Annotated in this window: 51 protein-coding genes and 1 pseudogene (1 of these 52 running past the window's edge); 26 read left to right on the forward strand and 26 right to left on the reverse strand. The window is 71.8% G+C overall.

Annotated elements, in window-relative coordinates; translation table 11 throughout:
* Positions 1-138: 138 nt before the first annotated feature.
* The 5 genes from ACZ6AA_RS07635 to ACZ6AA_RS07655 form a co-directional block, all read right to left on the reverse strand.
* Positions 139-1,737: a glycoside hydrolase family 30 protein gene (locus ACZ6AA_RS07635; protein WP_471456791.1), complete on the reverse strand. Its 1,599-nt coding sequence runs from the start codon at positions 1,735-1,737 to the stop codon at positions 139-141.
* A gap of 45 nt (positions 1,738-1,782) precedes the next feature.
* On the reverse strand, positions 1,783-3,837 hold the full coding sequence (locus tag ACZ6AA_RS07640) for a beta-galactosidase (protein WP_468457817.1): 2,055 nt from the start codon (positions 3,835-3,837) through the stop codon (positions 1,783-1,785).
* Between the two features lie 97 nt (positions 3,838-3,934).
* Positions 3,935-5,278 carry an ABC transporter substrate-binding protein gene (locus ACZ6AA_RS07645; RefSeq protein ID WP_471456792.1) on the reverse strand — a complete coding sequence of 448 codons (1,344 nt, stop codon included), beginning with the start codon at positions 5,276-5,278 and terminating at the stop codon, positions 3,935-3,937.
* An 86-nt stretch (positions 5,279-5,364) separates the two neighbouring features.
* Positions 5,365-6,315 carry a carbohydrate ABC transporter permease gene (locus tag ACZ6AA_RS07650; protein WP_468457813.1) on the reverse strand — a complete coding sequence of 317 codons (951 nt, stop codon included), beginning with the start codon at positions 6,313-6,315 and terminating at the stop codon, positions 5,365-5,367.
* 3 nt (positions 6,316-6,318) lie between these two features.
* A complete protein-coding gene (locus ACZ6AA_RS07655) occupies positions 6,319-7,236 on the reverse strand; it encodes a carbohydrate ABC transporter permease (RefSeq protein WP_468457811.1) in 918 nt (305 codons plus the stop codon).
* Between the two features lie 278 nt (positions 7,237-7,514).
* Here ACZ6AA_RS07655 and ACZ6AA_RS07660 point away from each other — a divergent pair, with 278 nt between their 5' ends.
* Entirely contained in the window at positions 7,515-8,510 is a 996-nt protein-coding gene (locus tag ACZ6AA_RS07660) for a LacI family DNA-binding transcriptional regulator (RefSeq protein ID WP_471456794.1), read from the forward strand.
* 288 nt (positions 8,511-8,798) lie between these two features.
* A complete protein-coding gene (locus ACZ6AA_RS07665) occupies positions 8,799-9,455 on the forward strand; it encodes a CAP domain-containing protein (RefSeq protein WP_471456796.1) in 657 nt (218 codons plus the stop codon).
* 50 nt (positions 9,456-9,505) lie between these two features.
* Here the strand turns inward: ACZ6AA_RS07665 and ACZ6AA_RS07670 are convergent, their stop codons facing one another.
* Both ACZ6AA_RS07670 and ACZ6AA_RS07675 read right to left on the reverse strand, forming a co-directional pair.
* The gene (locus ACZ6AA_RS07670; protein ID WP_471456798.1) at positions 9,506-10,774 is read right to left on the reverse strand and encodes a tannase/feruloyl esterase family alpha/beta hydrolase; all 1,269 of its coding nucleotides are present in this window, start codon (positions 10,772-10,774) and stop codon (positions 9,506-9,508) included.
* A pseudogene (locus ACZ6AA_RS07675) lies at positions 10,774-11,826 on the reverse strand (extracellular catalytic domain type 1 short-chain-length polyhydroxyalkanoate depolymerase); the annotation flags it as partial. The pseudogene ACZ6AA_RS07675 and the gene ACZ6AA_RS07670, both read right to left, overlap by 1 nt.
* A 269-nt stretch (positions 11,827-12,095) precedes the next feature.
* On the opposite strand from ACZ6AA_RS07675, the gene ACZ6AA_RS07680 reads away from it, so the two are divergent.
* Positions 12,096-13,538 (forward strand): RICIN domain-containing protein, encoded by a 1,443-nt coding sequence (locus tag ACZ6AA_RS07680; RefSeq protein WP_471456800.1) that lies wholly within the window; start codon positions 12,096-12,098, stop codon positions 13,536-13,538.
* A 138-nt stretch (positions 13,539-13,676) separates the two neighbouring features.
* Here the strand turns inward: ACZ6AA_RS07680 and ACZ6AA_RS07685 are convergent, their stop codons facing one another.
* Entirely contained in the window at positions 13,677-14,615 is a 939-nt protein-coding gene (locus ACZ6AA_RS07685) for an NADP-dependent oxidoreductase (RefSeq protein ID WP_471456802.1), read from the reverse strand.
* 149 nt (positions 14,616-14,764) lie between these two features.
* On the opposite strand from ACZ6AA_RS07685, the gene ACZ6AA_RS07690 reads away from it, so the two are divergent.
* Both ACZ6AA_RS07690 and ACZ6AA_RS07695 read left to right on the forward strand, forming a co-directional pair.
* Entirely contained in the window at positions 14,765-15,145 is a 381-nt protein-coding gene (locus tag ACZ6AA_RS07690) for a winged helix-turn-helix transcriptional regulator (RefSeq protein ID WP_468457801.1), read from the forward strand.
* 201 nt (positions 15,146-15,346) lie between these two features.
* Positions 15,347-16,084: a hypothetical protein gene (locus tag ACZ6AA_RS07695; RefSeq protein ID WP_471456804.1), complete on the forward strand. Its 738-nt coding sequence runs from the start codon at positions 15,347-15,349 to the stop codon at positions 16,082-16,084.
* Positions 16,085-16,174: 90 nt separating this feature from the next.
* On the opposite strand, the gene ACZ6AA_RS07700 is transcribed toward ACZ6AA_RS07695, so the two are convergent.
* Positions 16,175-17,035 (reverse strand): winged helix-turn-helix transcriptional regulator, encoded by an 861-nt coding sequence (locus ACZ6AA_RS07700; protein ID WP_471456806.1) that lies wholly within the window; start codon positions 17,033-17,035, stop codon positions 16,175-16,177.
* A 93-nt stretch (positions 17,036-17,128) separates the two neighbouring features.
* Here ACZ6AA_RS07700 and eno point away from each other — a divergent pair, with 93 nt between their 5' ends.
* The gene (gene eno, locus ACZ6AA_RS07705) at positions 17,129-18,412 is read left to right on the forward strand and encodes a phosphopyruvate hydratase (RefSeq protein WP_471456808.1); all 1,284 of its coding nucleotides are present in this window, start codon (positions 17,129-17,131) and stop codon (positions 18,410-18,412) included.
* Between the two features lie 28 nt (positions 18,413-18,440).
* Here the strand turns inward: eno and ACZ6AA_RS07710 are convergent, their stop codons facing one another.
* The 5 genes from ACZ6AA_RS07710 to ACZ6AA_RS07730 all read right to left on the reverse strand — a co-directional run bounded on the left by ACZ6AA_RS07710 (position 18,441) and on the right by ACZ6AA_RS07730 (position 23,851).
* Complete coding sequence (locus tag ACZ6AA_RS07710; RefSeq protein ID WP_468482420.1) at positions 18,441-19,040, reverse strand: dihydrofolate reductase family protein; 600 nt, start codon at positions 19,038-19,040, stop codon at positions 18,441-18,443.
* 47 nt (positions 19,041-19,087) lie between these two features.
* Positions 19,088-19,912 carry a metalloregulator ArsR/SmtB family transcription factor gene (locus tag ACZ6AA_RS07715; protein ID WP_471456810.1) on the reverse strand — a complete coding sequence of 275 codons (825 nt, stop codon included), beginning with the start codon at positions 19,910-19,912 and terminating at the stop codon, positions 19,088-19,090.
* A 78-nt stretch (positions 19,913-19,990) separates the two neighbouring features.
* Complete coding sequence (locus ACZ6AA_RS07720) at positions 19,991-20,638, reverse strand: S1 RNA-binding domain-containing protein (RefSeq protein WP_471456812.1); 648 nt, start codon at positions 20,636-20,638, stop codon at positions 19,991-19,993.
* A gap of 61 nt (positions 20,639-20,699) precedes the next feature.
* Positions 20,700-22,553, reverse strand: coding sequence for a sigma-70 family RNA polymerase sigma factor (locus ACZ6AA_RS07725; protein ID WP_468482423.1), 1,854 nt, complete (start codon positions 22,551-22,553; stop codon positions 20,700-20,702).
* A 194-nt stretch (positions 22,554-22,747) separates the two neighbouring features.
* Positions 22,748-23,851 carry a sugar ABC transporter substrate-binding protein gene (locus ACZ6AA_RS07730; protein ID WP_468482424.1) on the reverse strand — a complete coding sequence of 368 codons (1,104 nt, stop codon included), beginning with the start codon at positions 23,849-23,851 and terminating at the stop codon, positions 22,748-22,750.
* Positions 23,852-24,002: 151 nt separating this feature from the next.
* Here ACZ6AA_RS07730 and ACZ6AA_RS07735 point away from each other — a divergent pair, with 151 nt between their 5' ends.
* The 4 genes from ACZ6AA_RS07735 (at position 24,003) to ACZ6AA_RS07750 (ending at position 28,483) form a co-directional block, all read left to right on the forward strand.
* A complete protein-coding gene (locus ACZ6AA_RS07735; protein WP_471457833.1) occupies positions 24,003-24,719 on the forward strand; it encodes a FadR/GntR family transcriptional regulator in 717 nt (238 codons plus the stop codon).
* 390 nt (positions 24,720-25,109) lie between these two features.
* Positions 25,110-26,270 carry an alkaline phosphatase PhoX gene (locus tag ACZ6AA_RS07740; RefSeq protein ID WP_471456814.1) on the forward strand — a complete coding sequence of 387 codons (1,161 nt, stop codon included), beginning with the start codon at positions 25,110-25,112 and terminating at the stop codon, positions 26,268-26,270.
* A 408-nt stretch (positions 26,271-26,678) separates the two neighbouring features.
* The gene (locus tag ACZ6AA_RS07745; RefSeq protein ID WP_468482426.1) at positions 26,679-27,023 is read left to right on the forward strand and encodes a hypothetical protein; all 345 of its coding nucleotides are present in this window, start codon (positions 26,679-26,681) and stop codon (positions 27,021-27,023) included.
* Positions 27,023-28,483, forward strand: coding sequence for a M14 family zinc carboxypeptidase (locus ACZ6AA_RS07750; protein ID WP_471456816.1), 1,461 nt, complete (start codon positions 27,023-27,025; stop codon positions 28,481-28,483). Before ACZ6AA_RS07745 ends, ACZ6AA_RS07750 begins: the two co-directional genes overlap by 1 nt.
* Before the next feature lie 61 nt (positions 28,484-28,544).
* Here the strand turns inward: ACZ6AA_RS07750 and ACZ6AA_RS07755 are convergent, their stop codons facing one another.
* On the reverse strand, positions 28,545-29,429 hold the full coding sequence (locus ACZ6AA_RS07755; protein WP_471456818.1) for an aldo/keto reductase: 885 nt from the start codon (positions 29,427-29,429) through the stop codon (positions 28,545-28,547).
* 14 nt (positions 29,430-29,443) lie between these two features.
* Entirely contained in the window at positions 29,444-30,385 is a 942-nt protein-coding gene (locus tag ACZ6AA_RS07760; protein ID WP_471456820.1) for an NAD-dependent epimerase/dehydratase family protein, read from the reverse strand.
* 70 nt (positions 30,386-30,455) lie between these two features.
* Here ACZ6AA_RS07760 and ACZ6AA_RS07765 point away from each other — a divergent pair, with 70 nt between their 5' ends.
* Both ACZ6AA_RS07765 and ACZ6AA_RS07770 read left to right on the forward strand, forming a co-directional pair.
* Positions 30,456-31,355 carry a LysR family transcriptional regulator gene (locus ACZ6AA_RS07765; RefSeq protein WP_471456822.1) on the forward strand — a complete coding sequence of 300 codons (900 nt, stop codon included), beginning with the start codon at positions 30,456-30,458 and terminating at the stop codon, positions 31,353-31,355.
* Between the two features lie 130 nt (positions 31,356-31,485).
* Positions 31,486-32,703, forward strand: coding sequence for a serine hydrolase domain-containing protein (locus ACZ6AA_RS07770; protein ID WP_471456824.1), 1,218 nt, complete (start codon positions 31,486-31,488; stop codon positions 32,701-32,703).
* A 22-nt stretch (positions 32,704-32,725) separates the two neighbouring features.
* Here the strand turns inward: ACZ6AA_RS07770 and ACZ6AA_RS07775 are convergent, their stop codons facing one another.
* Together ACZ6AA_RS07775 and ACZ6AA_RS07780 are read right to left on the reverse strand one after the other, a co-directional pair.
* Positions 32,726-33,487, reverse strand: coding sequence for a class I SAM-dependent methyltransferase (locus ACZ6AA_RS07775; protein ID WP_471456826.1), 762 nt, complete (start codon positions 33,485-33,487; stop codon positions 32,726-32,728).
* 217 nt (positions 33,488-33,704) lie between these two features.
* Complete coding sequence (locus ACZ6AA_RS07780) at positions 33,705-34,007, reverse strand: ArsR/SmtB family transcription factor (RefSeq protein ID WP_468457768.1); 303 nt, start codon at positions 34,005-34,007, stop codon at positions 33,705-33,707.
* A gap of 143 nt (positions 34,008-34,150) precedes the next feature.
* Between ACZ6AA_RS07780 and ACZ6AA_RS07785 the strand changes: the two genes are divergently transcribed.
* On the forward strand, positions 34,151-35,371 hold the full coding sequence (locus tag ACZ6AA_RS07785) for an MFS transporter (RefSeq protein ID WP_471456828.1): 1,221 nt from the start codon (positions 34,151-34,153) through the stop codon (positions 35,369-35,371).
* 40 nt (positions 35,372-35,411) lie between these two features.
* On the opposite strand, the gene ACZ6AA_RS07790 is transcribed toward ACZ6AA_RS07785, so the two are convergent.
* Complete coding sequence (locus ACZ6AA_RS07790) at positions 35,412-36,371, reverse strand: SMP-30/gluconolactonase/LRE family protein (protein ID WP_471456830.1); 960 nt, start codon at positions 36,369-36,371, stop codon at positions 35,412-35,414.
* Positions 36,372-36,482: 111 nt separating this feature from the next.
* Here ACZ6AA_RS07790 and ACZ6AA_RS07795 point away from each other — a divergent pair, with 111 nt between their 5' ends.
* Together ACZ6AA_RS07795 and ACZ6AA_RS07800 are read left to right on the forward strand one after the other, a co-directional pair.
* A complete protein-coding gene (locus tag ACZ6AA_RS07795; protein ID WP_468457762.1) occupies positions 36,483-36,941 on the forward strand; it encodes an Lrp/AsnC family transcriptional regulator in 459 nt (152 codons plus the stop codon).
* A gap of 196 nt (positions 36,942-37,137) precedes the next feature.
* Positions 37,138-37,545, forward strand: a complete 408-nt coding sequence (locus ACZ6AA_RS07800) for a rodlin (RefSeq protein ID WP_468457760.1) — start codon at positions 37,138-37,140, stop codon at positions 37,543-37,545.
* A gap of 84 nt (positions 37,546-37,629) precedes the next feature.
* On the opposite strand, the gene ACZ6AA_RS07805 is transcribed toward ACZ6AA_RS07800, so the two are convergent.
* From ACZ6AA_RS07805 to ACZ6AA_RS07815, 3 genes are all read right to left on the reverse strand, one after another.
* Entirely contained in the window at positions 37,630-38,691 is a 1,062-nt protein-coding gene (locus ACZ6AA_RS07805) for an aldo/keto reductase (protein WP_468457758.1), read from the reverse strand.
* Positions 38,692-38,834: 143 nt separating this feature from the next.
* Positions 38,835-40,070: a GNAT family N-acetyltransferase gene (locus tag ACZ6AA_RS07810; RefSeq protein WP_471456832.1), complete on the reverse strand. Its 1,236-nt coding sequence runs from the start codon at positions 40,068-40,070 to the stop codon at positions 38,835-38,837.
* Between the two features lie 162 nt (positions 40,071-40,232).
* Positions 40,233-40,709 (reverse strand): hypothetical protein, encoded by a 477-nt coding sequence (locus ACZ6AA_RS07815; protein ID WP_468457754.1) that lies wholly within the window; start codon positions 40,707-40,709, stop codon positions 40,233-40,235.
* A 190-nt stretch (positions 40,710-40,899) separates the two neighbouring features.
* On the opposite strand from ACZ6AA_RS07815, the gene ACZ6AA_RS07820 reads away from it, so the two are divergent.
* The 3 genes from ACZ6AA_RS07820 to ACZ6AA_RS07830 all read left to right on the forward strand — a co-directional run bounded on the left by ACZ6AA_RS07820 (position 40,900) and on the right by ACZ6AA_RS07830 (position 45,346).
* On the forward strand, positions 40,900-42,129 hold the full coding sequence (locus tag ACZ6AA_RS07820; protein WP_471456834.1) for a helix-turn-helix domain-containing protein: 1,230 nt from the start codon (positions 40,900-40,902) through the stop codon (positions 42,127-42,129).
* A 269-nt stretch (positions 42,130-42,398) separates the two neighbouring features.
* A complete protein-coding gene (locus ACZ6AA_RS07825) occupies positions 42,399-43,871 on the forward strand; it encodes an FG-GAP and VCBS repeat-containing protein (RefSeq protein ID WP_471456836.1) in 1,473 nt (490 codons plus the stop codon).
* Between the two features lie 341 nt (positions 43,872-44,212).
* On the forward strand, positions 44,213-45,346 hold the full coding sequence (locus tag ACZ6AA_RS07830) for a serine hydrolase domain-containing protein (protein ID WP_471456838.1): 1,134 nt from the start codon (positions 44,213-44,215) through the stop codon (positions 45,344-45,346).
* 56 nt (positions 45,347-45,402) lie between these two features.
* Here ACZ6AA_RS07830 and ACZ6AA_RS07835 read toward each other — a convergent pair whose 3' ends face one another.
* Positions 45,403-45,705: an NIPSNAP family protein gene (locus ACZ6AA_RS07835; protein WP_468457747.1), complete on the reverse strand. Its 303-nt coding sequence runs from the start codon at positions 45,703-45,705 to the stop codon at positions 45,403-45,405.
* A 400-nt stretch (positions 45,706-46,105) separates the two neighbouring features.
* Between ACZ6AA_RS07835 and ACZ6AA_RS07840 the strand changes: the two genes are divergently transcribed.
* On the forward strand, positions 46,106-46,369 hold the full coding sequence (locus ACZ6AA_RS07840; RefSeq protein ID WP_471456840.1) for a hypothetical protein: 264 nt from the start codon (positions 46,106-46,108) through the stop codon (positions 46,367-46,369).
* Positions 46,370-46,428: 59 nt separating this feature from the next.
* Here ACZ6AA_RS07840 and ACZ6AA_RS07845 read toward each other — a convergent pair whose 3' ends face one another.
* The gene (locus ACZ6AA_RS07845) at positions 46,429-46,857 is read right to left on the reverse strand and encodes a nuclear transport factor 2 family protein (protein ID WP_471456842.1); all 429 of its coding nucleotides are present in this window, start codon (positions 46,855-46,857) and stop codon (positions 46,429-46,431) included.
* Between the two features lie 113 nt (positions 46,858-46,970).
* Here ACZ6AA_RS07845 and ACZ6AA_RS07850 point away from each other — a divergent pair, with 113 nt between their 5' ends.
* The 3 genes from ACZ6AA_RS07850 (at position 46,971) to ACZ6AA_RS07860 (ending at position 50,119) form a co-directional block, all read left to right on the forward strand.
* A complete protein-coding gene (locus ACZ6AA_RS07850) occupies positions 46,971-47,561 on the forward strand; it encodes a TetR/AcrR family transcriptional regulator (protein WP_471456844.1) in 591 nt (196 codons plus the stop codon).
* A gap of 103 nt (positions 47,562-47,664) precedes the next feature.
* Positions 47,665-49,068: an NADP-dependent succinic semialdehyde dehydrogenase gene (locus ACZ6AA_RS07855; RefSeq protein ID WP_471456846.1), complete on the forward strand. Its 1,404-nt coding sequence runs from the start codon at positions 47,665-47,667 to the stop codon at positions 49,066-49,068.
* A 28-nt stretch (positions 49,069-49,096) separates the two neighbouring features.
* Positions 49,097-50,119, forward strand: coding sequence for a PHP domain-containing protein (locus tag ACZ6AA_RS07860; protein WP_468457738.1), 1,023 nt, complete (start codon positions 49,097-49,099; stop codon positions 50,117-50,119).
* Positions 50,120-50,185: 66 nt separating this feature from the next.
* Here the strand turns inward: ACZ6AA_RS07860 and ACZ6AA_RS07865 are convergent, their stop codons facing one another.
* Positions 50,186-50,935, reverse strand: a complete 750-nt coding sequence (locus ACZ6AA_RS07865; protein ID WP_468482443.1) for a dienelactone hydrolase family protein — start codon at positions 50,933-50,935, stop codon at positions 50,186-50,188.
* A 203-nt stretch (positions 50,936-51,138) separates the two neighbouring features.
* Complete coding sequence (locus tag ACZ6AA_RS07870) at positions 51,139-51,744, reverse strand: helix-turn-helix domain-containing protein (protein ID WP_471456848.1); 606 nt, start codon at positions 51,742-51,744, stop codon at positions 51,139-51,141.
* Between the two features lie 87 nt (positions 51,745-51,831).
* Between ACZ6AA_RS07870 and ACZ6AA_RS07875 the strand changes: the two genes are divergently transcribed.
* The 4 genes from ACZ6AA_RS07875 to ACZ6AA_RS07890 all read left to right on the forward strand — a co-directional run.
* Positions 51,832-52,458, forward strand: a complete 627-nt coding sequence (locus tag ACZ6AA_RS07875; protein WP_471456850.1) for a class I SAM-dependent methyltransferase — start codon at positions 51,832-51,834, stop codon at positions 52,456-52,458.
* Positions 52,459-52,694: 236 nt separating this feature from the next.
* Positions 52,695-53,195 (forward strand): DinB family protein, encoded by a 501-nt coding sequence (locus ACZ6AA_RS07880; RefSeq protein ID WP_471456852.1) that lies wholly within the window; start codon positions 52,695-52,697, stop codon positions 53,193-53,195.
* 174 nt (positions 53,196-53,369) lie between these two features.
* On the forward strand, positions 53,370-54,383 hold the full coding sequence (locus ACZ6AA_RS07885; protein ID WP_471456854.1) for a glycoside hydrolase family 43 protein: 1,014 nt from the start codon (positions 53,370-53,372) through the stop codon (positions 54,381-54,383).
* Between the two features lie 284 nt (positions 54,384-54,667).
* Positions 54,668-55,593: the 5' portion of a helix-turn-helix domain-containing protein gene (locus tag ACZ6AA_RS07890; RefSeq protein ID WP_471456856.1), read on the forward strand. 7 nt of this gene lie beyond the right edge of the window; only the first 926 of its 933 coding nucleotides appear in the window; its start codon is at positions 54,668-54,670; its stop codon lies beyond the right edge, outside the window.

Consider the following 55,593-nt stretch of genomic DNA (forward strand, 5'->3'; position numbering starts at 1 on the left):
CAACCCGGGCGGGGGAGAAGCACCACGCCCCGCCCCACCGCTCGCCCCCCCCTTCCCCCCTTGCGCTGGGGGGGGGGGGGGGGGGTGTTTCCCCCCCCCCCCCCCCCCCCCCCCCCCCCCCCCCCCCCCCACGGCCTGCTACGCGGTGCCGGACACCCCGTCCACGACGAAGCTGGTGACCGACTCGGCCGGGACGGTGACCGTGGCGCGCCGGTCCGTGACCCGTACGGGGTCGCGGCGTTCCAGTGCGCCGTCGGCGCTGGTCACCACCGGCGTCACGGTGGCGTCCGGGCTGACGGCGGCGAACCTCGACAGATCCACCGTCACCGTGCGCTCCGCTCCGGTGGAGTTGACGTGGACGATCGTGGCGCCCTTGCCGTCGGCGTCGAGCGCCGCCGCGCTGGAGCCTTCGTCCACGGTGATCAGGCGGTCGCCCGGACGGATGTGGTGGGTGAAGTTCCGGGCCGTGTCGAACTTGGTGTTGGTCGTGATGGGGCAGGTCTTCAGGGTGTCCTCGGCGGTGCAGTCGAAGGGGAGCTGGATGCTGCCCCAGTTGCCGCCCTTGGCGCTCTCACCGCCCGGCTTCATGTTGTTGTAGTCCTCGACGGGCTGCCAGAACACCCAGGCCGTGGGCTCCAGTTCCCGCAGGTCGTCGACCATGTGCTGGGCCAGGCCGAGACCCGACCTCATGTCCTCGAAGTCCTGCCCGTCCGGGTCCCACTCCCCCTCGACCTCGCTCATCCACAGCGGCTTGCCCGCCGCCCTGGCCAGGTCGCGCACCGTGGTCCGGCCCCCGGTGCCGTACGTGTGGACGTTGAGCTGGTCGACCAGGCGCCGCACCTCCTCCGGGTAGGAGTTCCAGTTCTCGGCGAACTTGGTGGGGTTGGTCTCGTCCATCGCCGAGATCTTCGTGCGGCTCTTGGACTTCCGCAGGGTCGGGGCCAAGGAGCGGATCACCTCCTGCTGCAGCCCCGGGCCCATGTGTGCGCCCTCCTGACGGCCGCCGACGGGCTGCCCGTCGGGGCCGAGTTTGGTGCTCCAGTAGTCGGTGTTGGGTTCGTTGAAGGGGTCGAGCGTCTTCACCCTGATGCCGTGCGCCTTCTCCAGGCGCCGGGTCGCGCCGGTGAGGTACGCGGTGAAGTCGTCGATGGACTCCGTCTTGAGCTGGTCCTCGTTGGCGTCGAAGCCCCCGGAGACGTAGCCGCTCTTCGTCATGAACCACGGGGGCGAGTTGCTGAACGTCTCCCAATGGTCGATCTTCGACTTGATCCGGTCGACCCACCAGCGCTGGGGCTTGTCCGCGTCGCCCTTCCAGTGGGCGGGGTTCGCGGGATCCCACCACTCGGTGTCCTCACGGGTGGTGCCATCGGGAGCCCGCCACCAGCCCTCGACGGCGCCACCGGCCCGGAGGTAGTCCTTGACGTCGGGGGCGTTGCCGCCGCCGATGTTGTAGCGGGCGATGTTGAGGTTGAGCCCGTCGGCGCCGAACAGCAGCTCGGCGAGTTGGTTGCGGATCTCGTCGGGATAGCCCCCGGTGGCGTTGGCGAACCAGACCAGGCTGGTGCCCCAGCCCTCGAACTTCTGCTGCGCGTGCACGGGATCGGGCCGGACGGTGACGGAGTCCGCGGCTCGTTCCGTCGCGGGTGACGGTGGGGCGGCGGCGAGTGCGGTGACCGCGGCCAGGGCGGTGACGCCGAGGACGGTCGGCAGCGGCCGCTTGCGGGTGCCGTGTGCCATCGTGATCCTTTCTGGAGTTGTCACTTCGGGTGGGGCGCCGTGCTGTCAGGGGGCGGACTCGCGCAGGACCGCGACGCCGCGTGGGGGCAGGGTGAGGTGGCTCTGCGGTACGTCTCCAGGGGCGCCGGCGAGTACGTCCCCGGTAAGGCCGGTCAGGGTCACCGCCTCGTCGGTGCGGTTGACCAGGAACAGGTAGCGGCGGTCCCCGGACCGGCGGACCGTGAGCTCGACCCGGCCGCGCGCGGCGGCGGGGAGTTCGCTCCTGACCTCGGCCACATCGAGCAGACGGGGCAGAAGCCCGGCCAGTCCCTCCGCACCCAGGCGGCTGCCGACATAGGCGGCCGACCCGCCCCCGGCGCGGCGGCGGGTGACCGCCGGGCGGCCGCTGTGCTCGCCCGAGCCGTAGCGGGCGAGCACCTCCACGGCGGGGTCGGTCACGTCGGCCCGGTCGGCCCACAGCGTGCCCGTGAAACCGCCGTCCAACGACACCGCGTCGCCGTCGAGAAGCGGCCCGAACTCCTCCACGCGAATGCCGAGCAGATCCCGCAGCGCGCCCGGGTAACCGCCCAGCCACACATGGTCGTTCTCGTCGACGACACCGGAGAAGTACGTGGTGACCAGGTGGCCGCCGCCCTCCGCGTACCGGGTGAGCCGAGCGGCCAGCTCGGCGGGCACCACGTGCAGGACGGGCGCGACGAGCAGCCGGTACGGGGCGAGGTCGGTGTCCGTCGTGATCACGTCGGCGCGGATCCCGAGGGCGAGCAGCGCGGAGTACCAGTCGAGCGCCTCCTGGCGGTAGTCGAGGCGGGACGTGGGGTGGGAGTCCTGTTCGCTGGCCCACCACGACTCCCAGTCGAAGAGGATCGCGACGGCGGCCGGTTCGCGCTCGGAACCGGCGACAGGCGCCAACTCGTCCAGCGTGCGGCCGAGTTCGGTCACGGCACGGAAGACCGCGCTGTCCTCCCCGGCGTGCGGGACCATCGCCGAGTGGTACTTCTCCGCGCCCGCCACCGACTGGCGCCACTGGAAGAAGCAGATGCCGTCGGCGCCGTGGGCGACGTGCAGCAGCGAGTCCCGGGCGAGGTCGCCGGGGCGCTTCGCGACGTTGACGGGCTGCCAGTTGACGGCGCTCGTGGAGTGCTCCATCACGTACCAGGGCCGGCCACCGGCGATGCCGCTGATGAGGTTCGCGGAGAACGACAGCTCGTCGCGGTCCTGGGGGCCGGGGTGGACGTAGTGGTCGTTGGAGACGAAGTCGACCTCGTGGGCCCAGTCGGCGTAGTTCATGCCCTTGGTGCCGCCCATCACCATGAAGTTGCTGGTGACGGGCGTTTCGGGGGTGAGGCGGCGCAGGATGTCCCGCTCGGCGCACAGATAGTCCTTGAGCGCGTCCGACGAGAAGCGCTTGAAGTCCAGCTGCTGGGTGGGGTTGGGGTGGGAGGCGGCGAGGCGGGGCGGCAGGATCTGGTCCCAGTCGCTGTAGCGCTGGGACCAGAAGGCCGTGCCCCAGGCGTGGTTGAGCCGGTCGAGGCCCTCGTACCGGTCGCGCAGCCAGCGCCGGAAGGCCCGGGCCGCGTCGTCGGAGTAGTCGTAGATGTTGTGGCAGCCCAGCTCGTTGTTGACGTGCCAGGCCGCCAGGGCCGGATGGCCCGCGTACTGCTTCGCCATGGCGGAGACCAGCCGGAGCGCGTACTCACGGAACACCGGCGACGTCGGCCGCCAGTGCTGCCGCGCGCCGGGCCAGACCGTCGCCCCCTCGGCCGTGACCGGCAGGATCTCCGGGTGCGCCGTGGTCAGCCAGGGCGGCGGTGACGCGGTGGCGGTGGCGAGGTCGACGGCGATGCCGTGGGCGTGCAGGAGGTCCATCAGCTCGTCGAGCCACGCGAAGTCCCAGACCCCGTCGTCGGGTTGGAGGCGCGCCCAGGAGAAGATCCCCAGGGAGATGATGTTGACCCCCGCCCGGCGCATCAGGCGGACGTCCTCCTGCCAGACCTCCCGGGGCCACTGCTCGGGGTTGTAGTCGGCGCCGTAGGCGAGCCGGGCGCGGCTGCCGCCGTCCGGTGCGGGCAGCAGGCGGGGCAAGGTGGTGCGACGGGTCATCGTCACTCTCGTCTTTCGAGCGTCGTGCGAGCGTGTGTCGAGGCATGGGCGCGTGCGGCGTCGCGCGCGGGCGTGCGGCGGGCGCACGGCGGGCGGATCACTCGTGGACGGTGAACCCCTGCTGCTTGCCGTACTCGGCCGACTTCCGCTGCCAGGACCTCAGCCCGTCGACCAGCGGGGTGTCCGACACGTACGCCTTGCCCGCGGTGTCGTTGAAGACGGAGTTGGAGTAGACCTGGAACGGCAGGTACGACCAGTCGTCCGGGACGCGCGCCGCCGATTCGGCGAAGACCTGGTTGGCCTTCTGCCCGCCGAAGTAGGGGAACTTCGTCTGCTGGAACTTGTCCGACGTCAGATCGGTGTTGGTCGCAGGGAAGGCACCGTTCTTGATCCGGGTCTGGACACCGGCTCCGTGATTCGCGTACTCGATGAAGGCGTACGCGAGTTCCTTGTTCTTCCCGGCCGAGGGCAGGGCCAGGGAGCTGCCGCCGTTCTCCGCGCTGACCTTGCCGCCCTTGGTCCACTGCGGCAGCGGGGCCACCCGCCAGTCCCCGGCGCCGGACTTCACGCCGGAGGCGAGGTTGGCGGGCATCCAGGCGCCGATGGCCAGGGTCGCGATGGTGCCCTTGGCCATGCCCTGGTACCACTCGTCGCTCCAGGACGTGATGGGCGCGAGGAGCTTGTCGTCGATCAGCTTCTGCCACGTGCCCGTGTAGGCGGTGGCTCCCTTGTCCTTGAAGCTGATGCCGACGTCGGTCTTGTCCTTCACGTCGAAGGGCCGTGCGCCCGCCTGCCACAGCAGGCTGGTGGTCAGGCCCGCGTCACCGGTGTCGTTGGTGATGTATACCTTCGGGTCGGCCTTGTGCAGGGCGCGGGCGGCGTCGACGTACTCGTCCCAGGTCGTGGGCACGGCGATGTCGTGCTTGTCGAAGAGCTTCTTGTTGTAGAAGAGCGCCATCGGCCCGGAGTCCATCGGCAGCGCGTAGGTCTTGTCGCCGCCCTGGCTGACGGCGCTCCAGGGACCGCGGGAGTAGCTGCTGGCGAGCTTGTCCGCGCCGAATCCTGACAGGTCGGTGATCGATTCCTTCAGGGCGAACTGGCCGAGGGCGTAGTACTCGATCTGCGCGACGTCGGGGACGCCCTTGCCCGCGGACATGGCGTTCTGCAGGGCGGTGTACTGCTTGTCGTTCGTGCCCGCGTTGACGAGGTCGACCTCGACGCCCGGGTGCTTCTCCTCGAAGTCCTCGGCGACCTTCTTCAGGGTGGGTTCCCAGGCCCACACGGTGATCTTTCCGCCCTTCTTCAGGGCCGCGTCGATGTCCTTTCCGGATACGTTCTTCGGGCTGTCCCCGTCGTCGGAGGAGCCGCAGGCGGCCGCTCCCAGGGTCAGTGCGCAGACGACGGCGAGACCGCGCAGGGCACGGCGGGTGTGCAACGGCATGGACGTGTTCCCCTTGGCTGGACGTGCGGATCGGTGTGCGGTGAGCGGGAGTGGGCGGGGGCCGGTTCGGGCGCGGGCGCGGAGTGCTACTCCTTGACGCTTCCGGCGGCGAGGCCCGACTGCCAGAACTTCTGGAGCAGCAGGAAGGCGGCGACGAGCGGCACGATGGTGAGGAGCGACCCGGTGATCACCAGGTGGAAGACGGGCTCGCCGCCCGCCGTGGAGGCCTGGGCGTTCCAGCTGTTGAGGCCCAGGGTCAGCGGATACCAGTCGGGATCCTTGATCATGATCAGCGGCAGGAAGTAGTTGTTCCAGGTCTGCACCATCGTGAACAGCAGGACGGTCACCATCCCGGGCGCGAGCAGCGGCAGACACACCTGGACGAAGGTGCGCAGCTCCCCGGCGCCGTCGACGCGCGCGGCCTCGAGCAGTTCGGCGGGGATCGCCTCGGTGGCGAAGACCCACATCAAGTAGAGGCCGAAGGGCGAGATGAGGGAGGGGATGATGACGGCCCAGGGGGTGTCGGTCAGGCCCATCTCGCCGAACATCAGGAAGGTGGGCACCGCGAGGGCGGTGCCGGGCACGGCGACCGCCCCGATGACGACGGCGAAGACGACGCGCTTGCCGGGGAAGTCGAACTTGGCGAGGGCGTAGCCGCCGAGGACGGCGAGGACGGTGGCGCCGCCGGCACCGAGGACGACGTACAGGAGGGTGTTCAGGAGCCAGCGGGTGAAGACACCGTCGTTGTAGGTGAAGGTCTCCCTGATGTTGTCCCAGAGGGCGAAGTCACCGCCGAACCACAGGCCGAACGAATCGGCCAGGCCTTCCTGGGACTTGGTGGCGCTGATGACGAGCCACAGCAGCGGCACGAGGGTGTAGAGGACGACCAGGCCCGTGAGCAGGGTCAGCGGCACGCTGCGGCGGGGGCGGGCGAGGCTGTGGCGCTGCCGTCGGGGGGTGCGCAGCCGGGGCGGCGGCGCGTGCCTCGGGCCGGTGGCGCGGGTGGTCCTGGCGGCGGTCCTGGTGGGGGTGGCCATGGGTCACGCTCCCTTGCGCATGCCGCGGAGCTGGACGACGTAGGCGATGACCATGGTGATGAGGCCCATGATGATCGCGACGGTCGCGGAGTAGTTCTGCTGCTGTCCGTTGAACGACAGGGAGTACGTGTAGAGGTTGGGGGTGTACGAGGTGGTGATGGCGTTGGGCGCGAGGTCCTGGAGGATGCTCGGCTCGTTGAAGAGCTGGAAGCTGCCGATGATCGAGAAGATGGTGGCGATGACCAGCGCACCGCGGATGGCGGGGAGCTTGATGGCGGTGATGACGCGCAGCTGCGACGCGCCGTCGATCTCCGCGGCCTCGTAGAGGGAGTGCGGGATCACGCGCAGCGCGGAGTAGAAGATCAGCATGTTGTAGCCGACGAACTCCCAGGTGACGATGTTGCCGATGGACGCGAGCACGAGATCAGGGGAGAGCGGGTCGGGCAGGTCGGCGCCGAAGGCGTCGTTCACGTCGCCGACGAGTCCGAACCGGGTGCCGTACATGAAGCCCCACATGAGGGTGGCGACCACGGCGGGCACGGCGTACGGCAGGAAGATCGAAATCCGGAAGAAGCTCTTGCCGTAGAGCCGGCCGCTGTCCAGGGCGAGCGCCACGAGCAGCGCGATCCCGAGCATGATCGGCACCTGGACGGCGAGGAACAGCGCCACCCGGCCGAGCCCCTCCCAGAACTCGGGGTCGTCCAGGGCTCGTTGGTAGTTGTCCAGGCCCACGAAGGTGGTGCCGCCGATCAGCCGGTCCTGGAAGAGGCTGAGGTAGATCGAGTAGGCGATGGGAGCCAGGAAGACCAGGGCGAAGACCAGGGCGAACGGGGCCACGAACCCCCAGCCCGTCCAGGACCGCCGCCGTCGCGGCGGGGGTGCGCCCGCACGTCCGACGGCCGCGGATTGCAGTGTTGCCATGACAAGTCCCCTCGTGCTCGCCTCGCGCCCGAAGGGGCGCGCCTTGCGATGTTTACGTAAACATCGATGGCCGGAAAGGGCCGCCGGTCGTGTTATGTTTACGTAAACATTGAGTGGGAGATGTCTACACTGCGCCGCAGCGGAGGGTCAAGAGGCTGCGCGAGAAGTCGATGTGAGTGCGGGGAAGGGTGCAAGTGACAACCAGCGGAACACCTGCGGGCGGGCGCCGGACGCCGGGCCGTCAGGGCGGGTCGCCCCGCCGCAAGCAGGGCGCGTCCATGATCGACGTCGCCCGCCTGGCCGGCGTCTCCGGCCAGACCGTCTCCCGGGTCTCCAACGGCTTCCCCGGCGTCACCGAGGAGACCCGCGCGCGGGTCCTGGAGGCGATGACGGAGCTGGGCTACCGCCCCAACAGCGCCGCGCGGGCCATGCGCCGCGGCGAGTTCCGCACCATCGGCGTCGTCACCTTCACGCTGTCGACCACGGGCAACGTCCACACGCTCGACGCCATCGCGCGCTCCGCGGCCCAGGAGGGGTACGCGGTCACGCTGCTCCCGGTCGCCGTGCCGACGCAGGACGAGGTGCGCGGCGCCTTCTCCCGCCTCGGCGAACTCGCCGTGGACGCGATCATCGCCATCATGGAGGTGCACCTCCTGGACGCGTCGTCCCTGGTCCCGCCGCCCAACGTGCGGGTCGTCGTGGCCGATTCGCACGCCGGCGACCGCTACAGCGTGGTGGACACCGACCAGGCGGGCGGCGCCCGGACGGCCGTGGACCACCTGCTCGGCCTCGGCCACCGGACGGTCTGGCACGTGGCCGGACCCGAGGAGTCGTTCGCCGCCCAGGGCCGGGAAGGCGCCTGGCGCGCCACGCTGGAGGCGGCGGGCCGCGAGGCGCCGACCGCCCTGCGCGGCGACTGGACCGCCGAATCGGGCTACCACGCCGGGCTCCTGCTCGCGGAACAGCCGGACTGCACCGCCGTGTTCGCCGCCAACGACCAGATGGCCCTCGGCGTGATGCGCGCCCTGCACGAGAAGGGCCGCTCCATCCCCGGCGACGTCAGCGTCATCGGCTTCGACGACATCCCCGACGCGTCCTCCTTCTTCCCGCCCCTGACCACCATCCACCAGGACTTCGACCAGGTGGGCCAGTTGCTCGTGGAGAGCGCGCTGCGGCAGATCCGTACCGGGTCCGGTGAGCAGGGGACGACGCTGGTGCCCACACATCTCGTGGTGCGGGAGAGCACGTCTGCTCCGGCTGCGGGGCGCCGCTGACGGAGGCCCTGGAAGGCACGCGCGCGTAGGCGTGGGGGAACACTGCGCGCGCGTGCCGGTCGAGGGTGTCGCCAACCGCGGGTCGCATCCTGCTCGTTGGGGGCGCGGCACGGGCGCCACGGCATCGGCCCTGCCCGTCAGGGTGGCGCGGGCGGGGCCGGGGCGGGATGGACTTTCGCGTACGGCCCCATGGACTCTCGTACGTCCGCGAAAAAGTGTTGTCTCCAGGCGCCGAGCCGCTCTCCTATACGTCGGACCGACCGGCGTACACCACAGAGCGGAGCAGACATGCACCTGGATCACGACGGCGAGCAGGACCGGGCCCTCACTCCGGGGGCCGGGACCGCCGACGCCGAGCGGCGCGGTCGTCACGGGCGGAGCACGCGCGGGCGCAAGGTTCGCATCCTGGCCGGCGGCGTCGTGGCGGCCGCCACCGTCGCCTCGGTGGGCACGTTCGCGCTGGCCAACCCCTCCGGCGGCGAGGACCAGGGCAAGGACGCGGCGACCGCCGCCGCCCCGCGCGCCAAGACCCAGCCGAAGCGCCCGGCGGTGAGCAAGTCCGCGAAGTACGCGAAGCGGCTGCTGGTCCTCGTCAACAAGGAGCGGGCGCGGGCGGGTTGCGGGCCCCTGCGCCTGGACCGCCGGGTGCAGACCGCCGCGATGGCGCACGCCAAGGACATGGCGGCGCGCGACTACTACGACCACACCAGCCCGGAGGGCGTGAGCGCCGGGGACCGGATGCGCAAGGCGGGCTACCGGGCCGGGGCCTGGGGCGAGAACATACACAAGGGTCCGAAGGGCCCCAAGACCGCGATGCGTGACTGGATGCGGAGCTCCGGACACCGCAAGAACATCCTCAACTGCGCGTACAAGGACTTCGGCGCCGGTGTCAGCCTGAAGGCCAACGGCCCGTGGTGGGTGCAGAACTTCGGCACCAAGCGCTGATCCCGTGGCCCGCCGCACCGCCCCGGGTCAGCCCTTCAGCGGGCAGCTGGTCAGCAGGGTGGCCGGGTCCGCCCCTGCGGGACGCGGGACGGTGCGGCCGGGCGGCCCGCGTCCCGGACCAGTCGGGCGTAGACGTCCGCAGCACGGCTGATGGGCAGCAGAACGTCGAGTGTCCCCTGCACCGTGATCAGCGGTTTCCCGATCGTCCCGGTCAGCTCGATCCGCTCCACCGCGCGATGGACCCGCGCCGGACGGCGCGCGTAGTCGTAGTCCGCGTCGCATCCGGGCGTGCCGGGTGCGCAGTACGGGGTGCCCGCCTCGGTCGGGCCGTCGAAGCCGGGGTCGAACTCCTCGCGGTAGACGCGCTGGGTCAGGTCCCAGTAGGCGCGGTGGTGGTAGGGCCACAGGAATTCCGAGCCCGCGGGGAAGCCCGCCGCGAGGAGCTTTCGGTGGGCGCGGGCGGCTCCGGCGCCGCCCGCCGCGTAGGCGGGGTACGCGCGCAGTGCGGTCGGCAGGGAGGTGAGCGGGTTCGGCCCGTCGGCGCGCCACAGGGTGCCCTCCCAGTCCACGCCGCCGTCGTACAGCTCGGGATGGTTCTCCAACTGCCAGCGCACGAGGTAGCCGCCGTTGGAGATGCCCGTGGTCAGGGTGCGGGCAGGAGGCCGACCGTAGCGCTGGGTGGTGACCGCCCGGGCGGCCCTGGTGAGCTGGGTGACGCGCCGGTTCCATTCGGCGACGGCGTCACCCGGCCGTCGGCCGTCGCGGTGGAACCGGGGCCCGGTGTTGCCCTTGTCCGTGGCGGCGTAGGCGTGGCCGCAGGCCAGCACCCAGTCCCCGATGGCCCTGTCGTTGGCATACTGCGCCCGGTTGCCGGGGGTGCCCGCGATCACCAGGCCGCCGTTCCAGCGGTCGGGCAGCCGGATGACGAACTGGGCGTCGTGGTCCCAGCCGTGGTGGGTGTTGGTCCGGGAGGTGTCGGGGAAGTGGCCGTCGACCTGGATGCCGGGGACGCCGGTGGGCGTGGGCAGGTCCTTCGGGGTGAGACCGGCCCAGTCCGCCGGGACGGTGTGGCCCGAGCCTACGGTCCCGGCGGTGGTCAACTCGTCCAGGCAGACGACGAGTTGGCGCTCGGCGCCGGGGATGTGCAGCCGGTCGAGGCGGGCGCAGGTCGCGGATTCCGGGGTGTGCGTGGCGGCTCCGCTCGGGCCGATGGTGAGGACGAGCACCAAGGCAGCTCCCGTGGCGGCGGCGCGCGCGAGGCGGAAGGAGCGTGGCGCCGGAGCGGTGCCGCGGCGCCCGCGCCCGAAGGACCGGCTCACCCGTGGAGGCCGAAGAACTCGGTGATCCAGTAGCTGGAGCAGATCGACGCGACGAAGTGGACGGTGCCCGTCGCCCCGCACTGCCGCGCCCCGCTTCCGGGGTCGACCGGAGTGCCGTGGCCGACGGCCGGCACCCGGTCGACCTCGACCGCGACGCTGCCGTCGGCGGCGAGATACTGCTCGCGCCGGGTGCCGTCGGGCCCGAGGGTGGACGTGCGGTCGGGCGTCTGTTTCAGACCGTGCACGGCCGTCCACTGGTCGCGCAGGGCGTCCGCGTTCCTCGGTACGACCGTGGTGTCGCGGTCGCCGTGCCAGACGGCCACGCGCGGCCACGGCCCGGTGTGGCCCGGGACGGCGTCCTTCACGCTCTTCGCCCAGGCCGCGGGGGTCCGGGTCACGCCGGGGTTCATGCAGGTGAACGCGGACAGGACGTCGATGGCGCAGCGGTGGGGCAGACCGGCGACGACCGCTCCGGCACGGAAGACGTCCGGGTAGGTGGCGAGCAGGGCCGAGGTCATCCCGCCGCCCGCCGACAGGCCCGTCACGTACGTACGGGTGGGGTCGCCGCCGTAGGCGGATCCGGCCTTGGCGACCATCTGCCGGATCGAGGCGACCTCGCCCTGGCCGCGCCGGGTATCGGCGCTCTGGAACCAGTTGAAGCACTTGTTGAGGTTGTTCGACGTCGTGGTCTCGGCGAAGACCAGCAGGAACCCGTACCGGTCGGCGAACTCGGTCAGGCCGGAGTTGTCGGCGTAGAGCCGGGCGCTCTGGGTGCAGCCGTGCAGGGCCACCACCACGGCCGGACGCGCGGGCAGTGACGTCGGCCGGTACACGTACATGTTCAGTGCGCCCGGGTTGGCCCCGAAGTCGGTCACCCGCTCCAGGGCGACCGCCGCGCGCGCCTCGGGGGCCGGGGCGAGCAGGGACGCGCCGGAGGCGAGCGCGAGGGCCGCGGCCAGCGTGCCGATCCTGCGCGTCCGGCGTCGGAGCCATTCCGTCCGCCGGGACAACAGGCTGGTTCGGGTGGGCAGTTGGGCGATTCCGTACGCCATGAGTGCCTCCTGCGAGCGGCGAGGTGCCGGTCACCCTAGGAGCGCCCCCGAACCTCGCGACATGGCATAGGACCCCACAACTCGGCCCCACGCACAGGCCGTACGCCCTGTTGCGCGGCCGGAACGGAGTCGCCGTGTGCGGTGATCCGCCAAGGAGCCGTGGAACGGGCCGTGTTGAACGTATTGACGAACCGCGCGCACGCTCCTACGGTCCCGTTTCACAGAATCACACACGAATCAACAATTCAGAACGCAACGAAGGTTCCTTCATGTTGAGACGCACCCTCACCCCCCTCCTGGCCGTGTGCGCGAGTGTGCTCGCGCTGCTCACCGCCGCTCCCCCGGCGCAGGCCGCGCCGGTCACGGTCACCAACGGAACGCAGTTCAGCGACACCGGCGGGGCGCCGGTCCACGCCCACGGCGGCGGAGTCATCAAGGTCGGCTCCGCCTACTACTGGTTCGGCGAGAACCGCGACGGCGGCAACAACTTCAAGGCCGTGTCCGTCTACCGCTCCACCGACCTGAAGACCTGGGAGTTCAAGAAGGACGTCCTGACCCAGGAGTCCGCCCCCGAGCTGAAGGTCGCCAACATCGAGCGCCCCAAGGTGATCTACAACAAGTCCACCGGCCAGTTCGTCATGTGGATGCACAAGGAGAAGGGCAACGGCGACTACAGCGAGGCCCGCGCGGCCGTCGCCGTCTCCGACACCGTCGACGGCGACTACACCTGGAAGGGCAGCATGCGCCCGCCGGGCGACGTCACGTCCCGGGACATGACCCTGTTCCAGGACGACGACGGCACGGCGTACCAGATCACGTCCGCCAGGGACAATGCCGACCTGCACATATACCGTCTCACCTCCGACTACACCCGCTACGACGAGCTGGTCGCCAACCCCTGGGCGGGGACGTACCGGGAGGCGCCCGCGCTGTTCAAGCGGGACGGCGTGTACTTCATGCTCACCTCGGGCAACAGCGGCTGGCAGCCCAACCAGCAGCAGTACGCCACCGCGACCAGCATCACCGGCCCCTGGAGCGAGATGAAGGACGCGGGCAACGACAACGGCTACCACTCCCAGACGACCTTCGTCCTTCCCGTGCAGGGGAGTTCGGGCACCTCGTACCTGTACATGGGCGACCGCTGGGGCAACTCCATGGGCGGCACGGTCAACGACTCGCAGTACGTCTGGCTGCCGCTGTCGTTCCCGACGCGGACCCGGCTGACGCTGCCGTGGTACCCGAAGGTCAGCATCGACGCCGCCGCCGGGACCGTCGAGGGCGTGGAGGGCGGCCCGCACTTCGGACTTGAGGCCCGGCACAGCGGCAAGTGCCTCGACGTGTCCGACGAGTCCGCCGCCGACAACGCGACCGTCGTCCAGTACGGCTGCGCCCTCGGCCTCAACCAGCAGTGGCGGGTCGAGGACGTGGGCGGCGGGTACGCCCGCGTGCTGGCCCAGCACAGCGGCAAGTGCCTGGACGTGGCCGACGAGTCCACCGGCGACGGCGCCGCCGTGAACCAGTACCGCTGCGGCAATGGAGCCCACCAGCAGTGGCAGTTCCAGGACCGGGGCGACGGGCGCTACCGGCTCGCGGCCCGGCACAGCGGCAAGTGCCTGACCGTCGCGGACGGGTCCACGCAGGACGGGGCGCGGCTCGTGCAGCAGCCTTGCGGGAGCGGCGCCGACCAGCAGTTCCGGCGGCGCGCGGCCTGAGCCGGGCGGGCCTGCCGTCCGACGGCGGCGGGCCCCTCGTCCCGGGCGGGCCTCTCGTCCGGCTTCTGCGGCCCCGTCGTCCCGCGGCGGACGGGGTCGGCATCCCGCCTCGGCCTGGTCCGCGCCCCGTCGCGTCGGTCAGGGGACCAGGACGAGGCGGCCGCGCCTGCCGTCGCGCTCTTCGAGTCGGCGGTGGGCCCGCACCGCCTCGTCCAGCGGCAGGGTGTCGGCGACGCGGGCGGTGAGCTGTTGGGCCTCGGCCAGCGCGGCGAGCTGGGCGAGGGCCGTGCCGTCGGCGGCGACCCACTGCTCGGCCACCGTGATGCCGCGGAGCGGGACCGGGGCGGCGCCGCCGACGACGGAGACGAAGGAGCCGTGGTTGCGTACGGCGCCCAGCGCCGCGATGCCGAGCACGGCGGCGTCGAGGGCGGCATCCACGCCACCGGGCACCAGGGCGCGGACGTCCTCGGCGAGATCGCGGGAGCGGGGGACGAACCACTCGGCCCCCGCGGCCCGCACGAACTCCTCGTCGGCGGTGTCCGCGTACGCCACCACCCGCAGCCCGCGCAGGGCGGCCAGTTGCACCGCGAAGCCGCCCACGGCTCCCGCCGCCCCGGTGACCAGCAGGGTCGCACCCGGTTCCAGGGCCGGCAGGTCAAGGGCCTGGAGGGCGGTGAGCCCGTTCAACGGCAGCGTGGCGGCCTCGACGGCGGAGAGCCGCGCCGGGGCCGCCGCGACCGCAGTGGCGTCCAGGACGACGAAGTCGGCGTACGTGCCGAGCGAGAGGTCCAGCCGGTCCCGCACCCCGATCACCCGGTCCCCGGGCGCGAACTCCCTCACCCCCGGGCCGACTTCGTCGACACGCCCCGCGACGTCCCAGCCGATACCGATGACGTCCCGGGGCGGCAGCAGCCCCGCAGCGCCGAGGTCCCCGGAGCGCGTCAGCGCGTCGACGGGGTTCACCGCGGCCGCCTCGACGCGCACACGGACCTGCCCGACACCAGGGGTCGGCACCGGCACCTCCACGATCTCCAGGGCCTCCGGCCCGCCCGCTTCCCGCACCACGACCGCGCGCACGCGCGACTCCTCCCGTTGGAATCTCCCCGGCGTTCCGCGACGCCCTTCTCCGCCTCGCCGAACACCAGCGACCTTATGGAGAGTTACTCTCCATCGGGAAGAAGGCACTTCAAGGTGCCTAGCGCACGCCAAGGAGAGCGAGGAGAGCCATGAGCAAGCGCGCCGAGGAACGGGCCGCCTACGACGCCTACCTGGCCGAGTGCCCCGCACGGCATCTGCTGGACCGCATCAGCGACAAGTGGGTCAGCCTGATCGTCAACGCCCTGGCCGAGGGCCCGCAGCGCTACTCCGACCTGGCCCGGCGCCTCGCGAGCGTGAGCCAGAAGATGCTCACCCAGAGCCTGCGCAACCTCGAACGGGACGGCCTCCTCACCCGGACCGTCACCCCGTCCGTGCCGGTCCGGGTCGACTACGCCCTCACCCCGCTCGGCGAGTCCCTGATCCCCCTGATGCGGGCGATCAAGGCATGGGCCGAGGAGAACATGGACGAGGTCCTCAAGGCGCGGGCCGCGTACGACGTGAGCACCTAGAGCCTGTCGCGAAAGTGGATCCTGGTCGGGGGCGATCGCGTGCCGCATGCGAGACGTCCGGGCCGGCCGGGCGATAGGGTCCGCATGTGCGTTGATCTTCCGGGCGGCGGCCACGCGCCGCCGCAGACGGTGTCGGCGACCCCGATGGGTTCGGGGCCGCCCGGCCGCCATACCCGTCGTCACAACACCGGAGATCACGCAATGACTGCTCAGCAGCCCCTCACCTACGACGCGTTCGTCGAACTCGCCGCCGCCGACTCAGCTGTCGTCGGCCTTGTCCTCAAGGGGTCCCGGGCCCACGAGGGCATGACCACCGAGCACTCCGACCACGACCTCTACGTCGTCCTCGCCGATGGTGCGACGACGGACCTCACCCGGTTCGCGGGGCACCGCACCCCGGAACTCGACCTCGTCATCCTCTCCCTCGACCAGTTCCGCGCCGCCGGAATGCCCGGCTTCGAGCGGTACGCCCTCGCCCGCGCCCGGGTCGTGCTCGACCGGCTCGACGGAGGCATCGCCCGGATCCTGGCCCGCAAGGCACGGCTCGACGCCGATGAAGCTTTCCGGGAGGCGGGCGCGTGGCTCGACGCCTACGCCAACTCTCTCTACCGCTCGGTCAAGAACGACCGCGACGGACACGCGCTCGCGGCCCGGCTCGACGGCGCCGACAGCATCCGGTTTCTGCTGGAGTTGCTCTTCGCTCTCGACGGCCGCCCCCGCCCCTACAACAAGTATCTGCAATGGGAGCTTGCCCGATTCCCGCTGCCCGGCTGGGACACCGGCATGCTGCTCGACGCCGTGGACCGCATCTCAGAATTGGGCGACGTGACCACGCAGCGTCGTCTCTTCGCCCAGGTCGAGGCAGTGGCCCGCCGGGCCGGGCACAACGCGGTGCTGGACGCATGGGGTGAGGACCTGGAGCTGATGCGGCCGCAGTAGGAGCGCACCGCGCGCGAGTTCCCGCACTGCCACTTTGGCCGTCTGAGGCTTCTGGGGCTTCTGGGACTTCTGGGGCTTTCGCAACAGGCCCTAGATCCACCCGGCGGCCAGGCGCAGGCTCTCCTCGACCGCGTGCGGGATGTCGACGACCGGGAACAGCGTGTGCCGCACGGTCCGTTCTGCGTCGACGATCAGGATCAGACGCTTGTGGCGCAGCCTGCCCGCGCCACGGAAGGTCGGCAGGCGCAGGGCCGCGGCCAGCCGGTGGGAGGCGTCGGAGAGGAGGGTGTACGGGACCTGCTCGGCGCGCGCGAACTCTGCCTGCTCATGGAGGAGTTGGGTGCTGATTCCGCGTACGTCCACGTCCGCCGCACGGAAGTCGGGCCAGGCGTCGCGGAAGAGCCGGTTCTCCAGGGTGCAGCCGACCGCGCCGGGGATCGGCGGCTCGCCCCACTGGATGCCCGTGCCGGGGTAGGTGAACAGGACGGTCGCGGCGGCGTCCGGCGAGATCAGGGGCAGGTCGACGCCCCCTGGGCCGGGCAGGTCGAGGCCGTCGGGCAGGCGGGTGCCGGTCAGAGCGTGGACGCGGGCGTGTTCGGCGCTGTCCGCAGCGGCGGTCCCGGTGAGGCTGCCGTCGCCGAGGACCCACCGGTCGCCCCAGTCCTGCATGGCGACGAGGAGCGGGAGCAGTGCGGCTCCGGCGTCGGTGAGCACGTACTCGTACCGTACGGGACGCCGTTGGTAGAGGCTGCGGCGCAGCACACCCTGGGCGACGAGTCGGCCGAGGCGCTCGGTGAGGACCTTGCGGGACAGTCCGATCTCGGCGGCGAGCGCGTCGAAGCGGACGTGGCCGCGGGCGACTTCGCGCAGCACCAGCACGTTCCACCAGTCGCCAAGGACCAGGGCGGCCTGGGCGATGCCGCAGGTCTCGTCAGCGTTGTGCATCCTCATGGACCCATAGTAGGTTCCTTTTCGGGACCCACTTTGTTTCTGCTTGAAACTTACCGCCCGCCGCCGCGCGGGCCCAGCGTGAGGAGTTGCACCGTGACCGCCATCAGCCGGGTCGTCGCACGCGAGATCATCGACAGCCGGGGCAATCCCACCGTCGAGGTCGACGTGGAGCTCAAGGACGGTTCGCTCGGCCGCGCGGCCGTTCCCTCGGGCGCGTCCACCGGGGCCAGGGAGGCGGTGGAGCTGCGCGACGGCGACCCGAATCGGTATCACGGCAAGGGAGTTCGGCGCGCCGTCGACGCCGTCAACGAGAGCGTCGCGGACGCCGTGACCGGGCTCGACGCCGAGGACCAGGCGACCGTGGACCGCACGATGATCGACCTGGACGGCACGGACACGAAGTCACGGCTCGGCGCGAACGCCCTGCTCGGCGTCTCCCTGGCGACCGCCAAGGCTGCCGCGGCCGCCCACCGGCTGCCGCTCTACCGCTACGTCGGCGGGGTCGACGCCCGGATCCTGCCGGTGCCGATGATGAACATCGTCAACGGCGGGGCGCACGCCGACAATCCGCTCGACTTCCAGGAGTTCATGATCGCCCCGATCGGCGCGGCGACCTTCGCCGAGGCCGTCCGGATGGGCTCGGAGGTCTTCCACACCCTGCGCGGCAACCTGGTCGCCGCCGGACACAGCGTGAACGTCGGTGACGAGGGCGGCTTCGCCCCCGACCTGCGCACCGCCGACGAGGCCCTGGACTTCGTCGTCCACGCCATCGAGCAGACCGGCTACAAGCCCGGCACCGACATCACCCTCGTCATGGACCCGGCCACATCGGAGTTCTTCCACTACGGGGTCTACGACTACGCGGGCGAGGGCGTCCGCCGCACCCCCGCCGAGCACGCCGACTACCTCGCCGCCCTCGTCGACCGCTACCCCGTCGCCTCCATCGAGGACCCGATGGCCGAGGACGACCACGACGGCTGGCGCGACCTCACCGCGCGCCTCGGCGACCGCTGCCAGCTCACCGGCGACGACGTCTTCTGCACCAACGAGACGCTGCTCACCGCCGGGATCCGCGACGGCGTCGCCAACTCGATCCTGGTGAAGGTCAACCAGATCGGCACCCTCACCGAGACCCTCGCCACGGTCTCCACCGCCCACCGCGCCGGCTACACCGTCGTGATGTCCCACCGCTCCGGCGAGACCGAGGACACCACCATCGCCGACCTGGCCGTCGCCACCGGCTGCGGCCAGATCAAGACCGGTTCCCTGTCCCGCTCCGACCGCACCGCCAAGTACAACCAGCTGTTCCGGATCGAGGAGGAGCTGGGCGCGCAGGCGCGGTACGCGGGGCGGGAGGTGCTGGGCCTGCGGCGCTGACGTCGTCGGCCGCCGCTGGCCATCCGCCTCAGCGGACCCGGTCGTAGATCATCGCCATCTCGCCCAGCTCACCGGTCTCCTGCTGCGTGAGCTTCCACTGCGAGGCGGGCAGGCCGTCCTCGAACAGCCGCTCCCCTCCCCCGGCGATCTCGGGGCAGACCAGCAGGTACAACCGGTCGATCAGGTCGGCGGCGAGCAGCGGCTTCACGATGCTCGCGCTGGTGTTGACGAGGATGTCGCCCTCACCGTCGGCCTTGAGCTCGGCGACGACGTCGGCGGCCGGGGCGTTCACCACCCGGGCGCGTTCCCACGGGGCCTCGGTCAGCGTGGTCGAAAGGACCACCTTCTCCGTGTCGACCAGCCACTTCGCGTAGCCGCGATCGCGTGGGTCGGCGTTCTCGTCCGCGGCGACGGCCGGCCAGTACCCCAGGAATCCCTCGGCGTTGACTCGGCCGAGGAGGGCCGTCGTCGCGCCCTCCCATATGCGGGTGAGGTGATTGCGTGCGACCTCGGTGGTCGCGTAGCGCACGATCGCACCGAGGTCGGCGGGTCCACCCGGTCCGTTGTAGCGCCCGTCGAGAGTGAGGGCGATGTTCGCGGTCACTTTGCGTGCGGTGGAGTCGGTCATGACTGTGTTTCCTCTTCCGTGGTCTCGGTGTGAGGCGCCTTGTACGTTCACTGGGATGTGCGGACGGCGTCGGCGAGCCTGTCGAGGCTCTGGCCGAAGCCGATCTCGATGCCCGCGATGAAGTCCGCGGAGTCGACCGTGCTGCCGGTGATCCGGTACTGGACGTCGAGGTCCGTGCCGGTGTCGCTGGCCCGGAGGTCGAAGTCGACGTGGGCGGTGAAGGCGGAGCTGCCGTCGGGAAGGTGCGGGGAGAGCCGGTAGGCGAGGCGCCCACCGGGGCGCACGTCCTCGACGACTCCTTGTCCGTGCCCTGCGACCTGGTCGGAGCCGTCGACGTCGTCGGTGTCGCGGTACTGCAGGACGATGCGTCCGCCCGGGCGCGCCTCGAAGACGAGCTCGGAGACGCGCAGGTCGTCGGGCGTCCACCACCGGGCGAGCAGGGAGGGCTCGGTCAGGTGGCGCCAGACCAGGTCGGGCTCCCCGGCCAGGGAACGGTGGAACCGGAACGAGCGGCCGTCGGCCCACCCCGGCGCCTCCGCCGCGCGGCGCTCCGCGTCGAGGCTGCGTCCGTAGCGGTCGTAGGTCTCGCGGGGGCCGCCGGCCTGGTCCGCGGTGTCGGCGAGCCCGTGGAGCACGACAGCCAGGTCCCGCAGGGGGTCGGAGCGGAGGGCGTAGATGCGGCGCTGGCCGGTGCGCTGCGACGTGACGACACCGGCGCGCTCCAGGTGCTGAAGGTGCTTGGTCGTCTGCGGCTGGCGCGCCTCGGCGAGCTGGGCGAGGACGCCGACCGGCCGGGGCCGCTCGGCCAGGAGGGCCACGAGCCGCCAGCGGGCCGGGTCGGCCAGTGCGGTGAGGAGTGCGTCTGCGTCCATGGGCAGCAGTATTCACCCATACGAATATTCGCGTCAAGGAATATCTCTGGGTGGGCGGCCGCACCCTTCACCCCGCCCTCAGCGAAGCGGACGGACAGGATCCTCCTGGAGGGCCTTGAGCGACACCACGACCTGGCCCTGTCGCGTGTGCGAGACGACCACTTGACCGGTGACGCGCTGCCCGGCCTCGACGGCCTCGCAGGCGTGATCGATGTGCGACCACGTCAGGTCGACCACGCGGATGAACCCGGTGCACAGCCCGTCGGGCTCTCCGTCCAGATGGACGAAGACGCCGAAGTCCGCCACCTGTGACACCGTCCCGGTCACCACCCGCCCCGGCTCCATGCCGAGGACGAAGGAGCGGAGTTCCGGGTTCTCGCAGGCCCTCGCGGACAGCTCGAGCCGACCGCCACGTCGACGCCCGATATCCTCGGCCTCGATCTCCTGACCGACCGCGAGGATCTCCGAGGGGTGGTCGACGGGGCGCATCGACACCTCGTCCGCGGGAATCCGCGCCGACTCGACGCCGCAGCCCTCGGAGGCCTGGCCCTCGACGCCCTGACCCTCGCAGGCCTGGCCCTCGACGACCCGATCCTCCGCGCGAGCCACACGCACGAGGACATCCGCGCCGTCGAAGCCCACGACCGTCACCTTCCTCACCGGGCTCGGCCGAAGGAGGCGGTCCCTCAAGGACCGCAGGCGCGGGTCGGGGTCGAGGTCGGGCATGCGCGGAGCCTAGCGTCCGGGTTTCGGCAGCCAGGGGTCCGGCGGCAGGCGCCGCGGCCTGCTACCTCCCGAACACCTGGGTCCACGTCCAGTCCTTCTCGACCACGCCGACGCCCATCGTGGTGAGGTCGCAGTTGAGGATGTTCTCGCGGTGGCCCTGCGAGGTCATCCACGACTGCATCACGGAGTCAGGGGAATTCTGGCCGCGGGCGATGTTCTCGGCGCCGGGCGACGGATAGCCCTGGGCCGTGGCCCGGTCGGCGAAGGAGCGGCCGTCCTGGCTGGTGTGGTCGAAGTAGTTGTTGTCGGACATGTCCTCGCTGTGGAGCTGAGCGGCGCGGGAGAGCCGGTCGTCGAGCTTCACGGGACGGCAACCGGCCTTGGCCCGCTCGTCGTTGACGAGCGCCAGGACCTTCCCGGCCGTGGTGTTCGCGGGGGCGGCCGTGGGGGCGGTCGGCGCGGTGGGCCTGGGCTTCGGCTTCTCGGTCCGGGGCGGCTTCGGGGCGGGCTCCTTCGTACGCGAGGGCTTGGGCTTGGGCGCGGCGGACTTGCTCGGCTTCGCCTTGGGCTTGCGCGACGGTGAGGGCGAGGCGGTGGGCGAGGGTGACTCGGGGGCCGCGGACGTCTCGGGCGGCGCGTCGGCCGCGGAGGTCGACTTGTCGTCCTCTCCGTCGCCCGGCCACAGGTGCAGGCTCGCCATCGTGCCTCCGGTGACGAGTACGGCGGCGGCGGCCGCGAGGACGGTGGCGCGCCGCCGCTTGGCTATACGGCCCGGGCGGCGGTGGCTGCGGCGGCCGGGGTGCGGGGCGTCGCCCACGGTGGCGAGGACGGAGGTGTCACCGGCGGGAGCGCCGGTCGGCGCGGGGATGTGGTCCAGCGGGACGTCCGGGCGCAGGGGGTCGCCCGCGAAGCCGTCGTGACCGGCCGGGGCGAAGTCGGCGCCGTGGGCCGAGCCCGAGCCATGGGCGAAGTCCTCGCCCTGGACGAAGTCGGCCCCGTGACCCCAGTCGCCCCCCTGGCCCACGTCCGCGCCATGGCCCACGTCCGCGCTATGTCCCAAGTCCGCACCGTACGCAACATCCGTACCGTCACCGAGCCCCGCACCCGACCCCCCGCCCCGCCCCAGCGCGGCAAGCCCCGCAAGCCCGGCCAGCGCCACCGGCACCAACCCGAGACCCACCAGCAGCCCCTCGGCCGGCACCAGCCCCGCCTCGTACCCGGAGCAGGCCGTGCAGTCCCGCACATGCCGGGCGATGCGCTTGCGCCACAGCCCCGACGGATGGCCGTCCCAGACCCCGAGCACCGAGGCGAGCCCGGCGCACGAGGGCTGCGCGGACAGCGCCCGTACGACAAGGCGGGCGGTCTCGAGCTGCGCCTTCATGCGCTGCACCCGCACCGCCGTGTGCTGCGGCGACAGACACATGGCGGTGGCCACGTCGCTGCGGCTCAGCTCCCCCGCCGCCTCGAGCCACCACAGCGAGAGGAGCGCGCGGTCGTCGGTGTCCAGCCAGCGGGTGGCCTCGGCCGCCTCCCGCCGCTGCCCCTCCAGGCCCAGGCGCAGGATCGTCAGGTCCACGAAGTCGGCGCCCGGATCGGCCACGTCGTACGCGTCCTGGAGACCGGAACCGGAGGGCGCGGCCTGCTGCTTGTGCCAGTGGCCGCGGATCTGGTTCATCGCGATGGCCACGAGCCAGGACCGGAAGCTGCGCGGGTCCTGGAGCGAGGCGAGCGCGCCGAGCGCGCGGATCATCGTCTCCTGCACCACGTCGTCGACGTCCGCGTGCCCGTTCAGCGCCCGGCCCACGATGTTGTAGACCAACGGCAGATACTCGGTGACCAGCTCGTCCTGCGCCCACAGGGCACCCTGCCGCGCCGCCTCGACCACCGCGGCACGGTGCTCCTCAGTCGCTGCCACAGCCGCCCACGTCCTTTCCCTGTCCCCCGCATTTTCCGTCCGACACCAGGGAGACCCGAGGCCGGGGGGCGGGATAACAGAAACAGGAGTGGCGGATGAGCAAGCGAGTGGCGAGGCGGACGCGACCACGACCGGGGCCGCGTCCGGCTCAGACCGGGCCGATCACCCGGACGCGGACGGTGGCCGGTGACCGGTCACTGATCATCGCCGTCGTGGAACAGCCCCACGTTCTCCTTGGTCACCAGCGGCGCGGACAGCTGGTCCTCCAGCATCCCGTTGGGCAGCCGCACGATGGTCGAGCCGTGATCGGTGGGGCCGGGCTTGAACTTCTCCCCGTTCATCGCGGCCTTGATGTAGAACATGCCGTACTTCGCGTACGCGTCGGCGGGCTGCGAGACGGTCGCGTCGATCTGGCCCTTGCGGATCGCGTCGAACTCCTGCGGGATCCCGTCGTTGGACACGATCGTGATGTGCCCCTTCGTGCCCGCCTTCTTCAGCATGCCCTTCGCCTTGAGGGTCTGGAGCGTCGGCGCGAGGTAGACGCCGCCCGCCTGCATGTAGATGCCCTCGATGTCCGGGTTGGAGTTGAGAAGGGTGTCCAGCTTGGACGCGGCGGCGTCCGACTCCCACTTCGCGGGAATCTCCAGGACCTTCACCTTCGGGTACTTCTCCTTCATGCACTGCCGGAAGGCCTTGGACCGGTCCCGGCCGTTCACGGAGGCCAGGTCGCCCATGATCTGGACGACCTTCCCGCCCTTGATCTCGTCGCCGAGGTAGTCACAGGCCTTCTGGCCGTACGCGACGTTGTTCGCGCGCACCACCATCGCGACCTTGCCCTTCTCCGGCGCCACGTCCACGGCGACCACGGGCACGCCCTTGCGCTCCGCCTGGTCCAGGCCCGCGGAGATCGCGGCACTGTCGATCGGCGCGACGACCAGACCCTTCACACCCTGGTTGAGCTGGTTGTTGATGTCGGTGATCTGCTGCGCGGGATCGCTGTTGGAGTTGACGGTCTTCAGCGCGTCGACGTCCTCGGACTTCGCCATCTTCGGCACATAGTCGTTGTACGACTGCCAGAACGGCGAGGTCAGCAGCGGCAGAATCACGCCCACCTTGCCCTCACCGCCGCCCCCGCCACCGGATCCCGCGGTGTCATCCGTGCTGCCACAGGCCGAGAGCACCAAGGTGACACTGGCGCCAACTGCCGCCACGCGCACTGCCCGTGCTCTGATCCTGAGGGTTGTTCTGGCCACGTATCGGCTCCATACAAGTGTGGTGAGCGTGAGGGGTTCCGACATCCGCCGTCGGTGGCTCTGAATGTTCATCGGATCACTGGGCGGAGTCAATGGCTCAGAGGTACTGATCTTCGGCGCGATACCGGAGATTGGTCTGATCACCCTCGTGGTTAGACTCGGCCGCAAGGAACTTGGAGGAGCAGCTGTGGAAGATCTGGACGTGCGCACCGCCCCGCAGAAGGGCACAGTGACACAGCGCGCCATCGACCAGATCAAGGCGATGATCGCAGACGGGCTGCTCGGCCCGGGTCAACGACTGCCCACCGAACGGGACTTGGCCGTGCAGCTCGGCGTATCGCGCAGCTCGATGCGTGAGGCCGTCCGCGCACTGACGTTCATGGGCGTTCTGGAGGCACGGCACGGGTCAGGGGTGTACGTCACCCAGCTCGCCGCCGGCGACCTCCTGGAGTCCTTCGGTGTCGTCGCCGACCTCTCCCGGGGACCGCAGATGGTCGAACTCCTCGAAGTCCGCAAGGCGTTGGAGTCCACCGCGGCCGCCCTTGCGGCCGCCCGCATCGACGCCACCCAACTCGCCGTGGTCGAGCGGCACTTGAAGGCCATGGACAACACCGACGACGCCGAGGAGATCCTCGCCCACGACGTCGCGTTCCACCGGGCCATCAACGAGGCCGCGGGCAACGACACCATGGCGGCCGTCCTCGACGGCCTGTCCTCCCGCACCTTCCGCACCCGGGTCCGGCGGGGCTATCAGGAAGAGGGCGCCATCGAGCGCACCCGCCGCGAACACGCCCGCATCCACCGGGCGCTGGTCGCCCGGGACCCGGAGGCGGCCCGGGTGGCGGCCGCGGCCCACGTCGGCGAGGTCGAGCAGTGGCTCCGGGAGAGGCTGGCCGCGAGCCACGACGCCTGAAGCCGTCGCGGCAGCAGGCTCACTGCACGGGGCCAGCGTCCCCACCGCATGCGGAAGCAGGTCCTCACTGGATGCGGCATACAGCTGCTGGATCAGCCGGACCCGGCGGACGGCGGCCTCGGGGCAGTGCCGCTGGGACTGCGGCACGACTGGAGCAGATCGGCATCGCGGAAGCGCACGCGTACGCCGAGCGCGGACACACACGGGGGAAGGTCGTGGTCCGCGTCTGAGCTTCCCTCTTCGCAGAGTCCTGCTCACCCGTCGGACAAGAAGAGTTCGCCTGCGAGGGCCTCATCAGCGGGGTGCGGCGCCCTCTAGGTTCTCCTCGATGACCAGTCGGCAAGGTGCTCAACCCATCGTTGTCCGCCCTTCCTCGACGAAGGAGTAGATGTGGAACGTCGTACCTTCCTGCGCGGAGCCGTCATCGGGACGTCGGCCGCCGCCTTCGGCGGCACCCTCATGCACGGCGCCGCCTACGCGGCCCCGGCGCAGAACGGCCCCGGCCCCTACGGCGCGCTCGGTGCCGCCGACGCCAACGGCATCCGACTGCCCAGCGGCTTCACCAGCCGGGTCATCGCCCGCTCCACCCAGGTCGTCCCCGGCACGTCCTACACCTGGCACAACGCCCCCGACGGCGGCGCGTGTTTCGCCGACGGCGCGGGCTGGATCTATGTCTCCAACTCGGAGATCAACCCCGGCGGCGGGGCGGGCGCCGTGAAGTTCAACTCCTCGGGCACCGTCACCGGCGCCCACCGCGTCCTGTCCAACACCCGGCAGAACTGCGCGGGCGGCGCCACCCCGTGGAACACCTGGCTCTCCTGCGAGGAGGTCTCCCTCGGCTACGTCTACGAGACCGACCCGTGGGGCGTGAACGCCGCTACCCGGCGCGACGCCATGGGCCGCTTCAAACACGAGGCCGCGGCCGCCGACCCGGGCCGCCAGGCGATCTACCTCACCGAGGACGAGGGCGACGGCTGCTTCTACCGCTTCCGGCCGACGACCTGGGGCAATCTGTCCTCCGGCACGCTCCAGGTGCTGGTGGCGGGCACCGGCACTTCCGGCTCCTTCACCTGGGCCAATGCGCCGGACCCGGACGGCTCCCCCACCGCGACCCGCAACCAGGTCTCCGGCGCCAAGCGCTTCAACGGCGGCGAGGGCTGCCACTACGCGGGCGACACCGTCTGGTTCACCACCAAGGGCGACAACCGCGTCTGGCAGCTCAACCTCACGAACAGCACCTACGAGCTGGCCTACGACGACAACCTGGTCAACCCCGGCCCCGCCCCGCTGACCGGCGTCGACAACGTCACCGGTTCCTCCTCCGGCGACCTGTTCATCGCCGAGGACGGCGGCAATATGGAGATCTGCGTCATCACCCCGGACGACATCGTCGCGCCGTTCCTGCGGATCAACGGCCAGTCCGGCTCGGAGATCACCGGCCCGGCGTTCTCGCCCAACGGGTCCCGCCTGTACTTCTCCAGTCAGCGCGGCACTTCGGGAAGCTCGTCGGGCGGCATCACGTACGAGGTCACCGGGCCCTTCCGCACCTGACCTTCGTACAGCGGCACTTGAACATCCCGGGGCCGCCCCGGAACAACGGCGGCAGCCCCGGAGGCCGGTCCTGCTGGAGCAGGCCGGGCATCGCAGCGGTGATCGCGATCGGGATCCGGTCGCTCCTGGCGTACCGCCTGGTCCTGTCCCGCGGGACGCCGGACCCGTGGGAGAGGTGCGGGGACTGAGCGCGGGCCGGAGACGGTAACCACCGCTTGTGGCAACGGCGTTGACAGCCGATCTGGGCTGTTCCATCGTCGATGGCGGTGGATTGTCGGATTTTACCGGCCCCGCCGGGCCCGGTGGGCACGATGACCGGCCCGGCGGGGCCGGTCACTCCGGTCCGGGCCGCCCCGACCGGTCAGGGGAACCGCGTCCCCGTCCGGCCGTCCCCGTGAGGAGACGGACATGAGCGAGCCATCCGGACGCGCACAGCGACCTCCGTCCCGGGGCGCCGGGGGCGAGGACCCGGCGGTGCGTTTCGACGCCACGGTCCACCCCGGAGCGGCGAACCGCGACCTTCGCGGCGTCGCCGATCTGGACCTGGACCGGATCCCCGACCCGGAGGGCGCGGTCCGGGTGCTCGTCAGCACCGACGAGTGCCGTCGACTGCTGGAGAGCGGCTACGAAGTCCGTCTGCACGCCCCGGTGCCCGTGCGCCCCCTGCCCGCCGAGCTGATCGAGCAGGACGACGCGGTCAGGGCCTGGCTGGACGAGCGGCTCCAGGGCATCCGGCGGGCGGGGGGTGCGTGATGTACCGCACGGTCTCCCAGCTCGACACGGTGATCGCCCAGCTCGCCACGTCGTTCCCGCAGCTGTGCACGAGGACCCAGCTGCCCGAGCCCTCCCTCCAGGGGCGCCCCGTGTTCGCCCTGCGGCTGCGCGGCGGCCCGGGCGGAAACCGCCGCGGTGTCCTGTTCGTGGGCGGCACCCACGCGCGCGAACTGATGAACCCCGACGCCCTGGTGGAACTCGCCGTCGACCTCGTCACGAGCTACCTGAACGGCACTCCCGTGGTGTACGGCGGCCGGACCTGGACCGCCCTGGACGTCAAGCTCGTCCTGGAGAGCCTCGACGTGTGGATCGTGCCCTGCGTCAACCCCGACGGGCGCCACCGGGTCATGACCGTCGACAACATGTGGCGCGGCAACCTCCGTGACAACCCGGGGACCACGTGCGACGGGGTCGACCTCAATCGCAACGCGGACTTCGTCTGGGGCGTGACGGAGGGGCAGACCTCGTGCAACCCCTGCAGCGAGGTCTTCGTCGGGTCCGGCGCGTTCTCCGAACCGGAGACCCGCAACGTCAAGCACCTGCTCGACACCCGGCAGATCCTCACGTTCGCCGACGTGCACTCGTTCTCGGAGCTCGTCCTCTATCCATGGGGCCACGCCCACAGCCAGACCGACGACCCGGCCCAGCGCTTCACCGGCCTGCCCACCGGAACCTGCGCGCCCCTCGGCACCCCGGGCTACCGCGAGTACATCACCGCCCGGGACCAGCTCCGCTTCACGACGGTCGCGCAACGCGTCGTCGAGGCGATCGCGGCGGTGCGCGGCCGGGCGTACACCCCTCAGACGGGCCGGGCTCTGTACGCCACCACCGGCACCCAGAGCGACTACGTCTACAGCAGGCACATCGCGAATCCCGCGCTGCACAAGACATACGGCTTCACCCTGGAGACGGGCCCGCGGGTCGCCACCGTCGAGGACTCCTTCCATCCGCGGGACCCCACCCTCATCAAGCGTGACGCCAAAGCGGGCGTCCTCGCCCTCGCCCAGCAGAGCGTCTGCGCCTTCGACCTGATCGGAGTGCGACTGCTGGGACGCCAGGCCGAGGTGGACGCGCTGCGCCGGGTCCGCGACGAACAGCTCTCGACCACCGAGGCCGGGCGGGAGTGGATCACTCTCATCGAGCGGGTCGAACTGCCCGTCGCTTCCGTGCTGTTGGCCGACGAGCGCCTGGCGGGCCGGGCCGCCGCCATGATCGAACGCGCGGGAAAGCTGGTCGCGGACGAGAAGCTCGTGGTGACCGACGAGGACGTCGACCAGGGTCTCGCTCTCCTGAACGAACTCGCCGAGCGGGCCGGGGCGAAGGACGAGCAGGTGCGCGTCGATCTGAAGGCGGTCGGTGTGACCCTCGACCGCGCGCGGAGGCGGCCGTCGGCCGAGGTGGTGAGGGAAATGATGGAGAGGGGTCCGCGGTCGGAGTGACGGGGCTCGGGACGACAGCGCCGAGCGGCCGCGCGAGACCGCTCGGCGCCCGTACGGGATGTCAGCCCGGCAGCACCTCGCCCAAGCACCTCAACTCCTCCTCGCTCAACGTGAGTTCCGCGGCCCGCGCCGAGTCGGCGATCGAGGTCGGGCGGCTGGCTCCCGGCACCGGGATCATCGCCGGGGAGCGGCTCAGGAGCCACGCCAGGGCGATCTGCTGCGGGCTGACGCCGCGCGCGGCCGCGACGCGGTGGAAGGTGGTGCCGACGGAGGACGGGCCGGAGGGGCCGTCGAGGGAGCTGCGGGAGATGCCGCCGAGCGGGCTCCAGGGCAGGAACGCGAGGCCCAGTTCGGTGCTCAGGCGCAGTTCGGGCTCGCTGTCCCGGACCGCGGGCGAGTACTGGTTCTGTACGGAGACGAGTCCGTCCCCGAGGATCTGACGCGCCTCGCGGATCTGGCCGACGGTCACGTTCGAGATGCCGGCGGCGCGGATGGTGCCTGCGTCGAGCAGGTCGCGCAGGGCGCCGACGGACTCCTCCCAGGGCACGGCGGGGTCCGGCTTGTGCAACTGGTACAGGCCGATCGCGTCGACGCCGAGGCGCTTGGCGGAGGCCTCGGCGGCGCGCTTGAGATGGGCCGGGGTGCCGGTCACGGTCCAGCTGCCGTCTCCGGGGCGTCCGCGGCCGCCCTTGGTCGCGATCAGGACGGCGGAGGTGTCGCCGCCGTAGCGGGCCAGGGCGCGGGCGACGAGGAGTTCGTTGTGGCCCACCTCGTCGGCGTGCCAGTGGTAGCTGTCGGCGGTGTCGATGAACGTGACACCGGCGTCGAGGGCGGCGTGGACGGTGGCGATGGCCCGCGCCTCGTCGGGGCGGTGCTCGATGGACAGGGGCATGGCGCCGAGGCCGATGGCGCTGACGGCGGTGTCTCCGATGGAGCGGTGTCGCATGGCGTTTCGGTTCCTCAGACAGTGGGGGCGGCGGACGCGGTGAGGGCTTCGGCGACGGCGCCGGGGAGCCAGTCGGTCGTACGGGAGAAGGCGAAGCCCAGGTGTTTCGCGCGGGAGTTGCTCATGGCGTAGTGGCGGTCGAAGGAGAACGGCGAGGCGGTCGCGCCCGCCGCGACGGTCTCCTGGACGGGCTCGCGGCCGGTCCGCGCGGCGACGATCGCGGCCAGGTCGTGCACGTCGAGCAGCCCGTCGGAGCAGGCGTTGACCGGACCGGTGGCATCGGTGGCGGTGGCCGCCCACAGCAGCAGGTCCGCCAGTTCCTCGTGGTGGATGAACACCGTCGGCAGCGCGTCGGCGTGCACGGCGATCGTGTCGCCTCGGGCGATGCGCTCGGTGTAGTACGCCAGGCGGCCGGTGAACTCCTGCCTGCCGCCGCCCAGGACGTGCGCGCTGCGGACGGCGGTGAACGCGAAGCCGCCCTCCCGGGTGAGGACGGCCTCCGCCTGGCGCTTGCCCTCTGCGTAGTGGGCCTCCAGGTACGCCCGGTCGTGCCAGGGCAGGTCCATGGCCACCTGCCAGGCGCGCGGGTCGACGTTCCCCTCCGGCACCGGGGTGCCCGTGGGCACCGTCGGCAGCGCGGCGGTCGCCGGGTCGTAGACCTCTATCGTGGAGGTCATGACGTAGCGCCGGGTGCGGTCGGCGAAGGCGCGGGCGGCGATGGCGGCCTGTACGGGGGTGTAGCAGACCTGGTCGACGACCGTGTCGAAGGTGCGGGAGCCGAGCGCGGCGACCAGGGCGGCCTCGTCGTCGCGGTCGACGACGAGGTGCTCGACCCCGGCGGGCGGCCGGGTGGAGCCGCGGTTGATCACGGTGACCTGATGGCCGCCCGCCAGCAGGCGCTCGACCAGGAGCTTTCCGAAGTAGCGGCTTCCGCCAATGACGCAGATCCTTTGCATGCCTCCACTCTGGGCACCTACTGTCGTCAGCAGAAGTGGTGGCTTACTGGAATCGCTTTAAGGAAAACTGTTGATCGATGTGCAGCGGCTCCGGGTCCTGCGGGCGGTGGCGGACCACGGCAGCTTCAGCAAGGCCGCCGCGGCTCTCCGCCTCACCCCCTCCGCCGTCTCCCAGCACGTGGCGGTCCTCGAACGCAGCCTCGGCGCCCAGGTCGTGGCGCGCAGCACGCGCGGGGTCACCCTCACGCAGGCGGGTCAGATCATGGTCGGGGCCGCCGAGTCCGTCGCGGCCGAGCTGGCCCAGGCGAAGCAGCAGGTCGAGCGGCTCAGCACGGGCCGCGTCCAGCTCACCGTCGCCACCTTCGGCAGCGGCGGCAGGCACCTGCTGCCCGGCGCGCTCCCCCGGCTGATGGCGGCCGACCCCCACACCCAGCTCCACATCAGGGAGGGCGAGCCCGAGGTCACCCTGCCCCTGGTCCGCCAGGGCGCCGTCGACATCGCGGTCGCCTACCACTTCGACGGCCCGCTGCCCCTCGGACCGAGCCCGGCCGGCCTGCGGTGGACGCCGCTCATGGAGGATCCCCTGCACGTCGTCCTGCCCGAAGGCCACCGCCTCGCCGATCGCGCGTCGGTCGACATCAGCGAACTCGCGTCGGAGCCCTGGGTGCTCGGCTGCCTCAAGACCGAGGCACATCTGCGCCGTCACGCCGAGCAGGCGGGCTTCGCACCGGACGTGCGCGGGACCACCACCGACTACTTCTTCGCCCGCTCGCTCGTCGCCGCGGGCCTGGGCATCTCCCTGATCCCTTCCATCGCGCTCGTCCCTTCGGTGCCGGGTCTGCGCACCGTCCCGGTCAGGCCACCGGCTCCGGCCCGGTACATCGGCGTCGCCACGCTCGACCGCCGTCACGACCGCCCGCACCTCACGACGTTCATCGAGGCACTCCGCGAGCAGGCCGACTGGGGTTAACCCCAGCACCGATCCGGATGGTCACCTCATCGCCTCGGCTCCGCCCAGGCGACATCGTGGGACGGCGGGCACGGGGAGCGCGCACCGCACTCCTTCCGCGAGGGCCCGCACGACGACCAAGGGAGCACAAGTGATCGGACACAGGCGTGCGTTGCGAGGCTCCATCACCCTGGCCGTGGCGGTCGGTGTCGCGATGGGCACGCTGACGGCAGGCGACCTCCCCGGGCGGGACGCCACCGCCGCGCCGCTCGCCGCGGCCGGGTCCGCCGCCCGCGCCGACACCTCTACCGCCGCCAGCACTGCCACCACCGCCGACCACGCTCGGCTCCGTGCGCTCCTGCGTCGGCTCACCACGGTCGACGGCGGCCCCGGGGCGCTCGTCGCCCTGCGCGACCGGCGCGGCAGCACGGTGCTGACCAGCGGTGTCGCGGACGTCAAGAGCCACGCCCCGGTGCGGGGCGACAGCAGATTCCGAATCGGCAGCATGACCAAGACGTTCGTGGCGACGGTCATGCTCCAACTGGTCGGAGAGCGGCGCGTGGTCCTCGACGCGCCGGTGGAGCGCTACCTTCCCGGTGTCGTACGCGGACACGGCAACGACGGCCGCCACATGACGGTCCGTCAACTCCTCCAGCACACCAGCGGCGTACCCGACATCCTCGACCACCTGAAGCCGCAGGAGATCATCAAGAACCCGCTCGCCCACCACGACACACGCGACCTCGTGAACACCGCGCTCGCCCACCCCCCGACCTTCAAACCGGGCACGGGCTGGCGCTACTCCAGTACGGGCTATCTCCTGGCAGGCATGATCATCGAGAGGGTCACCGGCCATTCGTACGGCGAGGAGATCCGGCGGCGCGTCATCAAGCCGCTCGGCCTGCGCGAGACCCTTGTGCCGGGGGACGCGTCGGCGATTCCCGGGCCGCACCCGCGCGGGTACGTGCGGCCGGGCGAGAACGCGCCGCTCATCGACCTCACCGCGATCAACCCCTCGGTCGCGGGGGCGGGCGGCGAGATGATCTCCAGCGGCGCCGACGTCAACCGGTTCCTGGGCGCGCTCCTGCGCGGCAGGCTGCTCCGCCCGGCCCAGCTCCGGGAGATGACGCGGACGCGCCCGACCGGCAACCCGGACGGCCGGGCGTACGGCCTCGGCCTGGAGAGCAGGCCCCTGCCCTGCGGCGGCCTCTACTGGGGGCACAGCGGCGACATCTTCGGCTACGAGACGGTGGCCGGGGCCACGTTCGGCGGCAGGCAGGCGACGGTCATGGTGAACGTCGACCCGGGCGGTACGGACGCGCAGAGCGACGACATGAAGGCCGCCGTCCAGACGGCGCTCTGCAAGTAGGAGGGCCCGCCCCGGTCGCCCGCTACTCGGCCTGACCGGGCGCCCCCGGCACCTCCAGGACGAAGAGCAGGAAGCTCATCTTGGTCGAGAGGCTCGGGAAGTCGTCGGGGTACAGCTCGCGGGCGGCCGGATCGGGCTTCGGCTCGCTGAGGGCGGCCAGGCGGAACCCGGCCGCGGTGAACGCGTCGGTCATCGCGTGCAGCGGCCTGCGCCAGAAGGCCAACAGGGCGGGCCGCCCCAACAGGCCGGTCCAGTCCGCGGTGTAGCTGGTGGTCGCGGAGTAGTCGGGCCGGGGGTCCTGGATCGCGTAGTCCACGAAGGGATGCGACACCGACACGATCAGGCGGCCGCCGGGCCTGAGCACGCGCCGCATCTCGGCCAGCGTCGGCCCCCAGTCCTCCAGGTAGTGCAGCACCAGCGAAGCGAGGACATCGTCGAACGCACCGTCGGCGAACGGCAGCGGGTCCCTCAGGTCGGCCACGCGCAGGTCCGCGTCGGCACCGAGGCGCCGCCGCGCCAGCTCCACCATCCCGGCGCTGGCGTCGACGCCGGTGACGGCCGCGCCCCGCTCGCGCAGCGCGGCGAACAGCGGGCCCGAGCCGCAACCGGCGTCGAGGATCCGGCGGTCGGCCACGTCCCCGGCGAGGGACAGCATCGCGGGCCGCTCGCAGTAGGCGTTCAGGAGGCTGGTCTCACTGAGGGCCGCGTACGCCTCGGCGAAGCTGTCGTAGTCGTTCGCCCGAGCCGGAGGCGTGGGCTGGGCAGGGCTTTCGGCGGTGGGCACGCTGGGGTCTCCGTCGTGTCGTCTCGGCAGGGCGCGTCGGCGTCACACCGGTCCCGGCAGAGCGCACTGGCATCGCACCGGTCCCGGTAGGGCGCACTGACTCACACCGGTCCCGGCATGGCGCGCCGACATCGTCCTGATGATCGACGCCGATTCGCTCCACGCCGGTTCCCGGGACCGTCGCCCCGGAGCGCGCCGAGACCGCCGGGAACGCGCGTCAGTCCGGCCGGACCTGCGTGAGCACGGCGTCGAGCAGGCCGGGGAAGCGGTCGTTCAAGTCGTCGCGGCGCAGGCTGACGTACCGCGACCGGCCTTCCACCGTGGTCCAGGTGAGTCCGGCCTCGCGGAGCACCCGGTAGTGGTGGGACATCGTCGTCTGGTGGACGTCGATGGTCTCGCTGATGCCCGAGCAGCTCTCGCGGCCGCTGTCGGCAAGGCGGCCCAGGATCGCGAGCCGGACCGGATCCGCCAGCGCGTGGAGGATCTCAACGAGCTTGATCTCGTCCTTCGTTGGCTGCATCAACGCACGCATGACCGACCTGTCCGTAGCTTCACGGCTACCAGGCTAGCCCACACATTGATACATGGACAAGCATCCATGCATTGGCTACGTTGTGCCGCGTCGAACCGCCCCGACGCACCGTGCAGCGGAATGGATGGCCCATGTACAAACGCCTGTTGCCCCTCGCCCTGGCGACGTTCGCCGTCGGCACCGACGGCTTCGTGATCGCCGGACTGCTCCCCGCCATCGCCGACGACCTGGACGTCAGCGTTCCCACGGCCGGGCAGCTCGTCACCGTCTTCGCGCTGACCCTCGCGGTCGCCGCCCCGGTCCTCGGCTGGGCGACCAGCGCCCTGGACCGGCGTGCCGCCCTGCTCCTGGCCCTCGGCGTCTTCGTCGTCGGCAACGCCGCCACGGCCCTCGCGACCTCGTACGGCGCCGTCATGACCGCCCGCGTCGTGACCGCGGCCGGGGCCGGGATCATCTCCTCCACGGCCTCCAGCGCCGCGGCGGCCGTCACGCCGCCGGAACGCCGGGGCCGGGCCCTCGCGTTCGTGCTCGGCGGGCTGACGCTCTCCAGCGCGATCGGCCTCCCGCTCGGCACCCTCATCGGGCGCGGCGACTGGCATCTGACGCTGTGGGCCGTGGCCGCGCTCGGAGCCGTGGCCGCGCTCGGCATCGCGTTCGGCATCCCGCGGATCACGCTGCCCGCCGCCACGTTCCGGGCGCGGCTCGCTCCCCTCAAGGACCGGTGGGTGCTCGGGGTCCTCGGCGTCACCATGCTCGCCCTCACCGGGACCTACCTGCTCTACACCTACATCGCGGCCGCGCTGGCCGAGGTGACGGACGGCTCCGAGGCCACGCTCACCGCGGTGCTCTTCGTGTTCGGGCTCGGGGTCCTGGGCGGCAACCTGCTCGCGGGACGGCTCTCCGACCGCCACCGGCCCGAACGGGTCCTGCTCGGGAGCCTCGCCGCCGGGGTCGTCGTGCTGGCCACCGGCCGCGCGGCCGTGGAGACCCTCGGCACCGCCTTCGTGTGGACGGCGGCGCTGGGCCTGTGCGCGGGCATCCCTGTGGTCCCGCAGCAGCACCGACTCATCGCCCACGCCCCGGCGGCCACACCGGTGCTCCTCGGCCTCAACGCCTCGGCGATCTACGTCGGCGTAGCCCTGGGCGGAGCGCTCGGCGGCCTCGCACAGCAGTCGATCTCCCCCGTGTGGCTCGGCATACCGGCTGCGGGCGTCACCGCCCTGGGGCTCCTGCTCGCCCTGGCGAGCACGCGTGGGACCGGCGGGAAGCGCCCGGCCGGGCAGGACGGCTCGGAGCAGGGCGCCACCGCGACGGCGACGACGGACCGCGGCCAGACCATCTCCTCCGACTGAGCCCGGTCGTGCGGGCCCGGGACCTGGCCGCCGCAGCGGCTCACCGGGGCTCCGCGTCGAGCCATGGGCGGCGCCCCGGTCCGGTGGGGTGGATGCCGGTGACGCCCATGACCACCGAGTAGAGGCTGGTCTCCGCCGTGATGAAGAGGCGGTTGCGCTTGGCACCGCCCCAGGAGATGTTGGCGACCGCCTCGGGGACGTTCAGCCGCCCGATCAGGGTGCCGTCGGGGTCGTAGCAGTGCACGCCGTCGCCCATCGCGGCGGCCCACAGGCGGCCGGAGTCGTCGAAGCGGAGGTTGTCGAAGCGGGCGGCCTCGCGCGTGGCGGCCGTGGCGAAGACCTCGCCGTCCGACAGCGTGCCGTCGTCGCGTACGTCGAAGACCCGGATGAAGCCCGCCCGGGTGTCGGAGACGTACAGGCGCCGCTCGTCCGCCGAGAACACCAGGCCGTTGGGGGCGCCGAAGCAGTCGGCGACCAGCCGCACTTCGCCCGTGTCCGGATCGACGCGGTAGACGTTGTTGGCGCCGATCTCGCTCTGCGCGCGGTACCCCTCGTAGTCACTGGTGATGCCGAAGTCCGGGTCGGAGAACCAGAGGGAGCCGTCGGACTTCACCGTGGCGTCGTTCGGGCTGTTCAGCCGCTTGCCCTGCCAGCGGTCGGCGAGGACCGTGAGGGTGCCGTCGTGCTCGGTCCGGGTCACCCGCCGGTTCCCCTGCTCACAGGTGATCAGGCGGCCCTCGCGGTCGAGTGTGTTGCCGTTGGTGTGCCCGGCGGCCGGGCGGAAGACGCTGACCGCACCGGTCTCCTCGTCCCACCGCAGCATGCGGTCGTTGGGGATGTCGCTCCAGATCACCTGCCGCCAGGCGGGCACGTACAGGGGCCCCTCGGCCCAGCGGCAGCCGGTGTACAGGACCTCCAGTCCGTCATCGCCGTTCATGCACCGCCCGGTACGGAACCGGTCGTCGAACATCTCGTACAACGCGGGGCGCTCGCTGTTCATGGCGCCTCCCCCTTCCACGGTGACCCTCAGAGGAACCGAAGCATCTTCGGCTCTGAGAATAGATCGCAAGATGTCGTATGGTCATCAGGAATCTTCAATGGATGGAGTGCCATGGATCACGTTGACCGCACGCTGCTGGAGCGGCTTCAGCAGGACGCCACCCAGTCCTACGCCGCCCTGGGCCAAGCCGTGGGCCTCTCCGCCGGTGCCGCCCACGAACGGGTACGGAAACTGCGCGAGCGCGGTGTGATCCGGCGCACCGCGGCCGAGGTGGACCCGGCGGCGGTCGGCGGCGGCGTACTGGCGTACGTGACGGTCGACTCGACCTCCTGGATGGGCGACGCCGCGGAGAGCTTCGCCGCGCTCCCCGAGGTCCTGGAGGCGCACATCATCGCGGGCAGCGCGTCCGTGCTCGTGAAGGTCAGGACCGCGACCACGCAGCAACTGCAGGACGTGCTGCGGCGGTTGTACGCCATCGACGGGGTCAGCGGTACGCAGGCGACGGTGGTCCTTGAAACGTTCTTCGAGCGCCCGGTGTCACCCCTGACCGCGGCCGCCGATCAGGACTGAGCCAGGCAACGGGAGGCTCCGGTCGGCCCGACGTCCGCCTCCGGGCGCCGTCAGCCGTTCGGCCTCATCACATGGGGTGACTTCCGTCAGCCTCGCTCCGCCGACACTCTACCAATGGGCGAATATCCCCCAACACGGGGCATCGGAGGATGTATTGATTCATGTCTCCCTGACCAAAGCTCTGCACTGGAGTGACATGCACATCCGTAACCTCCCCTACGCCTTCAGCGTCGCCGCCCTCGCCCTCACCGGGGCCACCGGGAGCGCCGCCGCCATCGGCAACGACGAGGGCACCTCCAGCCTCAGCGGCAACGGTGCCGAGCAGGCCTTCGGCAACAACGTCACCAAGGGGGACCTGAGCGCGCAGGGAGCCGCGGTTCAGGGCTCGTTGAACAAGCTCTGCCTCGGCGTGCCCGTGAAGGCGAACGTGGGCTCCATCGTCGGCCTCCTCGTCCCGGTCGCCGTCCAGGACATCCCGGTCCTCTCGGCCCCGCAGAACCAGCAGTGCGCCGAGAACTCCACGCAGGGCAAGGGCGACGAACCCGGGTCGCACCTCCTCGAGGACATCTCCGCCGTCTCCGGCAACGGCGCGAACAACCACTGAACCGAACGTCCTGCGGGCCGCGTCGCGCGGCCCGCAGGACGTTGCCCGGGGCCGCGGAGGTGCGGCTCGGGGTCCGGCCGGGTATCAGCGGCGGCTTTCGACCCTCATGTCGCCGTGCAGCAGCGTCCGGACGAAGTCGCTCGCGAGCGTGGTGTGCGGGAAGCCCAGTTCGATCGCGCCGGCCTCGTCGAGGCGGGCCAGTTGGGCGGCGGTGAAGTCGACCTCCAGGGCGCCGAGGTTGTCCTCCAGTTGGGCGGGCGTGCGGGCGCCGACGACCGGGGCCGTCACGGCCGGGTTCTGCAGGGTCCAGGCAAGGCCGACCTGTGCGGGTGTGCGGCCCAGCTCGGCGGCGACCTCCTTCACGACGTCCACGATCGCGAGATTGCGTTCGCTGAGCGCGCCGCCCGCGAGGGTGACGCTCCTGCGGGTGCCGTCGGCGACGGCGTCCGTCGCGGTCAGGTCCTCGCGGCTGTACTTGCCGGTGAGCACCCCACCGGCCAGCGGTGACCACGGGGCCACTCCGAGCCCCAGCTCGCGCGCCATGGGGATCAGGTCGCGTTCCCCGGCCCGCTCGATCAGGCTGTACTCGATCTGCAGCGCGACCAGCGGCGACCAGCCGCGCAGGTCGGCGACCGTCTGCATGCGCGCCACCTGCCAGGCCGGGGCGTTGGAGATCGCGACGTACAGGACCTTGCCCTGACGGACCAGGTCGTCCATGCCGCGCAGGATCTCCTCGACCGGTGTCGTGGCGTCCCACAGGTGCAGGTAGAGCAGATCGAGGTAGTCCGTCCGCAGCCGTCGCAGACTGGTCTCCACCGACGCGAACAGGTTCTTGCGGTGGCTGCCCCCGGAGTTGGGGTCGCCGGGCCGTCGCAGCGTCGAGTACTTCGTCGCAAGCACCAGGCTCTCGCGGCGCCCCTGGGCGAACTCCCCCAGCAGACGCTCGGAGCTGCCCTCGGTGTAGGTGCTCGCGGTGTCGATGAAGTTGCCGCCGCGCTCGACGTAGAGGTCGAACAGCTTGCGGGCCTCGTCCTGCTCGGCGCCCCAGCCCCACTCGGTGCCGAAGGTCGCCGCGCCCAGCGCCAGCGGTGAGACCCGCAGCCCGGAGCGGCCGAGGAGCCGGTAGGTGTCGAGGGTGAGCGGCATCGTGTCCTCCTGTGCTTGATCCGTTGCCGGGGACAAGCCTGTGACGGCCGCGGGCCGGGGGTAAGGGAGAGAAGTTCCTGGGACCGCCGGTCCTACCCTCGCCGCGTGGCGCCGGGGCGGATACGGGGTCGTCGCGTGCGCGGTCAGAACCAGTGCAGGCAGTACGGGGCGCGGTCGCCGCGGAAGAGGGCGTCCGCGAGGGTGGCCGCGCCCGGGCGGTGGGCGCGGATGTGTCCGGCGCGCACGAGCGTGCTCGGAGCGGTGCCGCCGAGGTAGACCGAGGCCAGGTCGCTCACGTCCAGGGACAGGTCGGGCTCCCGGTCCGTCGGGACGCAGTCGGCCTTGCCGTCCTGGACGGTCAGCACGTAGCGGCTCCGCTCGCCGAGGAAGGGGTCGTCGACGTCGAGGACCAGCTCGCCGTCCACGAACCAACCGCGGGTGGTGAGCGCGCGCGGGACGTCCAGGAGCCGGACCCAGAGTCCGTCGGTGTCGTCGGTCACCTGACCGGCCCGGAAGTCCGCGAGCTGCCAGCGCACCGGGTGCTCGGGAGGGCAGCGCTTGAACACGACCTGGGTGATCAGGTCGTGTCCGAGCACGAACCGGGCCAGGGCCGTGGCGGCGGTGTCGTCGACGGCGATGGTCTCGTCGACCGTCAAGGTGGTGTCGGGGTCGCCGAGCGCGTAGCTGGCGTAGCCGTCCGGTACGCCGTCGGCGTCGCGGTGGACGGCGACGTAGCGCGGCGCCGGGGAGACCGGGGGCTGCCCCGCGCCCAGGGCCCACCAGCGGTGCGGCCGGGACAGGGCGCCGGGCTGAGCGCGGCGGTACCGGTCGTAGACCTCTTCGAGGATCTCGCCGCACTCGGTGCGCCGCAGCACCTCGACCGAGCCGGTGTCCGTGCCGGTCGCCGGGGCGTCGGCCGCTCCGTGCGCCCGGGGCCGGGCGAGAGCGGCCTTGTGGCGCGGCACCGTCAGCCGCTGCGTGCGGGTCGCCGGTCCGTACCCGAACCTGCGATAGATCATGGCCTCGGACGCGAGGAGCACGGAGAGGAACTCGCCCCGGGCCCGCAGCTCGGTGAGCTGGTGCCGCATCATCGCGCTGAGGACGCCCTGACGCCGGTGCGATGGCAGGACGCCGACGCCGGTGACCCCGGCGGCCGGGGCGATGATCTCACCGGGCAGGGTGAGTTCGAAGGTGTACGCGGCGGCGGTGCCGACGGGGCGCCCGTCCGCCGCGACGGCGAACAGGCCGCGGTCCATCTCGAGCGCCGCCCACCAGACCCCGCCACCGTCGGTCGGGGTCTCCGGAAACCGCCCGAACGCGGTGAGCATGGTGTCGACGAAGACGTCGAAGTCCTGGTCGGTCGTGGGACGGATGTCCATGGCTGCGGCTGCCTTCCGGGGATACGCGCACCACGGCTCGTGGTGTCGCGCATCAGTGCAACGTCGCCCCGGGGCCGGGTCAATCGAATTACGGCCGGGCGGGCGTGAACGCCGTCCGCCCGGCCGCACCAGTACAGCCCCGGCCCGTTGCGCCCCGTCCCGTCAGGACGGGCGTTCCCGGTAGTACACCGACCAGTCGCTCGGCGGGTACGTGGCCTCCGGGGCGGAGAGGGCCACGTCCACCGCGAGCCCGATGTCGTCGGTGAAGAAGTCGTCGAGATCACGGATCATCTCGAGGCCCCGCACGGTGCCCTCACCCAGCGGTCGCTTCATGCGGTCCACCCCGGAGGGAACGCCCACCGGCTTCCGACGGGCCATCGACACCGCGTGGTCGGCCCGCTTGTCCAGGCCGAACGCGATGTATCCGGCGCCCAGAGCGAGATACTTGAGCGCGTCCTGCACACCGCGGGAGAGTTCACCGATCCCGTGCATGGTCTGCATGGGGCTGCCCGCGGAGCTTTCCCCGTACGGTGCGGGGCCGTGCAGTTCCTCCAGTCGTCTCCGCTCGCCCTCGAACAGCTCCAGAGCCTCGTTCAGCGCCCGGCCCACACGGCTGAGTTCGCCCAGGTCATGGATCATGCGATGCGCCCTTCCCGTCAACTGCCGCGACTCTACGACCGACTGCGGTGCCCCGCGGGCCGTCGCGCACAGCAGACCGGTTGTAGTGAGGAACTGCCCGCAAACGGAACCGCGGTTGATCCGCTGTGCGTCTCGGTCCCGGAAACCTGCTGCCGCTCTGGAGCACAGGACTGGAAGGAGGCAGGTGGAGATGGCGTCGCTCGCGGAGCTGCTTCGGGAGTTCAAGGAGCGGTCCGGGCTCAGCTATGGGGTGCTGGCCAAGCGACTTCACATGAGTACGTCCACGTTGCACCGGTACTGCAACGGGGACGCGGTGCCCACCGACTTCGGGCCGGTGGAACGGTTCGCCCGCCTCTGCGGGGCGACGCCGGAGGAGCTGGTGGAGGTCCATCGGCGGTGGATCCTGGCGGACGCGGATCGGGGACGGAAGACGGAGCAACCCGCTTCCGGCACCTCGGCACCCGCGCCGAAGCGGGAACCGGAGCCGAAGCAGCAGCCGATGGCGGAACCTGCACCGAAGGGGAAACCTGAGCCCGCCCCGCAACGGCAGCCACAGGCCGAACCCGAGCCGGAGCCCGAACCCGTCTCAGGCCCACACCCCGTGCCCGCCGCATCGCCACTCTCCCCCTCCCGCAGGCGCCGGACCCTCATCCTCGCGGCCTCCGTCGCCGCGGTCCTCGGCATCGGCTCCGTCGCCCTCGCCATGAACGGCGGCGACGACGGCGACCAGCACAAGCGGAGCACCGGCCCCACCGCCCCGCGGGACCCGGGCGCCTCGCTGTCCGACCGATCCGGCGAGAACAACGGCGAGGACTCCGATGCACCGCTGGCAGCCCGCACCAAGCCGTTCGTGTACGAGGACGACTGCGTGCACAGCTTCCTGGTGAACCGCAAGCCGGCCGAGGTGCCCCGGCCGCCCGTCGAGCAGGACGCGCCGGGCTGGGTGGGTGACCTCGGCGCTGTCACGGCCGGTGACCAGTACGTCGAGGTCACCGTGCAGGGCATGGGCAAGGAAACGGTCGTCCTGCAGGACATGAACGTCCGGGTGCAGAGCACGGGCGCGCCGCTGGGCTGGAACAACTTCCAGATGGGGTCGGGCTGCGGCGGCAAGGCGCCCAGCAAGTCCTTCGCCGTCGACCTCGACGACGCGGCGCCGCGCGTCACGACCAGGGCGGGCCAGCGCGACTTCCCGTACAAGGTCAGCGAGAACGACCCCGAGGTGTTCCACATCAAGGCGAGCACCGAACTGCACGACGTGCGCTGGTACTTGGAACTGGAGTGGTCCAGCGGCAACCGGCACAGCACGCTGCTCATCGACGACCAGGGCAAGCCGTTCCGCACCAGCAGCAAGGCGGGGCGCCCCTCGTACAGCTGGTGGGGCGCCTCGAAGTGGGAGCGGGAGGGAGCGCTGGGCGGCTGAGTCTTCGTGAGCCGCGGTGGGTGAGGGCCTCAGGGAGCCGGCCCGGGCCGCGGCCCCGGCCGGTCCCGCGCTGCTCCTGGCCGCTGAGGCCGGAGCCGAGGGGTTGTCGCCGAGGCCGAAGTCTCCACTCGGTCAGGTCGCATCGGGCCCGCGCCCGTTGCGTCCCGATGTGACGCACGTCCCTCGACCCCGGGTACAACCTCCATCTGCGCCTGCCAGTCCTCCATAGGTCCAGGCCAATACGCCCACCCTCAGGAGAGATCCCCCGCATGACCTCGCGCATCACCCCCGTACGTCTGACGGCCGCCACAGCGGTGACCGCCGCCCTGACGGCCGGGCTCCTCGCCGTCCCCGCGACGGCGACGGCCGCCCCGGCGCCGTCCCGGCTGAGCGGCGACTTCGACGGCGACGGCTACCGGGACGTCGCCGTCGCCGCTCCGGCTGCCGCCGTCGGCGGCAAGAAGTGGGCCGGTCAGGTCGTCGTCACGTACGGCACCGGCCAGGGCCTGGACTCGACGGCGCGGCGGTCCGTCATCAGTCAGGATTCTCCCGGAGTCCCGGGTGCGGCGGAGAAGAACGACGAGTTCGGCAGCCGGCTCGCCGTCGCGGACCTCAACGGTGACGGCTACAGCGACCTCGCCGTGTCCGCGCCCAAGGAGAAGGTGGGACGGAAGGAGGACGCCGGAGCGCTGGTGATCGTGTGGGGCTCCCGCAAGGGCCTGTCGGGTGCGACCACGGTGAAGAACCCGCAGCCCCTCTGGGGGAGTTGCTTCGGCATCGGTCTGGCCGCCGCCGACTTCACCGGCGACGGCAAGCCGGACCTGGCCGTGGCCGCCCAGAGCGACACGGGCCGCAACGCGTACCGGATCCGCCTGATCCGGGGCCCGTTCACCCAGCAGGGCCGCACCGGCAAGGTCACCACCTACCAGGCCCCGCTGGAGAGGCCCGGGCTCACCGCGGGGCACGTCAACGGCGACAAGAAGGCCGACCTGATCGTCACCGGCCTCCAGACCGGCAAGGACGTCCTGGGCGCCGCCGTCTTCTACAAGGGCACCGCGTCCGGCCTGGCCAAGGGCGCCAAGCTGCGCGCGGGCACGACGGCCGCCGTCGGCGACCTCGACGGCGACGGCTACGGCGACATCGCCCTCGGCAACCCCGACGAGCCGGACGTCGAGCCGTCCGGGTCCAAGGGCGGAGAGATCAGCGTCGTCTACGGGACGAAGTCGGGGCCGAGCAAGACCCGTCGTAAGACCCTCACGCAGTCCAGCGCGGGGGTGCCCGGCGCGTCGGCGACCGGGGACGGCTTCGGCTCGGCCGTCGCGATCGGTGACTTCGACGGCGACCGCCGCGCGGACCTGGCGGTCGGCGTGCCCGGCAAGACGTACGGCGAGGACCCCTACCTCTACGGCGCGGGTGGCGTGGTCTACCTGCGCGGTTCGGCGTCCGGCCTGACGACGGCGGGCGCGACGGCCGTTCACCAGGACAGCGCGGGCGTGCCCGGTAAGCGGGAGGCCGACAACACCTTCGGCGAGGCGCTGCTCGCCACCGACGTGAACGGAGACGGCCGCGCCGACCTCACGATCGCCTCGTCCCAGGCGAACGCCGAGGCGGGCGCGCTCTGGCACCTGCCGGGCGCACGGGGCTCCGTCCCCTACTCCACGACGGCCTCGACGGGTTTCGGGCCGGGGCAGCTCGGCCTGTCCAAGAAGTACTCCGCGTTCGGCACCATGCTCGCGGGCTGAGGCACCCCACCACGCGCCCACACGCCGGCTTCCACGCCGGGCGAACCCGTTACCCGCCCGGCGTGGGGCGAGCGCACAACACCCTTCAGGCAGCGTGCCGGAGACCTCGGCCAGGAATACGGGGGATGTCGAGGATCGGGCCTATCGCGCGCGTATCGAAAAGCGCATACCTCACCGCAACAGTCTCCCGCCTTCCATGGAGGCACGGACCACAGCGGTCTCTGCCGAGGGCGTGATGCCCCGGCTCCGGAAAGTGGTCGCAAGAGGAGCGTGTCATGCCATCTGGGAATGGTCGTCTGCCGCTGAGGAGCGCCGGTTTGGCCGCCGGTGCCGTCATGCTGATGACGGCCCATACCGGGCCTGCCACCGCCGCCCCGCCTCAGGTCGGGAACGTACAGAAGGCGATGGAGGAGCTGGCCAGGATTCCTGGGGTCGTGGGGGTCGTCGGCGGGGCCTACGTCGACGGGAGAACCGTCGGGCTGGGCAGCGCGGGCTCCCGGTTGCGGGGTGGCCAGGGCGGGAGGATACCCGCGAACGCCCGCTTCCCGATCTGGTCACAGACCAAGCAGATGGTGGCCACCGTGGTGCTCCAGCTGGTCGCGGAGGGCGAGTTGGGCGTGGACGACAAGCTCGGCGACCTGCTGCCGGTGGTGGTGGAGAAGGACCTGGTGACGCGGGCCGACGAGATCACGGTACGTCAGATGCTCCGGCACACCTCCGGCATTCCCGACTGGTGGGCCGGGAAGCCGAACCCGGACGGGAGCGAGGGGGACCCTTCGTTCGACGTCTTCGACTTCACGACCCACTATCGGCCGCTGGATCTGGTGAAGTGGAGCCGTGATCGGCCCCGGACCGGGGAGCCGGGCGAGAAGTGGTTCTACTCCAACACCAACTACACCCTCCTGGGCCTGATCATCGAGAGGTTGACCGGCCATGACCTGGCCACCGAGCTGCACACGCGCCTGTTCGGCCCGCTCGGGATGACCAAGACCTACCTCAGGGGCAAGCCGCCGGAGGGCATCAAGGGGCCGCACGGCCACGGCTACTACCCCGACGCCGACGGCACGCTGCGCGACGTGGACCGGTTCAACGCCAGCCTCACCGGCGCGGGGGCGGGAGGGGTGGTCTCCACCGCGCACGACGTGAGCGCCTTCAACCGGGCGTTCACCCAGGGCAAACTGCTGCCGCCGGAACTCCAGCGCATCCTGACCGACCGGCCATCCGATTCCCCACGGCCTCAGGGCAAAAGCCACCGTCGTTGCGGCGACGACTTCTCCATCACGGGCGGGCTGGCCCCCGGTTCCGTCGCCATGACCTTCTACTCGGCGGACGGCCGCCGCCAGTTCGCGGTGTCGTTCACTCTGAGCGTCAAGCCCAGCGCCGTGGAGCTTGACGTGGGCAAAGCCGTGGAGGCCGTCTTCTGCCCCTCCCCGTCGGCAGCTGCTCCCGCCTCCTCGGTCCACGTCGGCGGATGAAGGCGAGGGCGTCCGGTTCCGGGGGACGCCGCCCGCCAGTCGCCCGACCCAACGCCCTAGTCCAACGGCCTCAGGAAGCGCCGCTCGTACCGGCGGATGCACCCGGTGCGCCGCGCCAGCTCGATGGCCTCCTGGCACTCGGGGTCGCTCGCGCTGTCCGTGCGGTACTGCTCGTACGCGGCGAAGCTCGGGAAGGAGAACAGTGCGTACGCGATGTCGCTGTCGCCTTCGCTGGGCAGGAAGTAGCCGTGGTGCGTGCCGCCGAACCGGTTCACGAGGACGACCCAGCGGCGGCCGTACTCCTCGAAGTCCGCTATGCGCTCGGGGTCGATCTCGTACTTCAGGTGAATGCTGATCATGCGACGACATGATGCCCGAGCGATCGCGCGGGGCACAGCGGGAATCGGTACGCGGGCGACTGGGTGTGCGGACAGCTCGGTGCGGCGGACGACTCCGTGCGGCGGAACTCATCGGTCGCGGCCCTCCCGGACACCGCCCCCGGTGTGGGATGGTCCAGACCTGACCGGAATCGCACGCCGACGACGGCCCGCCGTGGCGGCCGCGACCCCTGTCCAACGCGAGGCATCACGTACACCTTCACGCGATGCACACATTATCGGCCTCGATATCCGGCTATCGGTCAATTCACTACGGAATATGCGCTTCTCGTTGCCCTCGCCCGCAGGTCTGGACCAGTCTTCCTTCAGCCATCGGGGCGCGGACCCCGATGGCCCTGCCGAAGAGGGAGGGCTCACCGTCATGCCCCTGCGCAAGCTGTTCGCCACCGCGGCCGCCGCCGCGGCCATCGCCGGTGTCGGAGTGATGGCCGCTCCGGCGGCCCAGGCCGACACGGTCTCGACCGCTACCGTCGGTCCGACCGCGTGGATTCCCTGGGGTACGTACGCGGATCTGGCCAGTTGCCACCACGCGGGCCAGTGGGCGGTCCAGAACGCCGGAGCGTCCAACTACACCTGCTCCCAGACCGCGCCCGACCAGTACGCGCTGTACATCTACCGCGTCTGACGCCCCCGCACGAACAGCGCCAAGCGCCCGCGGCCGTCCCCCGGCCGCGGGTGCCCCCGCTACTCCTGCGGCTCCGACCGCGGGGCCGTCGGCTCCTCGGTGACAATCCGGGTGAAGCCGTGGGACTCGGTCATGCGGCCGTCGGGCGTGAAGGTGTAGAACGCCATGACCTCCGTGGCGACCCGCTTCCTGCGTGTCGCCGCGTGGATGGTGAGGCGTGCCGCGATCCGGTCGCCGTCCGCGATGGCCTCGTGCACCTCGAAGCGGGCCTCGTCGTCCGCGGCCAGGTTCTTGCGTACGGGGCGGATATGGGCGAGGAGCCTGTCCCAGTCGAGCCGGATGCCGTCGCTGATCATCACGATGTCGGGCGCGTAGAAGCGGGCCATCGCCGGGGCCGGGTCGTGGTCGCCCCGTACGACCTGCTCGTGGAACGTGGTGAAGAAGTCGGCGATGAACTGCTCGGGCGCGCTCTGGGCCAGCGGCTTCATGGTGCGCTCCCCTCCAGGCGCGGCGCAGTGGGGCGGTCCGCGTAGCACCGCCCCACTAACTCTTACAGCCTGTAAGATATGGAGTAGCCGACAATTTTGACAAGGTGTAAGAGTTGAGCACTCCTCCGCGGCGTCGCGCCGACGCCGAACGCAGCCGTGCCGCCGTCCTCGACGCGGCCGTCCAACTCCTCGGCGAGCGCCCCGACGCGGGCATGGCCGCCGTCGCGACGGCGGCGGGGGTCACCCGGCAGACCGTCTACGCCCACTTCTCCTCGCGGGACGACCTGCTCACGGCCGTTGTCGACCGCGTGACGGAGCGGGTGGCGGAGGCGATGGACGCCGCGGGCGCCGACGAGGGCCCGGCACCGGAAGCGCTCCTTCGGCTGCTCGACGCGGCCTGGCGCGCCGCCGAGACGTACCCGGCACTCGTCCGGCTCGGAGCCCGCCCGGCACCGCCCGAGGAGGACCGGGCCCGCCACCGGCCGATCGCCGACCGCATCGCGCGCGTCCTGCGACGCGGCCGTGACAGCGGGGAGTTCGACCCGCGCCCCGCACTCTCCTGGCAGGTGGCGGCCGTGATCGCACTCAGCCATGCCACGGGAGAGGAGATCCGGACCGGCCGTATGCCCGCCGACGACGCCACGGCCGCCCTCCGCTCGGGGCTGCCGCGCCTCCTCGCACCGGACGCCCCCGGGGAATCCTGACGCCGCCCCCGCCGCCCGGACGCACGGCGCCTCCGCGTTGCGCCCGCACGCCCGACGCGACAAGGTCGAAGCATCGGCTGAGACCTACCAGGAGGGCAGGCGCATGCCCATCGCAACGGTGAATCCGGCGACCGGCGAGACCGAGCGGACCTTCGAACCGCTCGGGGCCGAGGAGGTCGAGGAGCGCCTCGCCCGGGCGGCGGCGACCTTCGAGCGCTATCGCACCACCCCCTTCGCCGACCGCGCCGCCCTCCTGCACCGGGCCGCCGACCTCCTCGACGAGGACACGGACGCCGTCGCGCGCACCATCACCACGGAGATGGGCAAGCCGCTGGCGGCCGCCCGCGCGGAGGCCGGGAAGTGCACCAAGGCCATGCGCTGGTACGCCGACCACGCCGAGGGACTGCTGGCCGACGAACACCCCGACGACGGGGACGTGCGCGACTCCGGTGCGGGCAAGGTGTTCGTGCGGTACCGGCCGGTCGGTGTCGTCCTCGCCGTGATGCCGTGGAACTTCCCGCTCTGGCAGGTGGTGCGGTTCGCCGCGCCCGCCCTGATGGCGGGCAACGTCGGGCTGCTCAAGCACGCCTCGAACGTGCCGCAGACCGCCCTGTACCTGGCGGACCTCTTCCGCCGCGCGGGCTTCGACGAGGGGTGCTTCCAGACGCTGCTCATCGGGTCCGGTGCCGTCGAGGGCGTCCTGCGCGACCCGCGCGTGGCCGCCGCCACGCTCACCGGCAGTGAGGGCGCGGGGCGGGCGGTCGCCGCCGTCGCCGGGGACGAGATCAAGAAGACCGTCCTGGAGCTGGGCGGCAGCGATCCGTTCGTCGTGATGCCGTCGGCCGACGTGGCGGCGGCCGCGCGCACCGCCGTCACGGCGCGGGTGCAGAACGCGGGCCAGTCGTGCATCGCCGCCAAGCGGTTCATCGTGCACACCGAGGTGTACGACGCCTTCCTCGACCGGTTCAGCGCGGGCATGCGGGAGCTGACCGTCGGCGACCCGATGGCCGAGGGCACCGACGTGGGCCCGCTCTCCGGCGCGCAGGGCAGGGCCGACCTGGAGGAACTGGTCGAGGACGCCGTGCGCCGGGGCGCCGTCACGCACTGCGGCGGACAGCGGCCCAAGGGGCTCGACGAGCGGCTGAGCGAGGGCTTCTTCTACGAGCCGACGGTCCTGTCCGGCATCACGCCTGACATGCGTATCCACCGCGAGGAGACCTTCGGGCCCGTGGCCACCGTCTACCGGGTCGCGGACCTGGACGAGGCGGTCTCCGTCGCCAACGACACGTCCTTCGGGCTGAGTTCCAACGCGTGGACCGACGACCCGGCCGAGCAGGAGCGTTTCGTACGCGACCTGCAGGCGGGCGGCGTGTTCTTCAACGGTATGACCGCCTCGCACCCGGCGTTCCCGTTCGGCGGCGTCAGGCGTTCCGGGTACGGCCGCGAGCTGTCCGGCCACGGCATCAAGGAGTTCTGCAACGCCACCACGGTGTGGTTCGGCGCCTGAGGCGCGCGGCGGTCGGGAGGTGACGCGCATGGAGCCCGTCGAGGCGCTGAGCCGGATCGCCTTCCTCCTCGAACGCGCCCAGTCGCCCACCTACCGGGTGCGGGCCTTCCGCACCGCCGCGGCCGCGGTCGCCGCCCTCTCGCCGGACGAGCTGGCCGAACGGGTGCGGACGGGAACCCTCGAGGCGCTGAAGGGCGTCGGCCCGAAGACGGGTCAGGTGGTACGGGAGGCGCTGCGCGGCGAAGTGCCCGCGTATCTGGCCGACTTGGAGGAGGCCTCGCGAAAGCCGCTGGTGTCCGACGGCGGCACGCGGCTGCGTTCCCTGCTGCGCGGCGACTGCCATCTGCACTCCGACTGGTCCGACGGCGGCAGCGGCATCGAGGAGATGGGCCGGACCGCCGCCGCGCTCGGCCACGAGTGGGCCGTGCTCACCGACCACTCGCCACGCCTGACGATCGCGCGGGGGCTCTCCCCGGACCGGCTGCGCGAGCAACTGCGCGTCGTGGCCGAACTCAACGCCAAGTGGGCGCCGTTCCGGCTGCTCACCGGCATCGAGTGCGACATCCTGCCGGACGGCACGCTCGACCAGGAGCCCGAACTCCTCGCCCGGCTCGACGTCGTGGTCGTCTCCGTCCACTCCAAGCTCCGCATGGACGCGCCAGCGATGACCCGCCGCATGCTGAAGGCCGTACGCGACCCGCACGCCGACATCCTCGGCCACTGCACCGGCCGTCTCCTCGGCGAGCGGGGCCGACCGGAGTCGGCCTTCGACGCCGACGCGGTGTTCGCCGCCTGCGCCGAGGCCGGGACGGCCGTGGAGATCAACAGCAGGCCCGAGCGCAAGGACCCGCCGAGGCGACTCCTGCGCCGGGCGGTCGCCGCGGGCACCCTGTTCGCCGTCGACACCGACGCCCACGCTCCCGGCCAGCTCGACTGGCAGATCATCGGGTGCGCCCGGGCCGAGGAGTGCGAGGTGCCGGCCGAGCGCGTGGTCACGGCGTGGGGTGTCGACGAGCTGCTGGCGTGGACGGGTGGGGCCGCGCCGGAATGAACCTCGGCAGCGTCGGAGAGCGGGGCGCCGGTGTTGTTGCCGGTGTTGTCGAGGAGCGCCGGAGGCTCAGCCGGTGGCCAGGGTGCGGCCGAGGAGCGGGAGCAGCCGGTCCCAGTGGTGCTGCAGCGCGGCGGGGTTGAAGGCCGAGGTGTCGGCCATGGTGAATCCGTGGACGGTGTCGGGGTAGATCTCGGTGGTGTAGCCGACACCCGCGGTGTCCAGGGCCTGGTTGAGCTCGCTCAGGGCCTCGGGCGTCATGTCGCCCTCGGCGAGGCCGAGATGGACTTCGGCGGTGAGCTCGGGGATGCGGCGGTGCGGGCTGTCGGGCGCGTCGGTGACCAGGGCTCCGGGGTGGAATCCGGCGACGGCGGCCACCCGGCCGGGGTGGGCCGTCGCGGTGCGCATCGCCAGGACGGCGCCCAGGCAGTAGCCCAGCGCGCCGACCGGCCCCGGGCTCACCTCGGGCTGATCGGTGAGGAACGCGAGGTAGGCGTCCGCGTCCCGCAGGACCCGTTCGGTGGTGTGCGCCTCGACCAGGGGTATCAGCTGGGCGAAGAGCCCGGGGCGGTTCTCTTCGCCGATGTGCTCGGGGAGTTCGACGACCGGTGTCGGGCCATGCCGGTAGTAGACGTTGGGGACGAGCACGTAGTAGCCGTGCCCGGCCAGTTCGCGGGCCATGTCCTCCAGGACGGGCCGCAGGCCGAACGCGTCCATGTACAGCAGCACACCCGGGTGCCGCTCGCCGTCGTCGGGGAACGCGGCGAAGGCGTCGGCCTGTCCGTCCGGGGTGGGAATCCGCAGTGTCTTAGTGGGCATGGCCACGAACCTAGCAGCGGTGATCAACTCGACCGCGACCAGGAAGGGTCACGCACCACGCGAGCCGCCTGCGTCCACGGCGCCGGGCGACTGGGCCGCGGCCCACCGCACGGAAATCGGGGCCGACCGCCGCCGCGACGACACGTATCCCCCACGGGCCCGCGCCCGACCTGTCGGGATCCCGTCGGTCGAGCGCGCCGGGCTCACCCCTCGGCCGCGTCGTCCGACGCCCGATGAGGGCCGGGGCGGACATGCGCCCGTACCCCTTGCAGGCCGAACAGGACGAGCAGTTCGACCGCGCCGCCGTCCGCGCTGCCCAGCCAGTGCGGCATGGCCGTGTCGAACTCGGCCGCCTCGCCGGGCGGGAGCGTCAGGTCACGCTCGCCGAGCACCAGGCGCAGGCGGCCGCTGAGCACGTACAGCCATTCGTAGCCCTCGTGGGTCTGCGGGGTCGGTTCGAGGGGTTCCGGTCGGGCGGGGATGATCATTTTGAAGGCGTGCACTCCACCCGGGCGCCGGGACAGCGGAAGGAAGACCATCCCGAAGCGCTGGATCGGCTTCAGGTGGATCCGCGGGTCGCCCGTGCGCGGGGCGCCGACCAGGTCGTCCAGCGGCACGTCGTAGATCCGGGCCAGCGGCAGCAGCAACTCCAGGCTCGCCCGGCGCTGCCCGCTCTCCAGCCGGGACATGGTGCTCTCCGACACCCCCGTCGCCGCCGCCAGGTCGGCGAGCGTGATGCCGCGCTCGCGCCGCAGTGCCCGCAGCCGCGGTCCCACCGCGTCGAGTACGTCTTCCGTTCCACGGTCCACCAGACCATCTTGCCGGAACCGCAAGATTGCGTGCCAGGTCCCGCGGAGCCTGCCGACACTGAGCGCATCCCGACACAAGGAGCCTCGATGAGCACCAACGAAGCGGTCACGTTCTGGGAAGACGTCTACGGGGGCCGACAGCCGGCCACCGACCCGCGGCCGAACCAGCGGCTCGCCGAAATCGTCCCGGGCTTTCCGCCCGGTGATGTGCTGGACCTGGGATGCGGCGACGGCGGCGACGCGCTGTGGCTCGCCCGCCAGGGGTGGCGGGTCACCGCCGTCGACATCTCGGCCGTGGCGGTCGAGCGGCTCGCCGGCCTCGCCCGCGCGCGCGGCCTCGGCAACCGGGTCGTCACCGCGCGGCACGACCTGCAGGAGTCCTTCCCGCCGGGCACGTACGACCTGGTCTCCGTCCACTACCTCCAGACCCCCTTCGCCCTGGACCGGGCGACGGCCCTGCGGAAGGCCGCCCACGCGCTGCGCCCGGGCGGACGGCTGCTGGTCGTCGACCACGGCTCGGCCGCGCCGTGGTCGTGGAACCAGGACCCCGACACGCACTACGCGACCCCGCAGGAAGTCGCCGCGGGGATCGGCTTGGACCCGGCGACGTGGAGGGTCGAGCGGGCCGACGCGCCCCGCAGGACCGCGACCGGCCCGGACGGGCGCACCGCCGAGGTCACCGACCATGTCCTGCTCATCCGCCGCACGGCCTGACTTTGCGCTGCCAGACGTCCTGCTCACCCGCCGCACCGCCTGACCTGACGCCGCCGCACGTCCTTCTCACCCGGTACACCGCCTGACATGGCGACGCCGCGGGTCCTACTCATCCGCCGCACCGCCTGACCCGCGCGTCGCCGATTCGCCTGACCCGGCGTCGCCCGCCGACCACCCCGGCGCCGACGCCCCCGCCCGCCAAGCCGACCACCCCCGCTCTCCCAAAGGACCCCACCATGCCCACCACCTCCCCCCGCGCCCGCCGCAACGACACCCCTCCGCCCCGCACCGGCAGCAGCGAGGCCGACGTCCTGCGGGGCTTCCTCGACTACCTGCGGGCCTCGGTGGCCGCGAAGGTCGAGGGTGCTCCCGAACCGCAGGTCCGTACGGCCGGAGTGCCGTCGGGCACGAACCTGCTGGGCCTGCTCCAGCACCTCACGTCCGTCGAGCGTGCGATCTTCCTCGGGGACCAGGTCAGCGACTGGCAGGCGACGTTCCGCGCCGCGCCGACGGACAGCGTGGCCGACGTCGTCGCCCGGTACCGGGAGGCGGTCGCGCGCGCCGACGCGGTGCTCGACGCATGCGCCGACCTCAGCGCACCGCTCCCCCGCCCACGGCCGGGAAAGCCCGCCCCCAGCGTCCGCTGGGCCCTCACCCACATGATCGAGGAGACCGGCCGCCACGCGGGCCACGCCGACATCCTCCGTGAACTGATCGACGGCGCGACCGGTCGCTGACTCCCTCGCAGACGCGGGGGCCGGGCCTCGGCGCACGGTGCGCCGCCGAGGCCGGGGACCCGCGCGGGCGCCCCGAGGAACGCGGCCGGACCCCGCCCGTATCGGTGGGCCGTCTCGCACGTTGGCCGGGTGACCTTGTCGGTCCCGCGAGACGAGAGACGAGAACACAGCACGATGCGCGCTCATCCCCGCAGGCGTCCGGTCGGACGGACCCTGCTCCTGTTCGCCGCCCTGGCCCTCCCCCTGACCCTCGGTCAGGCACCCGCCCCCGCCGCGGCCCCTGCTCCCCCGCCCGCCGCGGGACCCGCCGTCGCCCCCGTCCTCGACCAGGACTTCGCCGACCCGGACATCCTCAAGGCGGGCCGCACCTACCACGCGTACGCCACCCATGGCACCACGCAGAACATTCAGCACGCCACGTCCACCGACCTCACGCACTGGAAGGCCGACAGCGGCGACATGCTGCCGGTGCTCGGCGCCTGGGCGCTGCCCAAGCGCGATCTGGTGTGGGCTCCGGAGGTGTACGACAACGGCGGCGGCTACACGATGCACTACACCGCGCGGGACCGCGCGAGCGACAAACAGTGCGTCGGGGTGGCGCTGTCCGACTCGCCGGACGGGCCGTTCCGGCCGGTCGGCGACGGGCCACTGATCTGTCCCGCGGCACAGGGCGGGGCGATCGACGCCTCCAGTCACACCGAGGGCGGGCAGCGGTACGTGCTGTGGAAGAACGACGGCAACTGCTGCGGCCTCGACACCTGGCTGTACCTCCAGCCCACTTCGTGGGACGGCACCCGCGTCACCGGGGAGCCGGTTCCACTGGTCAAGCGGGACCAGGACTGGGAGGGCCCGCTCGTGGAGGCACCCACGCTCGTGCGGCGCGGCGGCCGCCATGTGCTGTTCTACTCGGCGCACTTCTACCGCGGCGACCAGTACCTGACCGCGTACGCGGTGGCGGAGAAGCTGACCGGCCCGTATGTGAAGCCGTCCGGCCCGCTCATGACGACGGGCGGCTTCGCGGGCGCCGTCCGAGGGCCCGGCGGCCAAGACGTGGTGACCGGGCGGGACGGCCGTGACCGCATCGTCTTCCACGGCTGGAACACCGACTACACGCAGCGGGCGATGTACGTCGCCGGGCTGAGCTTCGAGGGCGGCCGACCGGTCGTGGGCGGCATCGAGGTGCCGTGAGCACACGCTGCGCGTGCGGTCCGACGGCATGCGCCGGTGACGGTTCGGCCGCCGCGGACGTCGACCGGCGCGGTCACCTCCACAGGTGAGCGGTCACCCGCAGAGGTGAATCGCCGGGCCGGTGAACCGAGTTCGCGGGGGTCGGCGGGCCCGCACCACCGCGCCCCGCTTGCTTCCGGCATCTCGGGATAAATACATTCCCGACCTGCTGGGACGCGCCCGTCCCGGCACAGGAAACAGCGGGGGCGGGACGCCGTCGCCGGCCATCCAGGGGGCTGTTCTCGATGACCGACCACGGCGGACGCGAACACCCCCCGGCCCCCACAGGACGCGAGCACCCCGCCGCGGCACGGCGGTTGGGCGGGGCGCTGCGGGCGCTGCAGCAGCGTTCGGGGCGTACGTTGCGGAGCCTGGAGGAGCAGGTACGGATCAGCGACTCGTCGCTCTCCCGCTACTTCCGGGGCGACACCGTGCCGCCCTGGCCGGTGGTCCGTGACGTGTGCAGGGCGCTGGGCGGCGACCCCACCGAGTTCCGGGCGCTGTGGGAGGCGGCCGATCGCAGCCGACCCGAACCACCGCCCGCTCCTTCACCCGAGGCTGACGCTCCGTCAGCCCCCGCTCCCGGCCGGATCGCCGCGGTGCGGGTCCGCCTCACCGGCCGCTGGGCGTTCGCGACGGCGGGCGCCGTGGCCGGGCTGCTCACCGGGGTCGTCGTCGCCGTGCTGACGCTCCAGTCCACGCCCTCGGGTCCCGCCGCCGGTACCGGCGCGTCCACCGGTTCGTCCGGACAGGCCCCGGCCGCGGAGGGCAGCGTGCGGGCCGAGGAGGCCTCGGCCGACGCCCCGAAGCCGGTGGAGGCGACGCGGATCCTCGTCAGCCGGGCCACGGGCAACTGCCTGGACGACAGCCTCGACAAGGGCCTGCGTTCCTACGCGTGCAACGGGATGCCGTACCAGTGGTGGACCGTCAACCGGTCCACCGACGGCGGGCGTCAGCTCCGCAACCACGCCACGGGGAAGTGCCTCGACGACGGCGGGAAGGGGCTGCGTACGGTGCCGTGCGGCGCCACGCCGTCCCAGCGGTGGCTGTTCGTCGCGGGAGCCGACGAGGCGGTGGGGGTGCGGAACACGGTCACGGGCAGGTGCCTGGCCGACCACAGCCGTCCGGGGCTGCGGGCGTTGCGCTGCGCGTCCACACGGCACCAGAAGTG

The sequence above is a fragment of the Streptomyces sp. NPDC040610 genome (assembly GCF_055594065.1).

Coding starts and splice junctions, on each gene's coding strand:
- ACZ6AA_RS07635 (WP_471456791.1), bottom strand. CDS start 1,737: ATGGCACACGGCACCCGCAAGCGGCCGCTGCCGACCGTCCTCGGCGTC.
- ACZ6AA_RS07640 (WP_468457817.1), bottom strand. CDS start 3,837: ATGACCCGTCGCACCACCTTGCCCCGCCTGCTGCCCGCACCGGACGGC.
- ACZ6AA_RS07645 (WP_471456792.1), bottom strand. CDS start 5,278: ATGCCGTTGCACACCCGCCGTGCCCTGCGCGGTCTCGCCGTCGTCTGC.
- ACZ6AA_RS07650 (WP_468457813.1), bottom strand. CDS start 6,315: ATGGCCACCCCCACCAGGACCGCCGCCAGGACCACCCGCGCCACCGGC.
- ACZ6AA_RS07655 (WP_468457811.1), bottom strand. CDS start 7,236: ATGGCAACACTGCAATCCGCGGCCGTCGGACGTGCGGGCGCACCCCCG.
- ACZ6AA_RS07660 (WP_471456794.1), top strand. CDS start 7,515: ATGATCGACGTCGCCCGCCTGGCCGGCGTCTCCGGCCAGACCGTCTCC.
- ACZ6AA_RS07665 (WP_471456796.1), top strand. CDS start 8,799: ATGCACCTGGATCACGACGGCGAGCAGGACCGGGCCCTCACTCCGGGG.
- ACZ6AA_RS07680 (WP_471456800.1), top strand. CDS start 12,096: ATGTTGAGACGCACCCTCACCCCCCTCCTGGCCGTGTGCGCGAGTGTG.
- ACZ6AA_RS07690 (WP_468457801.1), top strand. CDS start 14,765: ATGAGCAAGCGCGCCGAGGAACGGGCCGCCTACGACGCCTACCTGGCC.
- ACZ6AA_RS07695 (WP_471456804.1), top strand. CDS start 15,347: ATGACTGCTCAGCAGCCCCTCACCTACGACGCGTTCGTCGAACTCGCC.
- ACZ6AA_RS07700 (WP_471456806.1), bottom strand. CDS start 17,035: ATGAGGATGCACAACGCTGACGAGACCTGCGGCATCGCCCAGGCCGCC.
- ACZ6AA_RS07710 (WP_468482420.1), bottom strand. CDS start 19,040: ATGACCGACTCCACCGCACGCAAAGTGACCGCGAACATCGCCCTCACT.
- ACZ6AA_RS07715 (WP_471456810.1), bottom strand. CDS start 19,912: ATGGACGCAGACGCACTCCTCACCGCACTGGCCGACCCGGCCCGCTGG.
- ACZ6AA_RS07720 (WP_471456812.1), bottom strand. CDS start 20,638: ATGCCCGACCTCGACCCCGACCCGCGCCTGCGGTCCTTGAGGGACCGC.
- ACZ6AA_RS07730 (WP_468482424.1), bottom strand. CDS start 23,851: ATGTCGGAACCCCTCACGCTCACCACACTTGTATGGAGCCGATACGTG.
- ACZ6AA_RS07745 (WP_468482426.1), top strand. CDS start 26,679: ATGAGCGAGCCATCCGGACGCGCACAGCGACCTCCGTCCCGGGGCGCC.
- ACZ6AA_RS07750 (WP_471456816.1), top strand. CDS start 27,023: ATGTACCGCACGGTCTCCCAGCTCGACACGGTGATCGCCCAGCTCGCC.
- ACZ6AA_RS07755 (WP_471456818.1), bottom strand. CDS start 29,429: ATGCGACACCGCTCCATCGGAGACACCGCCGTCAGCGCCATCGGCCTC.
- ACZ6AA_RS07760 (WP_471456820.1), bottom strand. CDS start 30,385: ATGCAAAGGATCTGCGTCATTGGCGGAAGCCGCTACTTCGGAAAGCTC.
- ACZ6AA_RS07780 (WP_468457768.1), bottom strand. CDS start 34,007: ATGCAGCCAACGAAGGACGAGATCAAGCTCGTTGAGATCCTCCACGCG.
- ACZ6AA_RS07785 (WP_471456828.1), top strand. CDS start 34,151: ATGTACAAACGCCTGTTGCCCCTCGCCCTGGCGACGTTCGCCGTCGGC.
- ACZ6AA_RS07790 (WP_471456830.1), bottom strand. CDS start 36,371: ATGAACAGCGAGCGCCCCGCGTTGTACGAGATGTTCGACGACCGGTTC.
- ACZ6AA_RS07795 (WP_468457762.1), top strand. CDS start 36,483: ATGGATCACGTTGACCGCACGCTGCTGGAGCGGCTTCAGCAGGACGCC.
- ACZ6AA_RS07800 (WP_468457760.1), top strand. CDS start 37,138: ATGCACATCCGTAACCTCCCCTACGCCTTCAGCGTCGCCGCCCTCGCC.
- ACZ6AA_RS07805 (WP_468457758.1), bottom strand. CDS start 38,691: ATGCCGCTCACCCTCGACACCTACCGGCTCCTCGGCCGCTCCGGGCTG.
- ACZ6AA_RS07810 (WP_471456832.1), bottom strand. CDS start 40,070: ATGGACATCCGTCCCACGACCGACCAGGACTTCGACGTCTTCGTCGAC.
- ACZ6AA_RS07815 (WP_468457754.1), bottom strand. CDS start 40,709: ATGATCCATGACCTGGGCGAACTCAGCCGTGTGGGCCGGGCGCTGAAC.
- ACZ6AA_RS07820 (WP_471456834.1), top strand. CDS start 40,900: ATGGCGTCGCTCGCGGAGCTGCTTCGGGAGTTCAAGGAGCGGTCCGGG.
- ACZ6AA_RS07825 (WP_471456836.1), top strand. CDS start 42,399: ATGACCTCGCGCATCACCCCCGTACGTCTGACGGCCGCCACAGCGGTG.
- ACZ6AA_RS07830 (WP_471456838.1), top strand. CDS start 44,213: ATGACGGCCCATACCGGGCCTGCCACCGCCGCCCCGCCTCAGGTCGGG.
- ACZ6AA_RS07835 (WP_468457747.1), bottom strand. CDS start 45,705: ATGATCAGCATTCACCTGAAGTACGAGATCGACCCCGAGCGCATAGCG.
- ACZ6AA_RS07840 (WP_471456840.1), top strand. CDS start 46,106: ATGCCCCTGCGCAAGCTGTTCGCCACCGCGGCCGCCGCCGCGGCCATC.
- ACZ6AA_RS07845 (WP_471456842.1), bottom strand. CDS start 46,857: ATGAAGCCGCTGGCCCAGAGCGCGCCCGAGCAGTTCATCGCCGACTTC.
- ACZ6AA_RS07855 (WP_471456846.1), top strand. CDS start 47,665: ATGCCCATCGCAACGGTGAATCCGGCGACCGGCGAGACCGAGCGGACC.
- ACZ6AA_RS07860 (WP_468457738.1), top strand. CDS start 49,097: ATGGAGCCCGTCGAGGCGCTGAGCCGGATCGCCTTCCTCCTCGAACGC.
- ACZ6AA_RS07865 (WP_468482443.1), bottom strand. CDS start 50,935: ATGCCCACTAAGACACTGCGGATTCCCACCCCGGACGGACAGGCCGAC.
- ACZ6AA_RS07875 (WP_471456850.1), top strand. CDS start 51,832: ATGAGCACCAACGAAGCGGTCACGTTCTGGGAAGACGTCTACGGGGGC.
- ACZ6AA_RS07880 (WP_471456852.1), top strand. CDS start 52,695: ATGCCCACCACCTCCCCCCGCGCCCGCCGCAACGACACCCCTCCGCCC.
- ACZ6AA_RS07885 (WP_471456854.1), top strand. CDS start 53,370: ATGCGCGCTCATCCCCGCAGGCGTCCGGTCGGACGGACCCTGCTCCTG.